Source organism: Varibaculum sp., from assembly GCF_008661855.1.
GTDB classification, from domain to species: domain Bacteria; phylum Actinomycetota; class Actinomycetes; order Actinomycetales; family Actinomycetaceae; genus Varibaculum; species Varibaculum timonense_A.
Map to the genome: position 1 here is coordinate 1 of NZ_RPZY01000053.1, position 57,671 is coordinate 57,671.

Below are 57,671 nucleotides of genomic sequence, written 5' to 3' on the forward strand. Positions count from 1 at the left end.
AGTTTCCACTCTGCAAGCGCGTGAGCGATGGTGACTTGTTCGGCAGCCGCCGAAGTAGAATCCGGCACGCCCGCCTCCACTAGGGCTGATGGTGGGCACTTCAGCCACCGGTGCGCCCCAGAAGCTGATAAGAGGGCGTGTTGGTCAGGCATCAGCAAGTCCCTTCGCCCGCGTAAGCAACCATCCATAATTAGCTGGATCTACTTCCGAGAGACGATCAGCCCCCGCATCCAAAATCAGCTGACGTACCTGCTTGGTCAGTCCTTGACTGGACAGGTCAGAAAGAACCGCGCGCACATCCTCAAGTGAAAGCTCCAAAGCCGGAGTTTCAACCTGAGGCGAATCTTCTGCCTGCGCCGGGTCATGTTCAGCTGCTGCAGCCTCAAGGGCTGGTTGAGCGAGCTGGGCCGCAGCAATAGGACGCGCACCGCTCGCGCCAACGTGATCCTCGAAGCCTTGCCAGGCAGCCGATTCCACATCAGCCGCTAGACTAGTAACCAGCTCGGCAACACGATTAAGAGCAGCAATAACGTTGTTCGCTTGCGTGATGTTCACTTCGATTCACCGCCTTTAGCCACACCGACAGCTTCAGCTAGAGCCATCAAAGAGTCATCGGGTTTTTCACACACTTGGACTTCCACACGGTCTGCATCGTCGCCTGGAAGCAGAATCGCCATCTTGTGACGAGGACGGCTCCTTCCGAACACCTTCCGCAGCAAATACCGCGAGGGACGAATCTGGCGAGTAGCAAGCAGCGCGTCCTGGTCGGGTCGGCGAGCAATTTTGATCTTGAGTTTCGTAGTCATTTATTTTGTTCCTTCCTGAGCGCTGCCTTGTGCCTCGCTCAAAAGAAGGCCAGAAACATCTGCAGAGTTAACCCCTAAAGTAATCAGCGCCTGTCGTAATCGCTCCGTGGCTTTCTTCAACGTTTTCGAGATCGCTGCTTTTGACACGCCCCGCTCGGCTGCCACTTCGACCGCTGGACGACCTTCGATAAAAACCGCGATTACAACCGAGCGCTGCACTTTGGGTAGGTTCGCGATTGCATCTAGCAGTATCTTTCCCACTACACGGATAGCGTTTTCTTTCTCTTCGATAGTTTCCTTGTCACAAACGATGTCTTCGGGAGATGGGCTAGCTCCAGCCTTTTGCGAGCCGTAGGCGTTGTAGACCTCCCAAGAGCAGAACCTGACGCCTTTGCGGTCTTGACGGTGATATCCGTGTTCGTTGTTGTATTCCTGGCGGTCGAGCTCAGTGACGATTTCAACCCAACGGTCTTCGGCTTCAACAACAATCGGATCACCAACGACGGACTGGTAAGTAATGAATCCCATGAGTGGGGTTCCCTTCTTCTAAAGGGAGACCCGCTCGAGGAAGCAAGCTCGCGTGTCAATGAATCCAGGCATGACGGGGTAGAGAAACGAGAAGGCAGGCACCCAGATGGATGCCTGCCACTTGCTTCTCTTACGCGTCTCCTTGATAGTTGACGGCCTTGTGTGATCAGCACGCGGCACCTTGTAGGAGCACCGGCCACGGACGCGGCTGGTTCACCTCATCGGGTTCACGCCGTCGACTGTGTGAACCCTGCTCTCCAGAACATCGCGTCGAGGTCACGCTCGTGTCGTGTCGATCATCTGCCGCATCCTGTAGTAGAATGTGAAGAAGTTCTTCACGAACGTGATTCGGTGCAGTGTTGTCCGAAGAGCTGTTTTCAGGCTACGAACATGGCTGTTCGTAGCCGTGAGAAACCGTGAGGGGCTTTCGTGAGAAACCGTGAGACTTTTTCGAGGGCAGGAGGGCGATGAAGTTCTTTGAACTCGCTGACGCGCTCCACCCTCTCGTGCCCGGAGGTCTTGCTCGTGCACCTTATCTGCGGGAATTGATCTCGATGTTTACGACCGTGACCGAAGCCGAGTGGGCAACGCGTGCTGATCCTTCCACGTTGCCCAGTGATGCGACGCTGGAGCGAATGGCTTCGACCGACAAGGCTTTCACGAAGAAGCTCGCCAAGGCGATTACTGCCCGCTGGGGGGTCAAGAATTTCGTCACCGTACTTGATGATCTTGAGCTTGAAACTCAGCAGCTGATCACTGACAACATTGCCGCCTACGGCGAGCAGGTACGGCTCGATCATTTCCCCGAAGATGTTGCACGCCTCCTTGTTGAGGTCGTTCACGAAAAGGCGGGCACCGATAATGGGAAGGCCAAAGTACTTGCCGAGATCGCTGTGCAAGCAGCTCGGGTGCGATACGAAAAGCTTCTCCTCGCACGCTCACGCGGATGTACGAATTGTGGCAGACCGCTGGGAATCTCATCCCACGGACAGCAAACCGACTCGTATGCGATCGTCTTCCTCGACTGTGAAGAGAACGAATACTCCGCTGATGATTTCGCGGTCGTGTGTAAGCCTTGTGGGGAGAAATACGAGCTCAGTCACACGCCACAAGATGTAACCAAATTGCGCCAGTCCAATAAGGCGCTGTCGTTGAGTGACCGGGTTGATGAGGGTCTTGTTCCACTCGGCTTGGATCAGAAAATCACGCAGTTGCTCATCGCGATCCATAACCTTCCGATTGAGGATCTCGCCACGGACGTGACCTATGACGTGATGCCGATGCAAGCGAAACTCGATGATGTGAAACTTGTGCGGCGGGTGCGTGACCACATGAGTATTTACGAGTCGGTTGTGCGGGAGAAAGCTAAAGCCCTGGAAGAAGCCGGGAAACTCGATTTTGAGCGGATGCGGGATGATATTTGGGGTGCGTGGCGTGTTCTAGTTGATGCAGGGCTGAGCCAAGATGAGGTGTGGGCACGCCTGACCGAGTGGATCGACCAGCACACGCAGGTTGATGAATACGCCTGCGGTGTTGTGGTGTCATTCATGACCCAGATCTGTGAACTGTTCAAGCCTGGGAGGCAGATACTGTGATCCGTCTGCCGAACAAGCTCTACCATTTCAACGAATCCGTGCTCGCTGACTTCGTCACGATTCTCAAAGCCTTAGGCGATGAACCGATCTCGGTGCTGGAACTCCAACGAACCCTCGCACAGGACCTACATACCGAAGACCTCATCAACGCTCTGACACTGCTACTCACAATCGGCACCCTTGACATCGATGTCAGTGAAGGAGTGATTCGTCGTGCTCACTAGATTATGGTCACCTGCGTTCAAGAAGGACGGCGAACCCCGCCCTGTCATCTACCTGCATGCCGGGTTGAACATCGTTGAAGGCGCAGACGAGGCACAAAACTCCATCGGCAAGTCCACGCTGCTCCAAATCATCGACTTCATCTACGCCGGGAATGACTTCCTTAACTCTGACGCCGTACGACTCCCGCAAGCAGTCGGCCACCACGCCATCCACTTCACCCTCAGACTGAACGGCACGGAGCACCACTTCGTTAGAGCCACCGACCGGCCCGGGTTCGTGACCCGATACAGTGACCCGAACTGGCGTGAGGCCGTAGAAGACCTCAGCCTGGGCGACTACCAGCAGTTCCTGCTCGATGAGTACGGCCTCGAGGAAACAGGCGGCACGTGGCGTGAGCTCGTTGGACGATTCAGCCGCGTCGATGAACGCGACATGGCGCTCCTCGACAGGCCACTGGCCGCAGCTGCCCGTGCCAACGACATCGAAGGCGCGAAAGCACTCCTGCGGCTGTTTGGTGCCTACGAGGAGATCGAGAAGATCCAGTCCCGTTACGACAAGGTGCGCAAAGAGGTCGACGCGCTCAGCGCGATGGCGAAAGGCAAGTACTCCAACTACATCAAGTTCACGACAAAGAAGGAACGCACCGCCGCTCAGAAGGAACTCCTCCAAGCCCGCAGTGAAGCGAAACAGCTTCGCACCCACGCTGACCTCGACCTGTTCGAAGCCGAGCGTAAAGCCAGGCACGAGCAGGCGCAGCGCCGCGCCGAGCTACGACCACTCACACAGCAACTCGACGCGATCAACAGCAGACTCACGATCGTGGAGGCGACCCTTTCTGGGCAGACGCGCATCACCACCCGTGACCTGGAAGAGTTCTACGAGTTCTTCCCTAACGCGAACCGTGAATCCTTGGAAACCATCGAGTATTACCACCACCAGCTCACCGGCATCCTTGAAGACCAGCTCCGCGAGCAGCAGCGCCACTACCAGGCACAAGCAGCTGAGCTGCAGGTCGCCATCAACAATCTGCAAGCGCAGATTCTGGCGCTCGGCGAATCCGTGCAGCTCGATGACGAGATCTACGACCAGTCCGCCCACCTGCAAGCCAGGATAGACCGCCTCGAAGAACAGATCCGCACCTTCGACCACAACCAAGAGCTCAAGAAAGAACGCAAACAGCTCAAACACGACATCGATGAGGCGATCCCCAACACCCTCGGGCATCTCACTGAGACGATCAACGCACAGATGAAAACCGTCAACAATACTCTCTATCCGCAGCAGCACCGCAAGAGCCCGCTGTTCACGTTCAAGGCCGCGACCAAGGGCGTCTCCTACACGTTCGACCACAACGGTGACACTGGCTCCGGTGCTAAGGCCAAGAACCTCATCGTGTTCGATCTCTCCGTCCTACACAGCACACCGCTACCATTCCTCATCCACGACTCAGCAATCATCAAACCCGTCGCCTTCGCACCCGTACGAGCGCTACTCGCCATCTATGCCAGCAGCGGCGCGCTCGAAAGTGGTGCGGGTGAACCCAAGCAGGTGTTCTTCTCCTTCGACGCCACCAAAGCCTACGGCACCGGAGCCGAGCAAGTCGTTACCGAAAACCAAATCATCCACCTTGACGAAGGCACCGAAGCCCTCTACGGCTTCACCTGGAACCTCGAAACCGACCAGCACGAAGCAGGAGACAACCAGCCGTGACCATCACCTTCAAACCACTATGGAAACTCCTCATCGATCGAGACATGACCCGCGAGGACCTACGCCAGGCCACAGGCCTATCACCAGCCACCATCGCTAAACTCGGCAAAGACGGCAACATCACCACCGACGTCCTAGCCCGCATCTGCGCCGCACTTGAGTGCGATGTTGCCGACATTTGTGCCGCAGTTGCGCTGAACGAGGATGGGGTAAATGACTAACAGCTTTGACTTCGGCCACGCGAACGCAGGACAGCGCAAAGCATTCGAAGCACCATAATGTCAGCCAAGCCCACAGCAGACCCTAGCAAAGGAAGACACACTCAAGTCGAGTGGCTCGAAAAACCCAGCCCACACCATTACCGTGCCAGGTTGAATCGAACTGGAAATCAAGAGCCCACACGTCACCCGGGTACTGGCCAGCAGGAACATCACGATCTGTAGCCACAGCCAGACGCTTGCGCTTCTTACGTGGCAACACGCGCAGTCCTTCTTCATGCCACAGGCGGCGCAACGTCTCCCGGCACACCCCATACCCTTCAGCAAAAGCCGTCATCCAGGCACGCCGGTGTCCCCACCGACGATGATTCTTCGCAAACTCATGCATCCACGCGTAGGTCTGCGTACTTATCCGGCTTGCCCTCACAGGCTCTCGCACGCCGATAGGCGCTACGGGAGAGCCCGACAATCCGGCAGGCAAATCTTTGACAATAGCCCAGCCCGACCAGATGCCAGATGGCATCATGGCGGCGAGCTGGGCTTAGAAGTTTCCCTCCGATAGCTGTTTCCACGCCGCTTTCTCCAGCTCAGTCTAACCAAGCAGGCGCTTCAGACGCGTGTTTTCCTCACGTAGACGCTGGAGTTCTTTCGCTTCGCTGTTCGTCATCGACCCATACGTTGCCTACCACCGATTCAGCGTGGCTTCGCTAATCCCGAGTTCGGTGAGAATCTGAGCCGTCGTCGATCCTGATTCCCTCAACTCCCGTGCTTTGTCAAGCTTGCGAACAATTTGTTCGGGCGTGTGCTTACTAAACTTTCTCACCATTACTCCATTCTCCCCACCTAGTGGCAGGGAATCAACGGACAACACTCAAGACACCTGGACCCAAAAACCAAGGACACTCCAGCTGTGCGGAATCATAAAGCTAGTATGCTCCGCGGTCAGCGTATGATTCTCCATTTGGCCCGTAGTGGTCATGCCCTTTGTCACTGTAAAATTTTTCGCCGGATACATGACCCTTTGCGATAAGAGTTTGTCCCTCACGGCTGTTTTGACCAAAAGAGACCGTGACTTCTTCCCCAGATTCAGTGGTGGCATAAACAGGTGCTGTCCAGTTGCGGTCTCCGCCTGCATTTTCCCCGGTTCCAAATTCTGGATTTCCTTTAGGGTTATCTCCCATTTCAATCACTTCCTCGTCAACTTGAAATATGAGTTTTGTACCTAACCAAAAGCTGCTTTTGCCAACACACAGCCATCTCAATTGTATCTTTACCTCGCCTATACCGCTAGAGCTCGGCGTACCTTATGTATTTTGAGCGCGAAGGCGGTGTGGTGCCTCATTTAGTTTGAGCGCGAAATTGAAGTGTCCTGGGTTTTGTTCCGCTTTTTATACGGGGGTCAGCTCGCTGACCCGAGTTTGATTATACATATCGATGATGTCGGCTGGAGTGCGGTATCCGAGCGCTTCGTGTAGGCGCTCATTGTTCCACCAGTGCACCCAGTTCATGGTGGCGAACTCAACCTCTGTCAGTGATACCTAGGGGTGGGAGTAGATCAACTCAGCCTTATACAGGCCGTTGACCGCTTCGGCTAGCGCGTTATCGTAGGAATCACCCACCCTCCCCGTGGAGGGTTTGATTCCCCAGTGAGCGAGTTTGTCGTTATAGGTAATACTCGTGTACTGAGATCCGTGATCTGAGTGGTGGACCAAGCCAGACAGGTGCTCTTTAGCGTTCATGACTGCCTGCTCTAACGCTTCCAGCGGTAGAGCCTCTGTTTGCATGGTCGATCTGGTTGCCCAGCCTACAATCTTTCGGCTATAAACATCGGTTAGGAACGCTGTATACACGAACCCCGATAGGGTTCGAACATACGTGATATCAGCAACCCATAGTTCGTTGGGCTTACTGGCCGTGAACTGCCGGTTCACCAAATCCGGGCGAGAATCTGGTACTTGAGCGGGTCTGGTTGTTATTGCTGTGCGTCCCCGGCGAACACCAGCAATCCCAGCGATCCTCATGATCCTAGCGACCTGGTCACGATCAATATCCCAGCCCGCGCGCCTGGCTGCGTGCCACATCTTGCGAATACCATAGACGCCAAAATTGTGTGCGTGAATCTCGCGTAGTTCTTCAGCAAGAATCCGATCACGAATGCTTCTGGCGCTTGCTGGTCTGCTCTTGGCTAGCCGGTAGCCGCGAGAGTTAATAAACCCTCCTTCCAAGCTAGCCCTAAGTGTCCGGCAAATCGGCTCGACCCCGAAACGACCCCTATATTCGTCAATATAAGCAATCATCATCGGGCCGGTCGGTCGAGCTCCGCTGCGAAAAAAGCCGAAGCAGTTTTCAAAATCTCATTCGCCCGGCGCAGCTCCGCATTCTCGCGTTTGAGCCGTTTGACTTCCTCATGTTCTTCACGGGTCATCCCTTGCCACTCACCCGTGTTAACAAGATGCTGCTCATACCAACGGCGCAATGACTCGTTTGCGATCCCCAGCTTCGGAGCAATCTCATTAACCGCCCTCCACTGCGAACACGAGCCATCACCAGCTAAGCGATCCACGAGCATACGCACCGCCCGATCCTTAAACTCCTGAGAATACCTCTTAACCATGCCTCAATCCTCTCAAAAACGAGTAGGAACAAAACCCAGGACACTTCTAAACAGCCCAAACTACTTTTAGCTTCAACCGGAGAGCGAGCATTGGTCAGGTAGCTCCTGTCAGCTCAATACAAATTTGTTTAGCTAGGTTAGCCTATAGTAACTTAGTTGTTCATAAGTAATAGTGCGGTTAATTATCGGATAATTATCGGAATACGATTGGCGGGGTTTTTGGATCTTGCGACGCTGATGATGCCCATCCAAGCTCTAAGGAGAGTAGAAAATGACAGTCGTCGTGGGTATTAATATGTCTAATCATCCAGAAACTGGAAAGCCAACCGCTGACGGTGGAGTGGCAATCGCTATTGACAACGTGGTGCGCTATGCCTGCGCAGAGGAGCGGGTTAGTCGATTGAAGTATGATGGCGGTTTCCAACGTAGTCTGCGTAATGGAATGGACGCACTCGGTATTACAACAGATGCTATAGATGTGGTTGGTCTGGTTGGTTTCGGGCAACAGGTTGGTGCGGAGTTGCCTAGCTATTTGGCAAACGAGGTACGAGCTGAGGTTGGGAAACAGGCGCGGTTGGTATATTGCAGCTCGCACCATGAAGGACATGCTTGGGCAGCGATTGGTCAGCTGTCCCTTAAAGACGCTTTAGTGGTCGTCATCGACCATAGTGGCAGCGTCATTGAATCGGCTAAGGGTGGACTTGATGACGCGCGGGTTGAGCAAACCTCTTATTACCTGTGGCGGGATAATTGTCTAAAACTCGTTTCGAGAGATCATGACGCTCCTGGCGAGATTGGATATGGTCGTTTCTACAGCAAGGTTACCCGATACGTTGGTTTCGGCAGTTATCATGATGCTGGCAAAATGATGGGCTTAGCTCCGTGTGGTGCGAGAGAGCGGATTGGTTTAATCCCTTTGGCCTTCGAATCGAAAGGAGGAAGGGAAACTACAGCTGTCACAGACGATGTATACAGTGAGGATGGACTTGTTGATCTGTCAATATGGCTCCGGGATCACGGCTCTACGCATCCCTATTTGAAAGCTTGGGATTTCGGGGATATTACTGCGGAAGGCGCAGATTTAGCGGCTTGGGGTCAGCTCAGTTTGGAATCCTCGGTGTTGCGACGGGTGCGCCCGCTGGTCAAAGAGTATGCTCCCGCGCATGTCATTGTCTGTGGGGGTGTCGCGCTAAACTCAGTACTGAACGGTTTGCTGGCACGTGAGCTGACTAGCGATGTGAGAATCCCCGATTCCCCTGGTGATGCCGGGCTGTCCGTAGGTGCCCTTCAATTCGCCCTGAGATCCACGGGTAATGAGTTACTTAGTGGTTTCACCCCATACATCGGTCGACAATACACTGCTGATGAGGTGCAAGCGGCGCTCTCTTCGCTCCACAGCGATGACTATATGGTTGTGAAGCTTGATAATCCGATTAGTGCTGCGGCCGACGCACTGGCTCAGGGACAGGTAATCGGTTGGTTCCGAGGTCGTAGTGAATTCGGGCCGCGCGCCCTGGGTAATCGTAGCATCCTATGTGCAGCTTCCAATCCCTGGATAAAGGAAAAAGTGAATGGATTTGTAAAGAAACGTGAGTGGTTCCGACCCTTCGCTCCGGCTGTTTTAGCTGAGCGCGCCGATGATTACTTTGAGATGGGCGGTTCGGACAGCCCTTATATGATGAAAACAGTGTTTGCTAGAGCTGACCGTAAACACGAGATTCCATCTGCTGTGCATGTTGACGGCACTGCGCGAGTGCAAACCGTCTCCCTCGAGGACAATGCTGATTTTCACGCACTGATTGCCGCCTATGAGCGTCGAACGGGCATACCCGTGTTGATGAATACCAGCTTCAACGAGGGTGGTATGCCTCTTATTGAAACGCCAGGTGATGCGGTTAAGGCCTTTGTTAGCTTTGGTGCTGGTATGGATCGGCTCTATGTGGAGAACTATGAGATACGACGCGCTAACTAATCAGGGACTACCTTCGCGACAGGTTGATTTAACAGGCGTGGTGATTCGTTATGACCGGTTCTCTGCGACTTTCATTCGAATCCTATTGCAAATTGATGGTCTCTATATTTGGGCGGTCCGGAGCAGCAAATCAATTTCGAAAGCTGATAGCCAGCATCCGAGGATTGGCGCTTTAGTGCGGGTGACCGGACACTGGAAGATATTTAAGGGAAACTACGAAATTGAGGTAGAGACTCTCGAAATCGTTGCGCAGTCTACTTGTTGGGCTGGTGGCAGACCAGCACGTTCGACCGAGCTACTTGGTTTGCGCTCTCTAGTGGTTCGAGAAATGCATGCTTTGTTTCGAGATTGGGACTATATGCCGGTTCAATCTCCGACAATCGTCTCGGAGTGGGCACTCGGAGATACGGTACCTTTTGAGATGCAATTTTACGATCGCAAAGAATTTCTTTCCATCAGTAATATGATCTATCACCAGATGCTCGCTTGCAATGGGTTTAACAGCTTTTATGAGATTGGTAAGCTGTTTAGGCGGGAGACGCCTAGTAGCCGTCGCAAGTTGGCAGAGTTCACTATTGTAGATATCTCGCGAGTTGGAGTTGGTATCGACAGTATCATGAGCGATTTCGAGCGGCTCATTTTAGCAAGTGTAGCAATCTTGAATCGACATGCTAATTATATAACTGCTATCGAAAAGGTAGATTTTGAGACCATTCGTTGGACCGATTTGACTGCGCTAGCAGGCGGTAGTGGTGGTAATGGCTCTCAGCTCAACTCAGCTTGCAGACAATATCTAGACAAGCACTATGACTCATTCGTTTGGGTTACAGGTTTCCCTGTTGAGAAACGACCATTTTACACTAAAGCCACTGATGGTTTTTCCCATGATTGTCAGCTGTGGTATCGCGGGCGGCTCTATTTGGTAGCGGGTAGTCAGGTGGAAACTGATCCGAAGCTATTACGTGAACGGATTCGCGCCAAAGGGTCTCACCCTAGTCGGTATCGTGATTTTTTTGATGTCGTAGATGCTGGTATGCCGCTGGTGAGCATGGCTGGTATGGGACTCGAAAGATTCCTATCGCTGGTTCTCACCGATACAGTCGCTGCTGACTTCGCGGTGTCTCCGCGTTATAAGAATGGAAGAGTTTTTTGATGAGAAGAAAAATGATTGTCTGCTTGAAGTTCCCGGAATTTCTTTTGTCTCGTGTGCTAAAGCTGGGGGCTGAGGTGATTTTGGTTCGTGATGCATACGATGTTTTGAACGAGCCATTATCTGATGAAGTACGGACTCGGTTGCGTGCTGTTTACGAGGTCGACCGGCTGGATTCGATTGAAGAAATGTCTGGTGTTTTTGTTGACCTGGAGTTGAAGTATCCAAGAGCCATTTCTTCGGTACTTTCCGGAGCTGAGTACGGCATGTTTAGCGCTGCATATCTGCGGAGTGCGCTGGGTCTCGACCCACGCGAGCCAGACTTGGCTATTACAGTACGAGATAAGCGATGGATGAAAAAAGCATTCTCTGATGCCGGAATCCCGTGCGCACCTATTATTTCAAATTACCAACCGGGAGATTCGGTGCCGAAAGAAATGTTCCCAATTGTTGCGAAACCAGCGGCTGGAACAGGATCTTTTAACACGGCGATTCTGCAAACAGCGGACGATTTAGATGCCTTTGTCTCGACAGAACAATTACATCCAGCGCTTGCGTCGCATCAGTGGGCGATCGAACAGAAGTTGGAAGGGGATGAATACCACGTAGACATGATCTGGCAGGGTGGTGAGATTGTTTTTACCAGTGTAGGTCGCTATATGGTACCTCGCCTTGTTGCGCTAGATAAGCCGTCACGTAATGGATCGATTATTCTCTCACCTGAAACGCACGCTGAACTTTATAGAAGCTTTGGCGAATTAATGACCAAGTTTGGTGTGGCAAAAGGGTTAACATCCGGAGTTACGCACGCAGAATTTTTTGTTGACGCCAACGGTCAGCCTTATATATCTGAAGTGGCTACCCGTTTTGCTGGGGGGGCTGTCCCAGAGGCGATTAATGCAGCATTCGGAGTCGACATTATCGATGCGTGGCTTAAAGTAGAATTGGGGCTTGAACCGGACCTCACAGGGTGTGCGGAAGGATATCGATTGGCCGGTTGGTTGGCCGTTTCACCGACTAAAAATGGGCAGATACGTGCTGTGCCCACCAAGGCAGAATACCTGGCTAGTGAGGGAGTAGTCGATGCTGTGGTCAAAGTTGCACCTGGTCAGGACTATAGGCATGACAATCCCTCTAATTGGTGTGTGCTGGTCACTATCGCTGCACCGGATGAGAAGTCATTTATGGGTCGCTGTGATGATTTGTACGCAAGGTTACCAATCCAAGTTTGATTCTTCTGTACAAAATAGTTCTATACCAAATAGGAGCAATAATGATTCTTACCGGCAATGAAATAGCGCGGGAGGTTAGTCTGAGGCGTATCAAGATTTCGGGATTCAATCCAGCGCGATTGTCCACCAATTCTTACGATTTATCGCTTGGGTCAACGCTATTGAAATACACAGAAGATGTTCTCGATCCACGCGTTGAAAACAGTTACAGTACCTTTCAGATTGAGCCAGACGGTTATAGAATGCGGAAAAATGATTTTTTGCTCGCAGAAAGCCGTGAATACGTGGGTAGTGATCACTATGTTCCAATTATCCATGCCAAATCGGGAACCGCGCGCCTAGGCTTGTTCGTACATGTGACTGCTGATCTAATAGATATTGGCAGCTACGGAAAGATAACCTTTCAATTGTACTCGACGCTTCCCGTGATGCTACGACCAGATTGGCTTATAGCTCAGGTATCTTTTTGGGTTCCGAAAGGGGACATCGAGCTCTACGATGGTAAGTATAACGGGAGCGAAGGACCTGTCGCCTCGCGTGCCTATTTAGGGAAGTAGACATGATTCTGACTGGAAGTCATATTTCAGCGGAGCGGGCCGCAGGTCGGATAGTGTTGGATCCTTTCGCCAGCAATCAGATAAACCCGAATAGCTACAACTATCGTTTGGGATCCTCTTTAAAAATACCCACCGTGCACTGTGATGGAACGGTCACTTTTGAAACCCTAAGAATAGGCGCGAAGGGTCATGTGCTGCAGCCGCATACCATGTATCTTGGATCTACTTTAGAGCTAATCGGTAGCTATGTGTACGCTATGTCCTTGATTGGACGTAGTAGCCTCGGTCGTCTTGGTCTTTTTTTACAGGTATCAGCTAATCTTGGACACACCGGATCTGCGCATCACTGGACTCTAGAATTGGTTGCTGCGCAACCAATTCGGATTTATCCCGGCATGATAGTAGGTCAAGTTACATTTTGGGATAATGTCGGCGACATTCCAAAGAATAATAGTTTTTTTGCGCGACAGCATGTGCCAACTGAGTCCCGGTTTATGGCTGGTTGGGCGTTACCCAAGGCGGATGGAAAAAACGCCTTATGATTCCCTTGCATTTGACGCCCTACCGTACTGGTCTGGTATTCTCTGCTGCCAGACTAATACCTAGCAGCTTCTCTTTTATCTACCTTTTGAACAAAGGTCTGAGTCTATCAGACGTCAGTAGTGCGCGTTTAGTTCAGCTCCTAGCTTTACTTGTTCTTGAGGTTCCCTGTGGGGTCTTAGCTGATCGTTTTGGACCGCGTCTGTCGCTCCTTATATCCGTATTTGCTTCTGCCTCCTGGCTTGGTGTTATGGTGTTAGTTGATAATCTGGCTACGTTGATTGTTGCTGAATTACTTAACGCTGTCTCGCTGTCACTATTCAGCGGCTCATTCGAGATATTGCTACGCGATACTCACAAAGCCAAAAATCCGTTGGCGAACTTCGGTAAAAATCAGTCGCTCTGGATTGCAGTAGCGTCTGTCTTTGGCGCACTCTTTGCAACTGTAGTTTCTCGTCAGGCTGCGTGGATTCTAGCTGCCGTAATACAGGCATTGTTGTTTTTGCTGCTTTGGGGTGATATTGGGAGAAGTCGCCGGGATTCTCTGGCGGTTCCTACTTATTTTTCTTCAGGGGAAGAGTGCGAGTTGAGGCGTATCTTCCTTAGCGTTCGATTTGTGCCAATTGGTTTGTGGATAGCTTTTACTACTCCGACTCTTGTGTTCGATGTTTTACTTCAGTTTTGGCAGCCGATTGTCGTGATGTTCGGGATTCCATCCGAGAATAACGTTCTTCTGGTGTTGATCTCGCTTATCGTCATGGTATCGATGTCGATGGGGGGTGCTCTGGAAGAGATGGCGGTTCGACGCTGGGTCATCCCGACTGCTATCGCTGTAATGCCATTGCTGAGTATGATGGTGTTTGTTACTGACGGTGTTCCCCGACTCTTCTTGGCTGTGCTTGCGATTTGCCTGCTTGTCATCGTGTCAACCGCGATGCGTAGCCGTGCGACATATCAAGTCACTCAGGCTGTTCGAGGTGACGTAGAAGTCACAGCTTTCAGCTTGGTATCTGCGATTTCGCGGGTAATTTCAGGCTTACTGATTGCAGCTGTTGGAGCCTTCCTAGGCTCTGTTTCCAGCGTGATAGTGCTTGTGCTTATGCTTACGGCATTAATAACTATTTGTTTTTTGGTTGAGCGTACCTGAGGAGACACGATTGTGCATGGCATAGTTATCTAGTTTCGGAGGAATGATGACGCAGAATTTGAAGTATTGGTCTGAGTTAGCCGAAATCCACAGTCGTGGTGATTATTATCCGGTAGAAGAGGTGATTAAGGGAGGCAACACGCTACGGGAGATAGAGCTTGAAATGTTAGCTAATCCCGAGGGGCGACGATTATTGCACTCACATTGCCACATAGGTCTCGACACAATCTCTTTGGCTCGGTTTGGTTTTCTTGTAACAGGGATTGACTACTCTCCAACCGCAGTACAGCACGCTCGACGAATAGCTGATCTAGCAGGCGTTCAAGGTTGCAAGTTCTTGGTTGCAGATAGCAGTGAACCTGCCGACCCCACTATAGCCGGTACCTTCGATATCTACTATGCGTCTTACGGCGTGTTGGTTTGGGTTCCCGATGTTGAAATATGGTTTAAAAGCGCAGCTACCTATCTAATGCCCGGAGGAGAGCTAGTGCTGATTGATGAGCACCCGTATGCTGCTACTTTCGATAGCGGAGAGGCTAGCGAGTATCCGCCTGTGTCTGCGCCATATTGGCAGACAGCCGGTCCCTATATCACTAGGAATGAAAAGTCGTACTCTGGTGATTCTGATTTGATTATTCAGAACGCTCAGACCAAATGGCCACACGCGCTTAGTGAAATTCTATCCGCAGCGAGTATAGCTGGGTTTCGGGTAATTGAACTGTTAGAGTACCCATTCTCGCACTATCGGTCAGTTCCCGAGATGATTGTTGGAGATGACTATTATTATCACCATCCGCGATGGTCTGAGAGTGTACCCTTTCTATTTTCGCTGAAACTAATAAAGGAGAGATAAGAGGAATAAACCAATATAGGCTATGCATCGCCTAAGTCTGCGTACAATATCGTGGCGAACTAATCATTGAATCGCTGTCAAACTTGTTGTGGATGGGAAAGATAAAAGTGTGAAGCGGTTTAACCTGACTTGCAAAAACCATTCTTCACGACGGGGAGAGTCAACAGGAAGTTTTTCCAACAGTCTCAGATGCTCTCCGTTATAGGCGTACAAACCCGACGCAAGCTCCTCAATATTTCGAGCAACAACCAGCACTACACCGAGTCAGTGCGTCTATGGAAATATGCGTACAACCTACGTAATCGTTACTAGTATAACACCAGCGACCGAGACGGATCACTACACAACCGCAAAGGCTCGGCAGTACGCTCCCACTAACCCACGCCACGCCCGTAAAATAATCCGCACCCCCTTTTGGGCATTAACCAGGATTTTGCTTATTTAGTATCTGAACCGAAGCCAACCGGTCAATTTATCGGGGACATCTTCTAGCGCCAAGCCATACTTTTTAGCGGAAGCCAAACAATTTAGCGGCTATGCCGAGCAGTCACACCAGCACCCCAAAACCAGACTTTGCGGGCCCTATACTACCCCAAACCCAAGCACCACGAACCATCGAGTAAACCGTCAATAACGCCCTGACAAGACATTTCACCCACCCGAGGGCAGAAAAATAGGACGCCCACTTTGTATCAAAATGAGCGTCCTAGTGGTGGAGCCGCGGGGAATCGAACCCCGGTCCAACGAATCCAGCAGTAGTATTCTCCGTGCGCAGTTTGCATAGCGTATTTCTCAGTCCCAGCCTTACCTGCAAACAAGTGGCTGACAGGCTCAGTTACTAAAAAGTCGCTGTCGCCTCAGTAACCAAGGTGACAACCAGTGGCTTCTTAAACAACGCCAGAATCTAAAGCAGAAGCATCTTTAGGCTGACGGACTTTTAAAGGCTCGGCGCTTAGGCAGCCAGAGCGAAGTCAGTGCGGTTATGTTTAGCACTTATTTTTTCGTGAAGAACGTTATCGAGATGACCTCACATTCTCGGCACGCTTCCCTACAATCAGTATCCGCTGTCGAAACCGATCGACCCCTATTAATTTTATAAACACCCAACATCACTTATTAAACACTCAGTGTGAATGCTCTGACCATTATTTCTATAAACCGATTTTTAGTCAAGAGAAATATGGCACGGAAAATGTAAATAGCCAACCGAACAACTGACTGGTGTTACGCCCCTAATAACGTGGCGCTCAGCATATAAACAGCTACTAGCAGCAGCAATATGGCAAACAGGAATGTCAAAGTAGTGGATTTGGCTTTGCGGGTTAAGCTAGCGCCAATCGGACCTCCAATCATTGAGGCGAGGGCGAACGGCAGTACGCTCAGGTAATCAATCTGGATAGCGGTGCCCATTCTGGCAGCTAATCCTGCCATTGCAGCAATCACCATCACCAATAGGGAAGTAGCCGATGCCTCTTTCATGTCGAAATGCATTATCAAAGTGAGGGCGGGTACTACCGCAAATCCTCCGCCTACCCCAAAGAATCCGGTTAATACCCCGATAAGAGCGGCTGAAATAATAATAGTTATCCAGTGATGTAGGCGAGACTTGGAGCTGGGGGAGTTTTCATTTCCCTGGGAAGTTTTATTACAAACTTGCTGATTCCCATCCGTATTGGGGGACCTCATTTGTGGTTTCCCACCGGTCACATTCCCACCGGCCTCATTTTTTTCTTTAGCTGCCTTGTGAAACATTAATCCGGCAACTATTAGCAGCAGGGCAGAAAACAGATACATTAATAGCTTCGCTGAGACCAGAGAGTTTAGGAACGACCCTAAAAAAGAGCCGGTAATTGAAAGCACCCCAAATACTGCCCCTTGTTTCCAATGCACTTCTTTACGTCTGCCTATCAGGGCTATTAGGGAGGTCGCGCCCACGATTAGTAGCGAACCAGCGGCGGCATTATGGGGAGACTGTCCCAATAGATAGACCAGTATGGGAACCGAGAGGATTCCCCCTCCTGCCCCAAGTAGACCGACGATTACGCCTACGCAGATTCCAATTACTGCCGGCAAAAGTAGGCTCATTGTCTTCTTCCTTTAATCAATGCTTCTTTCATAATATCTGCTGCTGGTCTACCGCTAGCTACTAGCGCAGCCATCTGCTGCAAGGTAGGGAAAATATTGCGATAGAAATAGTGATAACCAGGACATAAATAGTTTTGAGGCGGATCCAAAGGTGTGGAGTCCTCCAGTTGGTACGGATTTCGTCTAGTCGTGGCCGATTTGACTGCTTCTGGCGGTGATAGGCGTTTACTGTCTGAGGTGATAAAGCGATCTTTAGGACAGCCCCCATAACAAAGTCGCAGGTATGGACAGTGTAGGCATTTTTGACTTAGCTGGCTCTTTTTCTTAGCGAATTCTTTAGCGCGTTCGGTATTAGCTAGGTTGAAAAAGTCTTTATCGCGCAGGTTTCCCAGTTTCCAATCTGGTTCTACCCAATGGTCACAGGCATAAACATCGGCGTTAAACTCCAGGGCGAAGTTGTTTCCACAACTTGGAGCATGTACGCAGTTGCTTATTTGCCCGAACATTGCGGCGAGAGCTGCGTCAAAATCTTGGACGAATACTTTTCCCACATCGTGACGTAGCCATTCGTTGAATACCTCCAGCAGAAACACTCCGTATCTTTCTGGCTCTACACTACGAGAGGTAACCGCCTGACCTTGCTGCCTATATAGTATCCCTACCTTTTCGTTTGATAGATTACTGTCTTTTCTTGATCTCCAACCGGCTTCTGCCTGGGCTAAATCTTTGTCATTAACTCTTTCAACTATGGGGATGAATTGAATAAAATCTGCCCCTAAAGAATCACGAAAATACTGGTAAACTTCCTGGCCATGGTCTTGGTTAGCGTGATGTATAGTGCATAAAATATTGCATTTGACTCCGTAGTTCTGGAGGTGTTCCCAGCCTTTTAACACCATATTTTGGGTGGGGCGACCAGCTCGGTTGACTCGATAGGTGTCATGATATTGTTCTGGTCCGTCAATGGAGATTCCCACCAGGAAATCGTTATCGAACAAAAACCTTGCCCATTCGGCATTTATCAGAGTGCCATTGGTTTGCAGGGCGTGTTTAACTACTTGCCCAGGGCGTCGATATTTGTCACAAAGTTCTAGAGCTAATTTATAAAAATCTAGACCCCGTAACGTAGGTTCTCCGCCTTGCCAAAGCATAGTTACGTTTCCATCAGGCTGGGCTTGCAGGAAACGCTGAATATACAGTTCGAGAGTCGCTTCGCTCATTGTTTGCTGCCGTGCGTTGTACAGCAGCTCTTTAGAAAGGAAAAAACAATACTTACAGTCCAGGTTACAGGCAGCTCCGGTCGGTTTGGTCACTACTGCAAATGGTAGTTGCCGGTTTGAAAGTGTCTGAGGGTTACTCATAGATTTTACCTATTGACTCTTCTCGTCTTCTTACAGCCAACTCGTTATAAACCGCTGCCACTGCCCCTAAGGCAACGTCACTATCAGCGAGCTTGGCGGTTACTATTTTGGGATTATGAAATAGGCGGGGAGCTACTGCTGCTGCTATTTGCTTCGACAGAGCCGGGAAGGTGTCTATGAGTTCTCCCCCTAGAACGATGGTTTTCGGATTATACAAGAGGGCTGCATATTCAATTCCTTGAGCAAGATAGGATAGTGCGCGCTGAAGAATATCTACGGTTTCAAGGTCGCCTGCCTGGGCTTTTTGAGCGAACTCGGTAAGGTTGCTAACTTTAGCTAAGCTGCACAGGGCGGGTACGCTAGTGAACTGTTCGAGGCATCCGGTGCGTCCACAATAGCAGCGTAAGTCTTGCCCCGCGGCAGGAAGATGTCCCAGTTCACCTACGATTACTGGCGAACCGGTAGTAGCATTATCTACCGTAAAGCAGCAGCTGACTCCGCCAGATATACGTATATATAGTTGCCTGTCTCCTTGGTCAGGTTGTGTTGATCGCGATTCCCCTAGCCCAGACATTTCTACTACGTTTTTAGTTACTGTCAGGCATTGCCAAAATTTGGATACTGTTTGTTCTACGCTGTTGGTTAGGTGAGGTGAGATGGGTTCGGGAATACCTACTCCCACTCCAGACAAAGAAGTTAAGTCGAGTTCTTTTAGTTTTGCGTTATCGCTGATTAACTGACAGATACTGGCTAGAGGTTCGGTCCAGTCAGAAAAAGAGCAGTAATCTTTACTAGATTTATCGAGCACATTTCCGGCGCGATCCATAATGAGCGCAGTGGCGTTATTGCGGGCAATGTTGATCCCGATTGCGTGGCCGGTTTTTTCTCGTAAATATAGGGTCTCACTTGGGCGGCCGCGAAGACGTAAAGGTGTTTCGTCCTCTGTTACTCCGGTAACGCTGGCAATACTATTAGTGTCAAAGAGCCTGGTGAGAGCGCGGCTTAGGGTTGGTCGCGATACTTTTAACGCTCTAGCTAGCTCCCTGCGAGAAGTGGGTGCTTGGCTTAGGTGCTTGACGATTCGGTTTTCTAATTCAAACGGATCGCTTAGCCGCGTTCTCATCCAGGCTCCTTTCTAGTGTATTTATCTACTATTAGTCAGTGAGTACTTCGTCAAGGTCAGACCGGGCGGTGTTGACCAAGGGAATGTCGAAATCGGTCATTGCTGCCATCCATTTTGCGAAAGAATGGTCGCCACGTTCTCGTAGTTGTTTATACAGTTCAGTGGCTAATTCTTTGCGGATTTCGTCGTAAACTGGCACGGTATAGACATTATTCATTTCTGCTGGATCTACTCGTAGATCGTACAACTCGTTGATAGATTCATGATTCATTACCAGTTTGAAATCTTTAGTGCGCAGCATTCTTTGTTGTAGCGGGAAATGGTGCCCATGGAACTCACACACGATGTTTTCGCGCCAGTTGGGAACTTCATTTCCTCGGGTTAAGTCCACAATTGAACGTCCGTCCTCGACTAGGTTTTCTGGAAGTCCTGCTATTTCCATGACGGTAGCCGGTAAGTCAATCAGCGAAATGAACTTCTCGCTGCGTCCTACTTTGGACACCCCGGGAATATGTGCGATAAAGGGAACGTTGTAAATGTCATCGTACATCGCTGGCCCTTTGTCATTCATTCGGTGCGAACCGGTAAATTCACCGTGATCAGCACAAAAGAACAAGGCAGTATCATCTAGTACTCCGAGTTCGCGGGCTACCTGCATTATTCTGCCAATCTCGTAATCAATCATGGCCACATATCCCCAATATACGGCGATTAGTTTCTTCCACTGTTCGTTGGTGAAACTTGAGGTAGACCAATAGGTTGCATAATTTTGTTGAATTGGCGGCTTACCAAATAGGGTGTCCCCGAAGTTTTCTGGTAACTCCACGTTGTCTGGGTCAATCAGGTCGAACCATTTATCTGGTAAGAAATAGGGTAAGTGGGGGCCGTAATAATGGACGTCCAAGCAGAAAGGTTTACCGCTTTGTTTCCAGTCTTTTGCGTATTCGCGTAGTTTCTCTATTGCCCGGTCGGTCAAGAAACGCTCAAAAGTTGCTTCCTCAGGTTGGTCGAGGCGGGCGGCGATAATGTGTCCGGGTCTGCCTCCTGGTAGCTCTCCTCGCCACAAATCATGGGCTTTCACCGGGGGAAGATTATTCTCTTTGAGCCAGGCGACATATTTTTCGTTCGCAACTGGGTTTTCAGCTCCCCAATAAGTGTCGTCATCGGCTCCGAATTTGTCAGGCAGATTGTATCCGCAGTGGTATTTGCCCACTATACCTACGTTGTAGCCGTGATTTCGTAGTTCTTGTGTATAAGTCCAGCTATCTAAAGGAATGTCTGTGTTGTAGGCGATATTCCATTCCGGATTGGCAAGTACCTGGTGTTTTAGGGGAAGCTTTCCAGTCATTAGGGAGGCTCTGGCGGGGGTGCAAATCGCGGTTGGGGTGAAACAGTTTGTGAAAGCAAAGCCGTTTTCACCTAATTGGTCGATATTTGGAGTTTTAGCATGGGGATTCCCTAGGCACCCAATGGTATCGACTCGGTGCTGATCGGTCATTAGCACCAGAACATTACGTACATTATCTGGGATAACTCGCGTTTTAGCTGTGCTATTGTCGGAAGTACTCATTTTAGATTCCCATCTCCTCAAGTTGTTTTCCAGATGTTTCTTGGACAAATTTTCCGGTGAAGATAACGGCTAGCACACCGAAGACAAAGAAAATCCAGTACACGCCAGCCGGTGACCAGGCAACTAGGAAGGGGAAGAAGAAAACCACTAGGAAGTTGACCAAGAAATCTGCACCGCTGGCTAGAGACATTGCGCCTCCGCGTATCTCGTTGGGGAACATTTCTCCCATCAATATTGAGAATATAGGACCCCAAGAGGAAGTGAATCCCAAGAGGAAAAGGCATAGGGCTCCCACTGCTATCCAGCCTAGGAGAGGTTGGCTAGCAACATCGGCGCTCCCATCCGGGCCGGTGGGGGCGATGGTGAATACGAGAGCCACTAGCCCTAAGGCAACGAATATCATGGTGCCGCCAATCATCAGCATTCGTTTGCGTCCCACTTTGTCAACCAGGAAGATGCCGGTAAGCACCCCCACGATTTTGAAGAAAGTTAGGAGAGTGGTTTGTTGGAATGCCATTTCTTCGCTAAACCCTACAGTTTCAAAGAGCTTATTGGAGTAGAAGAAGATACCATTTGTTCCGGTGAGCTGTTGGAAAGCAGCAATTGCCATAGCGACAAAAACCAGAGGACGCCATTTAGAGGACATAATTTCTTTAATTGTGAGCTTGCGATTTCCGCTTTGTCCAAAAGAAGCCCGAATTTGGGCAATTTTTGCCTCCGGATCTGCTTCTGCAGATACTTTAGCCAAGGTAATAGCTGCTTGTTCGTCTTTACCTACTGATACTAAGAAGCGAGGGGATTCTGGGATTAGTGCCGTCAATATAACGAATGCAATTGCCGGTATCAGTAGACATAAAAACATCCACTGCCAGGCTTTTAGCCCGAACGCCATTACCGCGAGGGATCCTTGTTCGCCGGCAATAGCTAAAATGGCGCTATTAATCCAAGCGGCTAGGAATAGCCCCAGAATAATAGCTAATTGGCGGAAACCGATTAAGCGTCCTCGAATTTCGGTGGGAGAAATCTCTGCCACATAGCCGGGAGCTACTGTAGTGGCTGCTCCGAAGCCGATTCCTCCAATCACTCGACAAAAGATTAAGAAAAAGTATCCTCCCTGAACTCCCAGTAGAGGACTGAAAGCACCGAAAATAGCTTCAAATAGCAGGAAGGGGCCTACTAGTTGTAGAGCTTTTTTGCGTCCAATTCTGTCGGAGATTCTTCCGGCGAATACCGCACCTATTAGACCTCCGATAATGCCTGCTGAACCAGCTAAACCCTGGGCAATAGTTCCTAGTTTGAAATCTCCAGCAACTGCTTTGATTGCTCCATTTAGTACCATTCCTTCGAAGCCGTAAAAGAATGGCCCTAGGGTGGCAATTAGGGCGATGATGGTGGCAGTTTGTCGGGCTTTTTTAACTTTTTCGGGTGGCAGCTCTGCCACCGGGTTTGAAACGCTCATGTTCCTCTTCCTTGAAGTTTAGAGTCAGATCCGTTGCTCGGTTAAGCAAGTCTGCGGTTTTCTGGCTCACTTTCTATTAAAGAAGCTGGAAAATATGCTCAATTTGATGGACAAAAAGATTTTAGTGGAGTACCTCACTGTAATTGTTCGTCTAAAATATAAACCATGAATATACGTGATGGACTATCAGACCCAGATGAACAACACAGTCAAAGCGGAATCGGAGTCCTAGAACGTCCGGAGACCCGACGCCAAGAACCCGGTGATAAAGACCGTTACGCCCATTACGTTTCTGCACATCGCCTGGCTGCCTCGCGGATAACCGGGCAGCCGGTAGTTGCCCTCTGTGGGAAAGTATGGGTTCCCACCCGCGAGGTGAGTAATCACCCCATTTGTCCGCGTTGCGTAGAAATCAAGAAAGAAATGGATTCCAACGGGGGAGCGGACTGGCCGTTTAGAAATCCCGGTGATTCCCGCTAAAGCCCTTTAACTGCGTAAATCAGAGGAAACTGTGGGCAGCTCCACCTCGTCCTCGCGCTTTGTTAAATCAATAATTTCGGTAGGAATCGCTGCTTCCCCGGCAGATAACCTCCACCCCTGATAGGGCAGTTCGTTACGTGAGTGAATATGGCGTTCTTGAGCTTCCTGCAAAGCCTCTTTACCTACGAAACTAGCATTAGCCTGCCCATCGGTAACCAAATCCACTAATAAAGCTCGGGCGTTACGCCGCTCAAACTCTGCCTGAGCCTGCTCGGCGCTATCGGCTATCACCACCAGCTCCCCGGTCGCATAACCATCCTCTCCGCGGGCGCGACCAGCAAACTTACGTCCTCCTAAAGTAGATTTAGAGGACGAACGTTTAGCTACGTCATGAACCGATCCGTCCTCATTGACCCGCTGTACCAGTTTATAAACTAAAGCAGCTGTCGGAATTCCCGAACCGGTCACCATCTTGGTTCCCACCCCATAAGAATCGACCGGTGCAGCCCCTAAAGCGGCAATCGCATATTCATCCAGGTCGTTAGTGACCGTAATCTTGGTGCTTTTTGCGTCTAAAGAATCCAAGAGAGCACGAACTTTGAAAGCCTCCGCCACCAAATCCCCAGAATCCAAACGGACACATCCTAGTTCTCCACCGGCTTCGCGCGCCAGTTTTACTCCTCGTTTTACGGCGCGCTGCACATCGTAAGTGTCCACTAAAAGAGTGGTTCCCGGTCCTAGATTAGCTAGTTGCGCCCTAAAAGCGTCCTCTTCGCTATCGTGTATCAAAGTAAAGGAGTGTGCGGCCGTGCCAATGGTGGGAATCCCGTAACGTTTCCCTGCTTCCAGGCAAGATGTCCCTTTGAATCCTCCAATATAGGCGGCTCTGGCAGCCGAAACTGCGCTGCGTTCATGGGTGCGCCGCGCTCCCATATCTACGCAGGGACGTCCGTGAGCTGCGATAGTCATTCGCGAAGCAGCCGATGCTACCGCACAATCGTGATTTAAAATCGATAACAGCAGCGTCTCTAATAGGACGCATTCGGCAAAAGTGCCCTCTACTTGAAGCAGGGGAGAAGATTCAAAATAGCATTCTCCCTCGGCGTATCCACGAATTCGCCCTTTGAACCGATAGTCCTTTAGATAGTCAAGGCAATCATCGGAAACAATTTTCTCTCGTGACAGATAGTCGATTTCGTCTTTGGAAAACTCAAAACGTTCCAAAGCCTCGATGATGCGGGCGTTACCGGCCATCACCCCAAATCGACGTGCAGGTGGCAGGCGGCGACCAAAAAGCTCAAAAGTTACCTGCCGATTCCAGGTGCCAGATTGCAAAGTTGCATCCACCATGGTCAGTTCATACATATCGGTCAGTAGAGAGGTGGTTATCGAAGAACTCATACTTGCAGCATACTCGCAACTGGGGTGGCAGATATTTTTCTGCTCATCAGGTGGAGTTAAAGAATAAAACCTTATCCAACCAAGCATAAAAGGATGGCGGGATAAAAAAGTTTGTCAAAGCCCCCCATTAGCAGCGGATTCCTAATACCCTTAGGGTATGGTTAATGATTTGGCTTCCACTCCAGGCGCACCTACCTGTGCGGGTAAAACTACCCTTGGTAGCTGGCGGGTAGCCATCTGGCGCGATCCGGTTAATCAGCCTAGATATGTTGAAAGGGTGCTAGCTCACCAGTTTTCGATGTCCACTGAAAAAGCTAGGCGCACCCGGCTAGAGATTTTTAACCAGGGGAAAACCGAGATTGCCTACGGAACTCGGGAAAGAATGGAAGCCCTAGTACAAGCACTACATGGGTACGGATTGCGGGCTACCCTTGGCGGACCGGAAGAAGTATGAACGCTTTCCGCCCAGTGCCGGGAGGATGGGAATGCTCACTGGGGGAAGTTGAGCGTCACCTGTTCTTAAAAGCTATTTCTGAAGTCAGAACCTTGCTTGATCCTCCGGTTTTACCTTTTGAAATCACCACCATCCTCGAGAATCCCGAGGCAGAGACGGAGGCAGAGGCTAGCGATATTCATTTAGAGAATGCTTCTTTAGATCGCTTACTTCCTCCGGGAGCTAATGACCAAAGAACCGCACAGGCAATGCGGGATTTGACCGATTCGCAGCTGCGAACTCAAAAAGCTGAAAGGCTAGATTTGCTCTATGGTCTGCTCTCGAAACAGAGCGAAAACTCGTTGTTAATAAAAAGTGGGCAAGAGTGGGATTGGTTAAGCGGAGTAAACGATGTGCGTCTTGCCATATCGGGCAAGTTATATCCCGAGAAGCGCGGCGACACCCCCTTGGTAGCTAAACAAGTGTCTTCCCAGGTTAAAGCGCAATCAAGTAATGAAAAATTTGAGGAAGTTCTGGTCTCTTCCTTTTATGAATGGCTTTCTGGGTGGCAAGATTCACTGTTACAGGCGATAGATTGCTGGCCGCAGCCTAGTTAGGCTGTTTTTGTGACTAATGAATCGGCTATCGGTATTTTCGACTCTGGGGTAGGGGGTCTTACGGTCGCGCGCGCGGTGCTAGATGTGTTACCCCGAGAAGAAATCCGTTATGTGGGCGATACGGCGCACACCCCCTATGGGGAAAAGGATTTAAGGACCGTACGCCACTATTGTCTTTCAATCATGGATTCCCTGGTTAATTCGGGTGTGAAAATGCTGGTGATAGCCTGTAATACTGCCTCGTGTGCGGTGTTAGATCAAGCGCGTCAGCGCTATCAGGTTGAACAGGGGATTCCGGTAGTGGAAGTGGTGCAGCCGGCGGTTGAACAAGCGCTCACTCGTTCGCGCAACGGCAAAATCGGGGTAATTGGCACCAGAGCTACGATAGAATCCGGGGTTTACCAGCGTAAACTATCTGGAATGGGGGCGGAAGTTTTTACCCAGGCCTGTCCGCGTTTCGTAGAGTTCGCCGAGGAAGGTATTACCGCTTCTCAAGAGCTTTTTGATGTCACCGAGGAATATCTAACTCCACTGAAACAGGCAGGGGTTGATACTTTAGTTCTCGGTTGCACTCACTATCCGCTGCTAGAAGGACCGATTTCTTATTTTATGGGTGAAAACGTGTCCCTGATTTCCTCCTCGTCGGCGGTGGCCAGAAAGGTTTATAGCGAACTTTTGGAGGGAAAAATGCTGCATCCTTTCGGCACTCAAAAAGCCAATCACCAGTTTATTTGTACTGAAACTAAAGACAGCTTCGCCGCTCTCGCATCTCGGATTATGGGGGCGAACTTTAATGGAATAAAGCAGGAGAAAATCGACTAATAATGATTTTAACCATCATAGGAGTAACTGGATCTATGTCGGGGCCGGCCTCGCCTGCCTCGTGTTATCTACTGCAAGCGCAAGGTAAGGACGCATTAGGGGTTCCGCACACCTATTCGGTGGTCTTTGATTTAGGGCCGGGGTCTTTCGGGCAGCTTTGGAACTATACTGACCCGACCAAACTTGATGCCCTCGTGCTTTCGCACCTACACGCGGATCATTGTTCAGATATTGTTTCTATGCAGGTTCATCGGCGTTGGCACCCGCGCGGTGCGCTCGGGCCGATTCCGGTTTATGCCCCGAAAGGGGTAAAAGATCGCGTCAGGGGACTAGATGGTTTTAGCCCGCGCGATGACTTTAGTGGCGAGTTTCAGTTCCACCAGTTAAAACAGGGGAGAGTCTTTAACGTTGGTCCCTTGGAAATTACCCCTTTTGCCTCTTGGCATTCAGTACCGGCTTTCGCGTTCCGTGTGAAAGGACCGGGTAAAGACGGGGATGCGATTTTTACCTATTCCGGCGATTCCGACGAATGCGATACTTTGGTACAGGCTGCTGCCAACTCGGATTTATTCCTCTCTGAATGTGGTTTTACCAGTGAGGACGAGGTGCGAGGAATTCATATGTCGGGCGAACGTGCCGGTAGGGTAGCCCAGAATTCTGGTACTAAGAAACTGGTTTTAACCCATATTCAGCCCTGGACTGATCGCGATGTTGCCCGCCGAGAAGCTGAGACTACTTGGCGGGGCGAGTTAGAAATAGCCCGTCCGGGGATGCGCTTTGAGCTTTAATCTCTGCTGGACTCTTGGACTCTTGGACTCTAACTTGGGGTCTGTTAGGGTCTAGCCTGAGCTGGGGTGAGATTTCCTCCGAGTTCAAGGGCGGCCGCGATAGCTGGAGCGAGGGCGCGGAAGGCTTTTCCCCGGTGGCTTAAGGCGTTTTTTTGCCCGGCGCTTAGCTCAGAGTTAGTGCAATCTTGACCATCTGCCACAAAGATAGGGTCGTATCCGAACCCTCCCTCACCTTGCGGGGTGCGAATTAAACGTCCGCTCATTTTCCCTAAGCAGTGGCGTTCTAGACCACCAGGGCAGCATAAAACTGCTGCTGAAACAAAGCTAGCTGTTCGCTGCGCATCTGGAACATCTGCCATTTGGTCAAGGAGTAGCTGCAAGTTAGCTTGGTCATCTCCGTGGTGACCGCACCAACGCGCTGAAAAAATACCGGGAGCACCTCCCATAATATCTACACAAATCCCCGAGTCATCGGCCACTGCCGGCAAACCGGTAGCTGCGCTTGCGGCTCTCGCTTTAATCAGAGCGTTCTCGGTGAAGCTCACTCCGTCCTCGACCGGTTCCGCTATCCCGAGTCCAGCGGCTCCCACAACCATATCTGAGGAGAAGCCGGGGATTAGGGGGGAAAGAATATCTGCTAATTCCCTAACTTTATGGGGGTTATGGGTAGCTAGCACTAGACGGGCAGAGCTGGGAATATTCATGCCAGCACCTTTGCTTGTAGTTCGGAAATCTGCTCGATTCCTTGACCGGCTAGGTCAAGAAGCTGATTCAACTGTGAACGGTCAAAAGGTTCCCCTTCGGCCGTTCCTTGAATCTCTATCAGTTTTCCGCAGCCGGTAGCCACAATGTTCATATCAACATCTGCGCGCGAATCCTCTTCATAAGGTAAATCCAGCAGGGGATGTCCCTCTATGAAACCGACTGAAACCGCGCATAGTGAATCTGATAGCACCTTGCCCGGACGTATCCATCCCTTTTCTTGTCCCACCTTAATCGCATCTGCAAGCGCCACATAAGCACCGGTAATGGAGGTAGTGCGAGTGCCGCCGTCCGCGCTAAGCACGTCACAGTCCAGCACAATCGTGTTTTCTCCTAGGGCGCTCATATCGACCACAGCTCGTAGCGAACGTCCAATCAGCCGAGAGATTTCATGGGTGCGTCCCCCAATTTTTCCCCGTACCGATTCGCGTCCAGAACGCGTAGCGGTGGCGCGAGGAAGCATTGCGTACTCGGCAGTCACCCAACCGAGACCGCTATCTTGCCGCCACCGCGGTACTCCTTGGGTTAGGGATGCGTTACATAGAACTCGGGTATTTCCGCAGTCGATAAGCACCGAGCCTTCAGCTTGCTTTGCCCATCCTCGGGTAATTTTTAACGGTCGCATCTGGTTAAAAGCGCGCCCATCGGCGCGGGTAAACTTTTCACTACTCACCTTGCCGATTATACGTGGAGAGCTTTTTTCTAGCATTGCTTAGTCAAATAGCTCACCTTGTCTGCATTTTTGAATTACCGCAAACCGCTTGCTGATGCCTTAAAGCGGGAAAACAGTTAGGTTAGAAGATATGAATACTCCCGCTCTGTCACGTTCCTTTATTGATCTGGATACCGGATGTCGCCAATTCGTGCACGTTCCCAGTTTGTTACGGGAGGGAACCACCGAGGTTTTTGCAGTATCAGATAAACGTCGGGTGTTGATGGAAATACCTAAAGGAGTGAGTGCCGCTCAGGGAATACCGGCTAGTCGCTCCCATATAGATGCGCCTTTAGGATCGGGCTATTTGCATCGTCTTGGAAGTGAAGAACGCGAAATATTAGGGCAGATTCAGTCCTGGGATGAGCGTTTTAACCAGGGTAAAGCCTGGTATTTAGGGCGCAACGGCGCAACTTCTCGCGTGGTCTTGTTTATTACTGATGCGCAGCTGAGCCGAATCGCGGAATATACCACCAGCTCCTTAAAACTAATGCCGCTGCGTCAAGTGGGTGCATTTTTAGTTGCAGAGGACGCGGCAATCGCTGCGCACGCGGTTTGCCTATCGGTTTGGCATTCCTATACGAGCTTTTGTTCTCGCTGTGGCGCAAGTTTAACCGTCGAGGCTGGGGGCTGGGAAATGCACTGTCCTGACTGTGCTTTCATCAGTTATCCGCGCCAAGATCCCTCTATCATTGTCGCGATTCGAGATGATAGCGACCGCCTCCTCCTTGCCCATAACACCGCTTGGAGCAGTGATTTTTATTCAATAATTGCCGGATACGTAGAGGTAGGGGAATCCCCAGAAGCAGCGGTACGTCGCGAAAGTGCAGAAGAAGTAGGTCTAGAAGTTGATGATATTCGTTATCTCACCTCCCAGCCTTGGCCGTATCCTCACTCACTAATGCTGGGCTTTTCTGCTCGCGCCCGCACGCCCTATTTCATCTTGGATTACACCGAAATAGATCGCGCTATGTGGGTTTCTCGCGCCGAATTTAAACAGTTAGTTGCAGGAAAAGAAATTAGTCCTCCCGGTCCGGCAAGTATTGCCTCGAACCTGATTGAAGATTGGTTAGGTCAGACAATTGTTCGCCCTGATACCCGTTATCTTTAAGGAAAATACGTGCAACCGGCAGAAGAACTACTAAAACATCTAGACCCTGACCAGGCGAGTGCCGCTCGGGCTTTGCGCGGTCCAGTATGCATCAGAGCTGGGGCGGGTACCGGTAAAACCCGGGCAATCACCTACCGCATAGCCTATGGGGTAGAAAGCGGGGTCTATGACCCTTACTCGGTGCTCGCGGTTACTTTCACTACCCGGGCGGCTGCCCAAATGCGCAGTCGGTTGCGTTCTTTGGGGGTTGAGGGCGTGCAGGCTAGAACCTTTCATTCGGCCGCGCTTAGGCAGCTTAAATATTTTTGGCCCACCGCTGTTGGGGGACAGTTGCCGAAAATCATGGAATATAAATCTTCCCTGGTAAAGGCGGTAGCTTCCCGCTTAGGTTTACCCCATGATAGAGCCGCACTGCGCGACTATTCGGCGGCAATAGAGATGGCGGCAGTGTCTATGGTTCAGCCCAGCGAATATGAAAAATGGGTGAAACAGACAGGAGTGCAGCCACCGGCGGGAATATCGACCTATGATATGAGCGATATTTTGCGTTTATATGCGGAAGTTAAAAGGGAACGCTCAGTTATTGATTTTGAAGATGTACTGGCTTTGACCTGTGGCATGATTGAGGAAAGAGCCGATATTGCGGCTCAGATTCGCCGGCAATACCGGTTTTTTATAGTTGATGAATATCAAGATATTTCTCCGCTACAAAAGCATTTACTGGACTTATGGTTAGGGGAAAGAAACCGGGATTTATGCGTGGTCGGGGACGCGGCGCAAACCATTTATTCTTTCGCCGGTGCTAGTCCTGACTATCTAGTGAGATTTGCGAGCGAATATCCGGGAGCTAAAACCGTTACCCTTTCGCGTGATTATCGTTCCACTCCTCAAATAGTTTCCTTAGCTAATGGAGTGGTTTCGCGTGATAAAGAGACTAATAGCCAGGCAGTAAGGCTAACTTCCATGCGCGAATCAGGCAAAGCGGTGCGCTATGAGGTATATCCCGATGATGAAGCTGAGGCGTATGCTATTGCGAAACTGATTAAAGAGCGAATAAACGAGGGCGCTTATACCAGCCAGATTGCTATCTTGTTTCGTACTAATGCCCAGTCCAGCCTGTTTGAAGCCGCTTTAGCGAGAGAAAATATCAAGTATTGTGTGCGCGGAGCCGAAGGTTTCTTCACTCGGCCCGAAATTGCTTCTCTAATGCAGCAGGCAAGTATGATAGCCCGCCGCGGAGCCAAAGGAAACATCGGAGAAATCATAGCGGAACTAGCTCGTCCTCTGGGGTGGTCAAATAAAGCTCCCGATACCCAAGGGGCGGTATTAGAACGTTGGGAAGCTCTAAATAGCCTGGTAGCGCAAGCGCAGTTGCGAGAGGCGGCCGGTTTAACCCTCGCTTCGCTCCTGCAGGAATGGCAAGAACTGGCCAATGCGCAACTAGATCCGGCCGGAGGAGGGGTTACTTTAGCTTCTATTCACTCCGCTAAAGGCTTGGAATGGAACACGGTTTTCCTGGCTGGCGTTAGTGAGGGGTTAGTGCCAATCACCCAGGCAAAAACGGTCAAAGAGTTAGCAGAAGAGCGCCGCCTAGCCTATGTGGCGGTTACTAGGGCGCGAGATGAGCTTTTCATCAGTTACGCCAAGAAACGTAGCCTAGATCGGAAAGTTAGCCGAACTTGCTCCCGGTTCTTTTCGCCAGTTTGGCCAAAAGAAGAAGTGGTAAAAACCTCTCCTGCCCCGGTCAAACGCGCGAGGACTAAAAATTTTCTAAACCAGGCGAGTCACCAGGAGCGGGAATTGTTTGAGCGCCTTAGACAATGGAGGTTGCTGCTCGCCAGTTCGCTCGAAAAACCGGCATATACGGTACTTTCAGACACTACCCTTAGAGATATTGCTACCGTTAAACCTCAAACCCTCAAGCAACTGACATTGCTGAGAGGAATCGGTCCTGTAAAGTTAGATAAGTTTGGAGCCGCGATTCTAAAAGTTGTGCGCGGCGCAGATCCAGACCAGGTTGCCGCCTGTAACCTGGAGGATTTGAAAGACTAGGATTTTACGCACCCGCATTTGGGGTGGGGATACCATTTCCTCACTTGGGGAAGCGGATCGGCAGGATTGAAAACCCAAGAGGCTCCCACCAGCGAGATTGGTAGACCAGATAGGTAGTTCAGGATTTCTCGCGTGGCAAAGGCGCTCGCGTATTCAGCTAGGGAAGTATCTGCCATTACCGGTTCGGCGCTCGCAAGTTGGGATGCTAATAGTGGCCACTCCGGGTCTATTTCCCGCTTCGCTAAGTGCTGACAGTGCAAGCAACAGGTTCTGCCGGGGATAAAAAGCGGACCGACTTCTATCTCGGTTTCGCGTTTAATAATAGGCAAATGGGGGATTGAGCTGCGGATACAGGTTTTTGCCCAGGCGGGATTGGTTAGATAAGAACAGATTGCTATTTCTAAAGTGACTGGGCGGTTAGCAAGCTGCTTATTGACTCCCAGTATCAAAGGAGCAACATCTTGACGCATAGCCCCTAAATAGTTGTCTCTATAGACGCATAAATCGCGAGTTTTTACCGGAGAAGAATCGCGCAGGATTAAAGAATCAATTCCGCAAGATACCAACTTGCGAGCTAGGGTAATCCCCAATGGACCAAGACCGCTGATTCCCACCAGTGAGCGTTTACGCGCCTTAACTAATTCATCAGAGCCATATAGATGGAATGCGCAAGCACAGTCCCCATCGGGAACCTGATGTTTGGCAGTCAGACCTCCATCTGCCAGTAAGCGCAAGATTTCGTTTACTTCTTTCTTGTTTTCTGGGAAACGTCGCTCTAAATGAGAGTTATACCAAGCTTGTTTTTCAAACAGCCATTTTAGAATGGCGATATGGGCAGGAGTTAGCCCCTTAACCAGGAAACCGTTACGTTCCCCAGTTCCAAATTGTGCTTTTCCATCGGCACGTAAAAGCATCACCGATCCATTAATCAACCGCATGGCTTAAGCATTTCAAGATTGAAACTGCGAGGCTAGAGCAACTTTAAATCTGTGGATAACTATTATTTAAACTCTATTTACCGGGAGTGTCGGGTGGTAAATCGTTTCCACCCAAGCCGTAGTCTCCATTTGATTTACCCCAATCGTCCTCAACAGAACTTTGCGTATTATCAGTCGGCCCGTCCTTAGGAGAAAATCCCACTAACTGGTCTCCCTGCGAGTCCACTTGCGGGGTCAATCCTTGCGCCCAACCCAAAGTACCGGAAAGCAGAGAATCTAAATCCTGATCAACTTGGTCTTTTTCTGATTCTTTGTCGCTTTTATTCACAAAATTTTCCGGGTCAGTCAAATCTTCCAAAGTGGGAATCATATCCGGATGAGACCAAAGCTGATCTCGTTCTTTCATTCCCCGCTGGGTGAGTAAAAGCGCCCAAAGATTTGCTGCTTGACGTGAATACTTGGGGCGTAACTCCATCCCTATCAGAGGTTTCAATACGGTTTCGATAGGGGAAGTGGTGGCTCTACGCCGGCGCATAAGCTCTCTTAGCTGTATCACATGTTCCAGGTTCGGCATACAGGCTCTGGTAGAAACCTCATCCACCCATCCCTCAATCAACGCCAGTAGGGTCTGCAAATCCTCCATAGCTTGACGCTGCCGCTCCGTCTCTTCCGCCGCAAAAATATCGGCGGGCAGGGTAGAGCTAAAACCGGCGGGATTAATCCCTCCAATGGGCAAACCAATAGCGCCTTGGGTATCGCCCAGCTGCTCTTGCAGACGATCTTGCAAATCCCTAACCGACCTATCAATAGCCTCCGGGTCAATCCGTATCTCTTGTGCATACCGGGAAATCAGCTGGGATAGCTTATGACGCAACCAGGGGACAGAATGGAAAAGTCGGGCATGAGCCGCCTCCCTAACCGCAATATACTGTCCAATTTCTTCATCACTAATATCTAAGTCATTTGAAAACTGCTGTATATTAACCGGAACTAGCCCCATAATTCGTTCTTTAGCCAGGGGGATGCCGATATCGGTTGAGCCAAAAGCCTCTTGGGCAATCTGCCCCATAGCTTGACCAATCTGGACAGCAAACAATCCCGCAGCCAAGTTCTTTAGTAATGCATCCGGATCCATTGGGCCTAGAATCTGGCCAATCCCCGGGATTGCTGCCGAGGCTTTCATCTCTTCGCGGTCTATTCCTTGCCGGTCAAACTGCTGGGCAATAGCCTCAGTAAAAGCTCGCACCACGTTAGCAATCACCGGTTCACTCAGGCGCTGCCAGGCGGGTAGGGTAGCGTTAATCCATTCCCGAGGTGTCCACGCCACCCGGTCACTGCCGGTAGGAGTCAAAGTAGTAACCGCGTCAAGCCACAGGTCGGCAACTGCTAGCTGATTGCGAATCTTTTGCGCCTGGGCGGCACTGGTAGGTGCAGATTGCGGTAGCCGCGAGGAAGCAACCTCGGTAGCAGCTTGCCAATTAACCGCGTCCTCGGAAGGGGTAAAAAACTGTTTTAGCTGACTGGAAAAAAGGGAGCCGGAAGCCCCGAAAGGCAGCTGCATTGCGCCCCCACTGAGCTTTTCGGGGTCAAGTCCTTGCGCTTGCAACTGACGGTAGGCGTCCTCGGCTGCTTCTTCCCCCAGCATTTGTTTTAGCACTTTGAACCATTCAGGGCGTTGCTCGTCGCCGTTCTGCTCTTTCAAGTGCGCACCCCCCGTGAAAATAGACTACTGTCTTTAAGAGTAGCGGTATTGAGGGCGCACTACTAGGTAGCTGAGCCGGTTTCGCCTTAGGCGGAGCGCAAAATAGGACTTTATAAAGGAGAACAGATGAAACGGGATCGATCCGCAAAATCTCTCCGCCAAGGACGGATAGGTAAAGCCATGATGGTGCTGTCAGTTATCGGTTTCATGGTGGTAGGTTTTGCGCTCCGCGCTCCTTTTATAATCGAATCTCCCGGTCCGACCTTTAACGTTTTACGTTCCCAATCCAACCATGGGGAGATTATTAAAATTAAAGGGGCAAAAACTTATCCCACTAGCGGTGAGCTTCGGATGGTGACGGTATCAATGCGGGGAGGACCGGGAACTCATGTCACCTATGCAGAAGTTCTACTTGCCAAATTTAAACCCTCAAGTGCGGTTCTACCTGAATCTGAGGTCTATCCCGAAGGGGTAACCCAAAAAGAGATTGAACAGGTATCCAAAGCGCAGATGGAAGACTCTCAAATGAGTGCGAAAGTCGCAGCCCTGAGTGAACTTGGATATAAAGTGACAGCAAAATTCCGAGTAACCGGAGTGGCGCAAGACTCTGATTTTGCAGATAAACTCAAAGAAAACGACATCTTAGAAGAAGTTACTTTTAAGGGAAAAACCCAGGTCTTAAGTTTCGCTAACTCTCTTTTTGATGTTTTGGAGGAGGCACCTGCCGATAGCTCCCTAAGCTTTAAGGTGCAGCGCGCGGGCAAGACTCTATCGGTTAGCGGGAAAACCCGTAAACCTGCCGATGGGCGCCGGGGCTCGCAGTTGGGAGTATATCTTGATACCCAAGCAAAGCTACCGATAGATATTCAAATCGCCTTACAGGAAGTGGGAGGACCATCTGCGGGAACCATGTTCGCCCTCGGGATAATCGATTCTCTCACGCCCACATCTTTAACCGGAGGAAAAAATATCGCTGGAACTGGCGCTATTTCCTATGGTGGTGAGGTTTTGGCAATATCTGGGGTTCCCCAAAAAATGGCTGGTGCGAAAAACGATGGTGCTCGCTGGTTCCTGCTGCCTAAAGCAAATTGTTCGGAAGTGAAACCCATTAAGGGAATCCAGGCTGTGCCGGTACAAAATCTGCATCAGGCACGGGAGGTTAGTGAGCAAATCGCGTCCAATAAGGTTAGTAATTTGCCTAGCTGTCCCCAGAAGTAGCTAGCTCACGAAGCTCATCATCACTAACCAACATAGCTTTCAGAACCGCTAAAAGTTCGGGGACAATGCTTTCACCGTGCGCCACCATATCATCGCTATCTTCGCTGCGTGCCCTAGAAGCGCACCAGGTATTTCCGTCACGGGTAGCGGCGGCTACAATCCGCACGTCTTGACGAGAGGGGTGAGACAGTAAGAACTGCTCCCGTTCCTTCGGGTCTTCAGGCGCTTCGGTATCGGCTTGGGGAGAAACCAAAAAACGTTCCATCGCGACTGCCACTCCCGCCACGTCCTCGCCAAAGACTAGATGCCCTAAAGTTTGCATTAAATCTGCCGAGGGAAGATGGTCTTGTAAAACTGCCGTCAAATGTAGCGGATTCTCCGTCAGCGCGCCGCGCAGCTGTTCAGCTTGCTTAGAATCCATCTCTGCTTCTAATTGCGGAAAAATTGACTTGGTGTAAACCAGGGCGAATAAGCTAGGAGGTCTATCCCAGCCTAGACTGGCAATATCTTTTTCTAAAGAGGAAACCGCTAAGCGCAAAGATAGCTGCGCAGAAGACAAATCCGGTGAAGTAGCCATGAGGTAATGTTGCCATTTTTGTAAGGGGCGCGGCTACTTTAGTTAGCCAGCGTGAGTAAAACTCTTAAACATGAAAGAATACGGTAAGGCAGATATTGACTAGAACCCGGAGGGGCTCGTGAGTAACGATTTATTTGGAAATCTTGGTTTTGGTGGCGGGAAAGGCGGGGGTTTCCCTGGTTTTCCCGGGGGATTTGGGTCAGGTCGAGGCGGTGGCAATAGCCAATCTGGCTCCGGGGGCTCTTCAAATAGCAAGGGCGAACCCTTGCCGAAAATAAAGTTTAAAAAACCCGGACCGCTCACTATCGCTATTGGCGTAATAGTAGCGCTGGTGGGGGTGCTGCTAGTGGCTTCAACAGTCTGGACCGAGATTCTCTGGTATCGGCAAACCGGGTATTTGCGAGTATTACTGACCCAATGGGTAGCTGCCGGAGGAATGTTTATAGTTGCGTTCGTCCTGGCCTGGGTGATTTTGGCAGTCAATTTGCGTATTGCCTATCGTAACCGTCCAGAAATGGGAACTGTAGCTTCCTCAATGCGCTCCTACCGTTCAGAGATTACCCGGCATAACCGTTTAATCTTCTTCGGTATTCCCGCAGTAATCGCTGCGTTCTTGGCAGTGGGAATGTCTACCAATTGGCGACAGATATTAGTCGCTTTTACCGGGGGATCATTTGGTAAAAAGGATTCCCAATTCGGTTTTGATGTTTCGTTCTTCGTTTTCCGTCTGCCCTTAATCGACCTGATTGTTACTTTCTTATTGACCCTGCTAGGGATATCTTTGGTTGCCTGTTTAATCGCCTATTATCTGCTAGGTTCAATGAGGATTAGCCCTAAAGCCAAAGCCAGTAAACCAGCCCGGATTCATATGGGAATATTGCTGGCAATTTCTTCAGTGATGGTGGGGGTAACCTATTTCATTGACCGCTGGACTATGGTTTATGGGCAAAATTCACCTACCGATGGGGCTATGTACACCGATGTACACGCGATTATTCCGGCTCGCACGATTTTGGCGGTTATCGCTTTGATTGTGGCGGCATTGTTTGTGTTCGCCGCCTTTAGGGGGGGCTGGTATCTACCGGCAGCAGGGATTGCAGTGACCGTAGTATCGGCTTTGGTAATCGGGGTGGGATACCCGTTCATTATCCAGCAGTTCCGGGTACGTCCTAACGAGCGGGAATTAGAGAGTCAATATATTGACCGGAATATTAAAGCCACTTTGGATGCCTTCGGGATGAAAGATTTAGATCTGATTTCCTATGACCAGGTAACTAATGAAACCAGCGCCAATCAGCTGCGTAAGGACGCGGACTCTACCCAGCAGATTCGCCTACTTGACCCCGAGATTATTTCTCCAGCGGTACGGCAGATGAAACAGTCTCGTCCTTACTATTCTTTCCCGGATCAATTCGCGGTTGATCGCTATAATTTCCCGGATAAAAATGGAGGAACTGAAAAACGTGATACCGTGATTGCGGTACGTGACATTAACCTGTCAGGTTTAGCCAGTTCCCAACGTAACTGGGTCAATGACCACACGGTTTATACCCACGGTTTCGGGGTAGTTGCCGCCTACGGTAACCAGGTGACTTCCGAGGGGCTACCTTCATATTGGGAATCTTCCCTGTCCGATAAAGAATCTGGAGAAATCGGAGACTACGAGAAGCGTATCTACTTCTCTAAGGCTTCTCCGCAGTATTCGATTGTGGGCGCACCTAAAGGGGCAGAGCCTAAAGAACTGGACTATCAGGATGCAAAGAACAATAAACAGGTTTACACCACTTTTGATGGTGACGGCGGTCCGAAAGTTGGAAACTTCTTTAACAAAGTGCTCTATGCCCTAAAGTTCCGTTCCACCGATTTGTTCTTCTCTGACCAGATAAACAGCGAATCCCAGATTCTCTATGACCGCGATCCAGCTAAGCGGGTAGCGAAAGTGGCTCCCTATCTCACCTTGGATTCTCGTGCCTATCCCGCAATCGTCAATATGGATGACAAGCAGGGCGCGAAGAAACGCTTGGTGTGGATTGTTGATGCCTACACCACCACTGATTCTTATCCGTATTCACAGCACATAAACCTTAACGACGCGACTGCCGATACGGCTACGGCTAAGACCATGCAGTTCGCTACCCAAAATAATGTGAACTATATGCGCAACTCGGTTAAAGCCGTAGTTGACGCCTACGACGGTTCAGTGCAGCTGTACCAGTGGGATAAAGAAGATCCGATTCTGAAAGCCTGGCAGAAAATCTATCCTGGACAGGTAAAACCACTTTCGGAAATCAGTGGCGATTTAATGAGCCACCTGCGCTACCCGGAAGATTATTTCAAGGTGCAACGCTCCCTATTGGCTAACTACCACGTCACCAATCCTTCGGAGTTTTATACCGGTGGTGACCAGTGGAAACTTTCTGAAGATCCTACGGCTACGTCCCGAGAATTAGCCGGGTCAGGCAAGCTACAGCCACCCTATTATTTGACGATGAAAATGCCTACCGGTAAGAACACCGATCAGGGTAGTGCCGAATTTTCATTAACCTCAGTGTTTATTCCCGGTGGTGAAGGTCGGCGCGCAGCCATGGCTGGCTTCTTGGCCGTAGATTCGGAAACCGGTAATCAGAAAGGTAAAGTGCGCGAAGGCTACGGCAAGATGCGACTTTTGGCTTTGCCCTCTGATACCACGGTTCCCGGTTCGGGGCAGGTGCAAAATACTTTCAACTCTGACCCCGAGGTAAACCGGGAGCTGAATCTGCAAGACCAGCAAGGCTCTAGGGTTATCCGCGGAAACCTGCTGACTTTGCCAGTAGGGGGCGGTCTGCTTTATGTGCAACCGGTCTATGTTCAATCCACCGGTACTACCCAGTATCCGCAGCTCAGGAGCGTACTGGTTGGCTTTGGTGATAAGGTCGGATTCGCGCCTACTCTCAAAGACGCTCTAGATCAGGTATTTGGCGGAAACTCTGGGGCGGTTACTGCCTCCAATGACGGCAACAAGAACGCCCCGGCAGCTAAAGGGAAGGAAACGCCGGCGGCTACCAAAGCACCCAGTGCTCAAGAAAAGCTCAATACCGCTTTGCAAGATGCCAAGAAAGCGATGGCGGAAGCTAATACCGCTATGAAAGCTGGCGATTGGGCAAAATATGGGCAAGCACAAAAATCTCTTGACGAAGCTATTTCTCGGGCAGTAGCAGCTCAAGAAGAGGGTGCAAAAACCATGAAATAGTTGAATAGTTAAGGGCAAAGTTTTGGGGCTGCGCTAAAATCGCTTAGCGCAGCCCCAAAACTATAGGTAATGGCGCAATAGTATTGGATTAGTACCCAAATAATCAGCCCAAAGATTTAGCTAAATCCCAAAACCAGGGCAGAAATGGGCTAATAGAGTAGGGGAGTCAGCCCCAAGAAATCTAGACCAAAATCTTAAAGATTTGCGAAGACGGATCGATTTCTTGTACTTGCAGGGGAGAAGCAGCCATCCGTCTGCGCAGTCCTTTAATATCTGTTGAATCCGGTAGCTCAATCCCTACTAGCGCCGGACCGGTATCCCGATTATTCTTCTTGGTGTACTGGAAATAAATAATATCCTCACCGTCGCTGAGCACGTCATTTAGGAATGAGCGCAAAGCCCCCGGCTCCTGATTAAAAGTAACCAGGAAATAGTGGCGTAAACCTTCGTAACGTCCAGAACGCTCCGTTACTTCCGCGTAACGTGACAGGTCATTATTGCCGCCAGAAACCAGGCAAATGACCGAACCATTAGGGATTTGGGGTAAAAAGTTGCGTGCCGCTGCCGACGCGAGCGCCCCGGCTGGTTCCGCAATAACGCCCTCGGAATGATAAAGGTCAAGCATCTCGGTACAAACTGCGCCCTCGGGAACCACCACAATATCATCCACCAGTTCCCGCACAATCTGATAGGTCAAATCTCCAGCTCTGCCCACGGCGGTGCCATCTACGAAAGAATCTACCCGATCTAGGGAAACCGGATTCCCTGCCTGAAGGGCTGCTTTCATCGAGGCCGCGCCGGCAGATTCCACCCCCACAATCCGGATTCCAGGGCGGTGGGCTTTGAGCCAAGTCGCCATTCCGGCGATTAAACCGCCACCTCCCACCGGAATTAAAACCATATCGGTATCAGCTGGCAGCTGAGAATCTAAATCCACTGCAATACTGCCTTGACCGGCTATAGTGTAGGGGTCGTCATATGGGTGTACATATACTTTGCCCCCCTCTTTAGCGGCTGCCGCTGCCACCCGGTTAGCTTCATCAAAATCCCCGGCCACGATCACCTGCTCCACCCATTTGCCCCCAATAGTGGCGATCCGTTTACGTTTTTGCCTAGGGGTAGAGGCCGGCAAGAAAATAGTTCCCTTAATCCCTAATTTAGAACAGGCATAGGCAACTCCCTGGGCGTGGTTACCCGCCGAAGCGCACACCACCCCGGCTTTGCGTTCGTCCTCATCCATAGCTGCCATACGCACATAGGCGCCGCGCACTTTAAAAGAACGGCAAATCTGCAAATCTTCGCGCTTAAGATAAACCGGTCTGCCCACTTCGGAGCTTAGACGCTCACTTTTTTGTAGCGGAGTTTTGCTCGCTACCTTGGCTAATACCCCGGCAGCCACCTCGATATCTTTAGCGCTAACAGTATTCATCATTCCTCCCATAATCGATATTTCATAACCTATCGGGATTATGAACCAAGCTGCGCGGGCTTTCGCTATCTGGCACTGAGGCAAGTTTGGATTAGGGTAAAGGTATGAGTAATAACTTGAAAGAACCGCTCGTGTGGATTGACTGCGAAATGACCGGTCTGGATTTAGAGAAAGATTGCCTACTAGAAGTGGCAGTGATTATCACCGATGGACAGACCAATATCGTGGATGAGGGAATCGATTTGCTGATTAAACCTAGGGCGGAGGCCTTAGATCATATGGGGGATTTTGTGCGCGAGATGCACACTAAGTCCGGTTTGTTAGCGGAATTGGAAACTGCGGTGGCGCTCGATTTGGCGGAGGCCGAAAAACAGGTTTTGGACTACATTAAACGTTTCGTTCCCGGTAAAGGCCAGGCTCTGTTGGCAGGAAATTCGGTAGGTACTGATAAACAGTTCCTGGAAAAGGAAATGCCACAGGTAATCTCACACCTGCATTACCGGCTAGTGGATGTTTCTTCGGTAAAAGAACTGGCCAAACGTTGGTATCCGCGCGCCTTTTATAACGCACCGGAAAAGCATGGGGGGCACCGCGCCCTCGCCGACATTCGTGAATCTATCCAGGAACTTCGTTACTACCGCAAAGCACTTTGGTCGCCCGGAGAAGGCCCGTCCAGCGAAGAATGTCAAGAGGTCGCGAAAGAGGTTTTGGCGCAAGGCTTGGGGGCGTAGGGCTAACAATCCGGTTCTTAAGGACGCGCAGCTGTACGTAGTCTAAAGATTGGTGATCGAAACTAGCGAAAGCTGTCAGGGCGTAGTTACTAAAGCTGTCGGGGAGGGGGTATTGGGAATACTGGCAGGTAAAACCGGTTTACCTGGGTGACACTTGGCGCCCCCGACAGGAATCGAACCTGCAACCTCGGGATTAGAAGGCCCTTGCTCTATCCTTTGAGCTACGGGGGCTGACCGTTTCTTAGTCTATAGGGAAAATCGCCGCGAGCTAATTCCGTGTCCCCAAGGGGAGATAATCCCACTTTTTCCTGGTGAGAGAGTTTTGTTTTTAGAAAATCTCGGGGAAACTTTGCAACATGGTGAGGTAACCAACACTAGGAGGAAAAATGAGTAAATCAAATATCGAGGTTACCTTTACCGGCTGGGTGGCAACCGCCCCCACATTTCACCGTCCTGACCCCGCTAAACCCGAAAAAGCGCTAAGTACTTTCCGGGTGATGCATACCCCCTATTACCGCGATAATCACGGTAACTGGCAAAAGGGAGAATCCTTAACAGTTCGGATAAAAGTTTGGGGCTGGGGAGCGCACTATGTTTCCCGCTCTATAAAAATTGGGGACCCAATTATTGCTTCCGGACGCCTAATCCGCAGTAAATGGGAAGATAAAGACAGCGTAACCCACTATGGGCTAGAGCTGACCGCCTCATCTTTGGGGCACGATCTCACTTTAGGGGAATCTAATTTTGTGCGGATGGTGGGTGCGCTTCCCAAACGGGGAAACCTCGGTTCTGCCCCGTCTGATACCGCTTCCTCACTTGCAGACCCAGAGGGCGAATTCGAGCTATCACCCCAAGAGAGACTTGATCATGAAACTGGGGAAATTACCAACGAATCCCCTCTGCAAGAAGGAAACCCATCTGCTGAAACCTATGATTCGTCCTCGCAACAGGAGAGCAGTTTGGATCCGAACGGCGAATATATACTCGAAACCACTTTTAACGGTCAAGCGGCCTAAGACACCTGAACCAAATCTAAGGAGGTTCGCTTTGCGTTTTTAAGTCCACTATTCTGGGTATTACAAACATACCGTCTGGCAGAAAGTGGCAGCAGTGGCAGAGTTCATTTACCAAATGATTCACACCCGTAAATCCCTTGGTGACAAGGTGATTTTAGATGATGTGACAATGGCTTTCCTTCCGGGAGCCAAAATCGGCATGGTTGGTCCTAACGGAGCCGGCAAATCTTCAATCCTTAAGATTATGGCAGGTCTAGATGAGCCTTCCAATGGAGAGGCACGTCTAAGTCCTGGCTATACCGTGGGGATTTTGATGCAAGAGCCTGTGCTTGACGACAATCTCACGGTTAAAGAAAACGTGGAGCAAGGAGTAGGTCCGCTAAAAGCCAAACTCGATCGTTTTAACGAGATATCTGCGTTAATGGCCGATCCGGATGCCGATTTTGATGCCCTAATGGAAGAAATGGGGACTCTGCAAGCTGAGATTGACGCTGCCGACGGTTGGGATGTGGATTCTCAATTAGAACAGGCAATGGATGCCTTGCGCTGTCCACCCCCGGAGACACCGGTGTCGGTGCTTTCCGGTGGGGAGCGCCGCCGGGTCGCCCTCTGTCAGCTGCTATTAAAAGCTCCTGACCTGCTGCTCCTTGATGAACCTACTAACCATTTGGATGCCGAATCCATCCTGTGGCTAGAAAAGCATCTGCACTCTTATAAGGGAGCAGTTATCGCGATTACCCACGACCGTTATTTCCTAGATCACGTGGCAGAATGGATTGCGGAAGTTGATCGCGGGCGTTTATATCCTTACGAAGGTAACTATTCGACCTATTTGGAAAAGAAGCGCGAACGCCTGGAAATCCAGGGGCGTAAGGACGCAAAGCTTGCTAAACGTCTGAAAGAGGAACTGCAGTGGGTGCGGTCTTCAGCTAAGGGACGGCAAGCCAAATCCAAGGCACGTTTGCAGCGCTACGAAGAAATGCAGGCAGAGGCCAAGCGCACCAAGAAACTGGACTTTGAAGAGATTCAGATTCCGCCAGGGCCGCGCCTGGGAACCGTGGTTTTGCGCGCCGAGAACCTGTGTAAAGGTTTTGGGGATCGCCAGTTAATCAAAGACCTCTCGTTTAACTTACCCCCGAACGGAATCGTGGGGATTATCGGTCCGAACGGGGTGGGTAAAACCACTCTGTTTAAGACAATTGTGGGGCTAGAAGAACTCGATTCGGGAACTCTTGATATCGGGGAAACTGTGAAAGTCAGTTACGTCGATCAGAACCGCGCCGGAATTGACCCTGATAAGAGCCTTTGGGAAGTAGTATCCGATGGACTGGATTTTCTAGATGTGGGGGGAGTAACCATTCCGTCCCGCGCCTATGTGGCTTCCTTTGGATTTAAAGGTGCTGACCAGCAAAAACCGGCGGGAGTGCTCTCTGGTGGGGAACGCAACCGGTTAAACCTGGCGCTTACCCTAAAGCAGGGTGGAAACCTGTTGCTCTTGGACGAGCCGACCAATGATCTCGATGTGGAAACTTTAGCCAGCCTGGAAAATGCGCTGCTAGAGTTCCCGGGGTGTGCAGTGGTAATCACTCACGATCGCTGGTTCCTTGACCGGGTTGCCACCCATATTCTGGCCTGGGAGGGCACAGAAGATGACCCGGCAAACTGGTATTGGTTCGAGGGAAACTTTGAATCCTATGAAAAGAACAAGGTGGATCGCCTGGGGGCAGAGGCAGCTCGTCCTCATCGGGTAACTCACCGCCGATTACGCCGCGCCTAACCAACATAAAGCGGTATATTAAAGGCGTATTATTTCGTGAGCTAAGGACGGGAATCCAAAATGAGCGAGGAACAAGACTCCCTAAAACGGCTGGCAAGTGCTTACGGTATTGCACTTGACTATTGGGACTATGCCGGCGTTCATCGCTTTGTCTCGGATGAAACTTTGCGCGCGGTACTCAAATCAATGGATGTAGCTGCTGAAACGCCTACCCAGATAGCTGCTTCCTTGAACCTGGCAGAGGAACGTCCCTGGCATCGCGTCCTCCCCGAATCTATAGTTACCCGCAACGATGATCACTATTGGATTCGGGTACACGTTCCGCATGGTAAAGCCGTAACTTTGACGTTACATTTTGAGGAGGGCGGGTCTTGGCAGCTTCCCCAAATGGACGTGCTAGTTCCTCCGCGGGATATTAACGGGGTGCTAACCGGTGAAGCTACATTCGATATTCCTCCCGGGCAACCTCTGGGTTGGCATCGACTGACGGCGCAAATAGAGGGAGATGAGCGTACCTATGTCTGCCCAGTGGCGGTAACTCCGGCACGCTTGATTTTGCCGGATTTGCGGCAAGGACGCGCCTGGGGAGTGATGAGCCAGTTTTACGCCACTCCCTCTCGGGAATCCTGGGGAATAGGTGATGCCGCTGACTTGGCTAAAACCTGTCAATGGGCAGCTGCAAAGGGTGCAGATTTCTTGTTGATTAACCCGGTACATGCTTCCCAAGTGACCTTTCCCCTGGAAAACTCACCTTACCTTCCCTGTTCCAGGCGTTTTTGGAATCCGATTTATATTCGCCCCGATGCGATAAAAGAGTCTAAACTTCTTTCAAGTACGAACCGACAAAAGATTGAGCAGCTCCGGCAAGCAGCCCAGCTTAGTCTCGGTGAACAAGATTCAGAAGCTATACCCGGCAACTCTGACGTTAGTGCCGCTTTCTTCAGTGGTGATTTGATTAAACGTAACCCGGTTTGGGCAAGTAAATTGCAAGCCCTAGAAATTATCTATCAGGTTCCACTATCCGAAGAGCGAGAAGAAAACTATCAAGGTTTTGTTTCCGAACAGGGCACTGCGTTAGAGCAGTTCGCTACCTGGTGCGCCCTAACTGAAAAATACGGACTTAATCTGCCCGAAAAGTGGCAAAACCCTAGCGCAGAACAACTTGAAAAAGCTAATCATGAGCTGGGCGAGCGCCGTGAGTTCTATAAATGGTTGCAATGGATTTGCTACGGGCAGCTACGTCAAGCCCATGAAACAGCTATCGAATCCGGCATGAAGATTGGGGTAATGCACGATTTGGCGGTGGGAACCCACCAGCTTGGTGCTGATCATTGGAGTGACACAGATGTGTACGCCAAAGGGATATCAGTGGGTGCTCCGGCGGATATGTATAACCAGTTAGGTCAGAATTGGTCGCAGCCGCCGTGGCGTCCCGATCGCCTCGAACAGCAAGCCTATGAGCCTTTGCGTCGCATGGTGGCTGCTGCCGCAAAAATGGGGGGTGCACTTCGTATCGACCACGTGATGGGACTGCTGCGCCTATGGTGGATTCCAGATGGGATGCTCCCCAAAGATGGCACCTATGTACGCTATAACCATCAAGCGATGGTGGGGGTGCTGCTGCTAGAGGCTTACCGTCACCACCTGGTTATTGTGGGAGAAGATTTAGGTACAGTAGAACCCTGGGTACGCGACTACCTGCGCTATCGGGGGATTTTAGGCACCGGGGTACTGTTCTTTGAATTCGATGCTCCCGACCATTTGGTTCCACCTGCCGATTATCGCCGAGAACAACTGGCGGCAGTGAATACCCACGATATGCCGCCAGTAGCTGGCTATCTTACGGGGGAAGACCTGCGGGTACGGGAATCCTTAGATTTGTTGGATTCTTCTCGCGAAGAGGCGGAAGCTAATCAGGAACGAGTTTTTGGAGCGGTACGCCGCGCCCTAATCGAATATGCTGGTCTAGCCGAAGATGAGCAGGACATGGGCGAGATTATTAAGGCTCTTTACCGTTATATTGCCGCTACTCCCTCGCGCCTGTTAGTGCTGACTTTGGCGGATGCGGTCAAGGAGCAGCAAACCCAAAATCAGCCGGGAACAGAGTTTGAATACCCGAACTGGTGTGTTCCGCTGCGCGACGAGGACGGGAAAACCAAATTCTTAGAAGAAATTACCGCTGATTGCTTCGCTAATCAGCTGCTAGAAATGCTGGAAGCCCAGGTTCATCCCGTTTAATCAAGCGTTTAATCAAGCACTGGTGCGGAACTGAGCGGTCTAGAAAATGCTCACCTCCAGCTTTTCGGAAAATAGGGGAGCAGTTCTTCTAAACTGTGGGTAACTCTATTAGCCCCTGCCTCTAGCAGGTCATTCGGAGATTGGCTGGTAGCTACCGCATAGATTTTACCGACTCCGGCCCGGCGGGCTGAACAGATTCCGCTAACGGTGTCCTCTATTACTATGCACGAGGACGCAGATAGGTTCAGGGTGGCTGCCCCTAAAAGATAGGGTTCTGGGTGCGGTTTACCGTTGCTAATATCTTCCTGAGTGACGATTTTCAAATCAGCGGGAGAATGGAGCATTTGGGAGGCTAAAATTGCCCAGGTGCGCCACGCGGAAGTAACTAGACATTTCGGGACGTTTAGCTGCATGATTTTGCGGGCTCCAGCAAAGATACGGGGAGGGTCGCGCTGGATATCAACATAGGAGCGGGCTTCTAAACCTAGTGTTTCGGGGTCGAGACCTCTCCAAGGACCGGGTTCATTTTGAAATACTTCCGGGCCGGGACGCCCTTTGAAAATATCCAGTTCAGCTTCTGCTACCTGCCAGCCTTTGGCTTTAAACATTCGCCTATAGGCGGCCAGATGAGTGTGTTCAGAGTCGATTAAAGTGCCGTCTAGGTCGAGCAGCAGCCCTCTAAAACTGTTTTTGCTGGTTTCAGGGCGGGTGCTGTCTTTATCGGGGGAGGTAGCGACCTTGGTTTTAGGTGAGTTAGGGGAGATGGGAGGGTTTTGGGTGCCGGAATCGTTAGCGGGGCTATCATTTTCGAGAGGATGCATAACGCTCGCGGTTTAACGTAGTTTTTCTAGGTCGGCTGCCAGGTTGTCGGCGACCGAGCCTACGATTAGTTGAATAATGTGACCGGTTTTCACCACCCCTTTTACTCCGCTATCCGCTAATATATCTTCATTTAGCTTTAGCGGGTCTTTCAGCTCTATCCGCAACCGGGTGATGCAGGGTTCAATCTCGATAATATTCTCGGCTCCGCCTAGCCCTGCCAGCAGTTGTTCTGCCTGTTCCATGGATTTCTCCCCGCCTCGTCCTACAGGATTAATGGTTCAATAGCGACATTACCATCAATGCCCAACTCGCTTTGACCATGAATTAAAGCTCTAATGGAGACCCAGTTTCCACCTCCTGGTGATGAAGTTGCACCTCAAGCGGACGGCTTGAAACCTGCCGTCTTGGCGATACTCTTTCCGCAGTTTTCAACTATGAATTCCCGTAGCTTCTACTGGCGGAAAACTAACTTATGCGAAAATAAGGACATACTTTCGCATAAATGTGTCAAATTAAGGACATAGTTTCACATATTTGTGCTAAAATCAGGACATAACCTAAAAGGAGGGGCATCGTGGAACGGTTCCTCATGGATCAGTTACTCGCCTGGAAAGAATCGTCTCGGCGCAAGCCTTTGATATTAAACGGTGCGCGCCAAGTGGGGAAAACGTGGATACTGCGCGAATTTGGCAAACGCTACTTCAAGAACGTTGCCTACATTAATCTCGACCATAACCCCCGGATGAGCGCCCAGTTCAAGGTGGGTTTTGATACGAAACGATTGCTCCGCGCCTTTGAAATCGAAACTGGCGAAACCATTGCGCCTGGGAAAACCCTGATAATCCTAGACGAAATTCAAGAGTGTCCGCTAGCGCTCACCGCCCTCAAGTACTTTTGTGAAAACGAACCTCAGCAAGCGCTAGCAGTGGCCGGATGCCTACTGGGGATTACTTTTCACTCTGGCAGTGGGTATCCGGTAGGGAAAGTTAATACTCTGAATCTCTATCCGTTAAGTTTTCGAGAATTTTTGGACGCCACCGGTAACGACAAGCTGCGCGAACTAATCGATGAGGGCGATAAAGACCTGCTAGGCAGTTTCGCCTCCAAGCTGATATCACTATTGCGCCAGTATTACTTCGTCGGGGGGATGCCTGAGGCGGTTGCCACCTATGTTCATACCGAAAGTTTCCCGGAAGTTCGCGAAGTGCAGCGCAATATCTTGCAAGGATATGAACGGGATATGTCCAAGCATCTTACCGGTTTAGATATCCAAAATGCTTTGGAATTGTGGCATTCCATTCCGGTGCATCTGGGCAAAGAAAACAAAAAGTTCATTTTTGGGCAGATTAAAGACGGGGCTAGGGCGAAGAACTACCGCTCAGTGGTTACTTGGCTAACCCAAGCAGGGCTCACTCACAAAGTTTCACGCATCAAGAAGCCAGGGATTCCTTTAGCTGGATATCACGATTCGCTAGCGTTCAAGTTATTCCTGGTAGATGTGGGGCTGCTGGGGGCAATGTCGGATTTGGATGCAGCCAGCATTATTGATGGTAATGCGATTTTTACCGAGTTCAAAGGGGCGCTTACCGAGCAATATGTCTGCCAGCAGCTGATTACCGAAGGTGAATCCGCAGCCTATTACTGGTCGGCAGAGAATTCTCGCGGTGAAATTGATTTTTTGGTGCAAAGATCTGGACAAGTTTATGCGTTGGAAGTTAAAGCGGAAGAAAACCTGCGCTCGCGCAGTCTGCGCGCCTTTAGTGAACGCTATCCGCAGGCCGCCCGGCTGCGGCGCTTTAGCCTCTCTGGTTTTCGTGGCCAAGAATGGATGGAAAACGTGCCCCTTTATGCGATTGGAAATCCCCAAAACTGGGAGTAGTAGGCGCGGTTCCGGGGAGCTAGGATAAGAAAGATAGGAGAGGTTTTGAGACATACGGCTACGGACACCTTCATCCAGTTCTATGATTCTCCGCTGGGCGAGTTGGTAATGTCCAGCGATGGCAGCGCGCTGACTGGGTTGGGGCTGGCATCACAGCGAGCCGCGGTAGCAACTGCTGCGGGCGCTCGTCCTCGGGAAGAATCATTGTTGATATTCCGTGAAACTGCCCGCTGGTTAGATACTTATTTTCGAGGACGCGCGCCCTCGTTTACTCCAAAGATAAAGCTCTCGGGTTCGGACTTTCAAAAACGAGTTTGCGAAATTATGCTCACCATCCCTTTTGGGGAAACCGTCACCTATGGGGAAATCGCTGCCCAGATAGCGCGCGAGAGAGGAATCCCGCGCATGTCCGCGCAGGCAGTCGGGGGAGCGGTAGGAGCAAATCCGATTCTGCTAATTGTTCCTTGTCACCGGGTAATCGGTGCGAGAGGCAACCTCACTGGTTATGGCGCCGGCATAGAGCGAAAAATCCAGCTGCTAAAACTAGAAAAAGTCGATATGGAAAATCTATTCGTACCCAAGGAAAAGTCGCTGCCAAAAAAATAATAGGTGCCAAAGAAATAGCCGCTGCCAAAGAAACAGTCGATTACTAAAGAATCCGCGCCCTCACCGCGAAGAAAAATAGTGTTTCCTAAGGAACGCTACATAGGTGGTTGGAGTCCGGGGGGGTAAATCATCTATTTCGGGGCTGAAAAATCAAATAAAACCCTGGTAATACATAGTTTAAACTTCCCGGATTCCACCTTGTCGCGGATATGTGTAGGCGAAGAAATGGGTATTGAGTAATTCTAATGAACTTGTTAGGGTAGACTTTGTTAGTTTGTCCTTACTAGAGATAGGCGAGTTGTAGTGAAACGAGAACCTAACCCCGTACGGAAAGTATTGGCTCTGTTGCTGACAATCTTCCTGGTGTCTGCCGGGGTGATTATGGATGGCGCTAAGTCGGTTGCATTAGAAAGTTCTTCGCAGATAACGGTAAAGGCAAAAAACAAAATAGATTCAACAATTACTGCCAACCAAGATGGATTAGTGGACGTTCTAGTCACGTTTCAAGATGATGCCCCAGATAGAAGGCTGGGGGAAGCTAAACGTTTGTTAGGCTCCCAAGCTTCTCCTGCGGCTATCTCGTTAAAAGCAGCACAGCTGCGTGCGCAAGCAGCGCAAAAATCAGCACAGGTGTTCTTAGCCAATAATTCTAAAGTTAAAAAATATGAGTCTTTAGAGATAGCAAATACTATCCGGGTATTAGGTAAACAAGAAATATTGCCAGGACTAGCAATGCTCTCACCGGTGATGAGCATAACCCCTAATAGACTGGCGCAAATGATTGTTCCGTCTAAAACCAGTCAAGCGGTAGGGGGGACTTCTCGTAGTGCAAGCATTAACCAAGAAGCAGAAATAGAAGCCAATTTACGGGCTATTCGCGTCGATAAAGTTTGGAAAGACAAAAACATTACCGGATCGGGAGTTACCATCGGTCTAATCGATCAAGGAGTAGATTATCAACATCCTGCATTGCGCAGCCACTTTCGCGGCTTTGATGCCAAGACTGGAAAGTTTGTTTTAAAGGGAAACTACATAGATTTTGTAGGCAGTGGAACAACTGACAATCATGGGACTCACGTTGCGGGAATCATGGTGGGATCCGAGATGCGTAAGACAGGTAATAAAACAGTTGAAGTGAATCGAATCGGAGTAGCTCCTGGGGCAAAATTTATTGCTGCCCGTGCTTTCCGTGATGGGGTAGGTGGAAGTAACGCCAATATTATCAAGGCGTGCCAGTGGATGCTTGCGCCGGGAGGGGATAGCGCGAAGGCTCCCCGGATTATTAATCAGAGCTGGTCGGATGGAAGTAATAAAGCAGATCCATGGCTGGAAGAAGTATCTAAAACTATTCGCGAAGCTGGTATTTTGAATGTTTTTAGTGCTGGAAATAACGGAGCAGTAAAAGCAGCTCCTGGTTCGGTAGATAATCCTGGTTCAATGCCGGGGGTGCTAAGCGTGGGAGCGGTTAATAATACGGGGAAACTGGCAGACTTTTCCCGCCGCGGTCCAAGCCAATGGAAAAATGCTGGAATAAAACCAGATTTGGTTGCTCCTGGGGTGCAGATCCGCTCGGCTTTGCCGGGAGGAAAATATGCTTCCTGGGATGGCACCAGCGGTGCCGCTCCCCACGTATCAGGTTTAGCAGCCTTGGTTTTACAAGCTAATCCCCAGCTATCGGTAAACGAGTTAGAAGCTATTTTGAAATCTAATACTCGTAATGGAACTGATGAAGAATATCCAAAAACCCCAAACTATGGATATGGGTATGGGGTGATAGATGCTTATGATGCTGTGCAATCAGCTCTGCAGAAAGCAGGAAAAACTCCGGGCGGCGAAAAACTTGGGAGCCTCAGTGGCACGGTGAGTGCCGCAACTACCGTAAATACCAAGCTACCGGCGATAGTGCAGCTACCTAAACAGGCGTATGTAAGTCGAAAACTGCCCGTGTTAGTCAATCTGCAAGAGCCAAATAAATGTAAAAGTATTTCTCTGTTACTCTCCAAAGACAAAGAAGAAGTAGCTCAAGAAAAACTGGCTATAAGCAGTGCTAACAATGAAAAATCCTACGAAATTTCCCTACCTGCGGAAAAAATAACAGCGCCGGGAAATTACGAAGTTAAAGTTCAAGTAGAGACTACCAGCAATAAAATTTATGAAACCTCCAAAGCCTCGGTGCAGGTGCAGGAGGCAATTCTTCCGGGCGGCTACTTTAATGATTTTGAAAAGTTTTCGACTGGAATAGATATGGAAGGAGATTTCCGGGTATCCACCGTAAATTTGCAGACAGATCCACGTCCGGTCACTGGAGAAAGGATTTTAGGGCTTAATCCCAATCAACATGGTATGGGTACAGCCGAACAGTCTACCTTCCAACTGCCCCGAATTGATCTAACCAAGGTAGTACCCAGCGATAAGGTGGAGCTAGTCTTCCAAGAAAATGCTAGTTGGGCTGGCGGGGTAATTGGTTTCCAAGCTGTTAGTGTCCCCAAAGCGCCTGGGGAAAAAGCAGAAGGGGTATTTAACTATCCCACCGAGCTAAAACAAGAGGGATGGATTGAGCGGCGTATCGATCTTTCAAAATTTGCGGGTAAAACCATCGATTTATTTGCTTTCAGTCTTAATAAGGGAGGAGTAAGCGGAGACGGTTGGTCGATTGATAATCTTTCTTTGCTTTTAAATGGGAAAGGAAAGAGTGCTAATACCGATCCCGTGCCGCAGACAGATTTACAGTTGAATCTGAAAGGCGAAAATCCTTCGGGACAGGAAGCGCTCGCAGCAGCAATTGAAATACCACAGCTAGGGTTAAAGCTTTTAGCAGATGAGAAAAGTGGAAAATATAGTATCCCTAAGATTCCTGCCGGAACATATGATGTTTATATTGGGCATTCAGGATATGCAACGCAAAAGCATTCGGTCAAAGTGCAGCCGGACAAAGATTTAAAACTAGATGTGATTCTGGAAAAAGAAAAGTCTGGTGACGCGGAAGAACCGGAAACAGAAAAATCGAAAAATTCAGTTCCTCCCGCAGATAAACAAGTCGGTCGCCGGGAGATAGCTTATGACAATAATAATCCGTTAGCCGGAGGAATCTTACATTCAAAGGTAGGACGAGGGGTCGCGATAGACGTTACCGGAGGAGAGGATACTCAGCTGCGAAAGGTTCATATTTTTGGAGCGGGAAATAATCCTTACCTGCAAGCAGGGCAAATGAGATTATCTGTAAAATCAGTCAATTCGCTTGGTCGCGTAATTGATGTGGTTAAACCGCGCCTAATAAAAATACTTCCTGGAAAATGGAATGAAATAGATCTTCTTTCAGATAAAATCGCGGGAAACCGCCAGCTGTATATTACGGTAGAACAAGTTTTCCCAAGTGGAAAGACTCCTGCTGTGGCTTTGGATGCTTCAGTGAGGCCAAAAACTGGGGCAGTTCAACATGCTTATTTGTACACTGGGGAATTCCTGCCTTTAATCAGTGGCGGTTACTTTGGGGCACCAATGATTCGAGCGGAATTTGGTACAACCGACCCTAACGATAAAGCTGTTAGTCCGGTTCAGCCCAAATTTGCCCCAGAGGTGAGCTTATCCCCAGTAGCTGATGCGCTAGTCTCCGATGAACAGAAACCAAAGGATTTACTAACTATTGGTGACTGGGAAATCAGCCCCTCTCGCGGCATGATTACTAAATGGCTAAAATTAAAAGAGTTCTTAGAAAAGCCCTCGGAACAGCAAAATCTAGAGATTCCCGAAGCAATCGGCGGCGTAAAAATCACAAGTATTGGAGCTGGAGTTTTCAAGAATCCTACTTGGGGGATAAAAAATGTAGCTAAAGTGCAAATTCCTGAAGGGGTTACTGAAGTAAACTCTGAGGCATTCTATAACCTAGGAATTAAAGAACTTAAGTTACCGAGTAGTCTGGAACGGATATATAGTAGCGCCTTTCAAAATCTGAATGCTACACAGTTGGAGCTGCCAGAGAATTTGCGCCATATCGGGGATAACGCCTTTGCCTATTGTCGTAAACTTAAAGAATTGAAAATACCTAATAGTGTAGAATATCTGGGCAGGGCAGCATTTGAAGAAGCTGAAAGTTTAACGCTATTGAAATTACCGAATAATCCTAAGTTTACAGAAATAGCTACGATGGCCTTCCAAAATGCCGAAAAGCTTAAACAGGTAGAAATACCGGATTCGGTGAAAATAATTAAACCTAACGCCTTTGCGCGACCTTTCGCATTTGAACGCGGGGGACTTGAGAATCTGACCCTACCGGAAGGTCTAGAGTCTATTGAAAATAATGCTTTCAGTGGCAATTCTCTCAGTCAGTTGAGAATTCCAGATTCAGTGCAGGAAGTGGCGGAATCTGCTTTTGAAGGAAACCAAATAGAGACCTTAATCTTTGGGGCAGAATTGAAAAAACTAGGGGCAAGTTCCTTCGAAGGTAACTCGTTAAAGAAAGTAGTATTCACCGAAAAAATTCAGACAGTGGGGAGACGGGCATTCGCCGACAATCCACTCGAAATGGTTCGTTTGAATCGTACGATTAAGCCTTATGATAAAAACCAGAAAATAGGTTTACGTGAATATGCCTTACCGAATACCATGAAAAGCTTGGAAGTCTATCGCGATGACCAGGTTAATAAGCAGATTAAGGAATCCTTGACCCGCGATGATGACACGTTGCCTGAAATTAAAGTTGTTTCGGATAAAGAAAAACAGTTTGAAGATAAAACTAATAAAATAGTCGGAAGGATTATTGCTCTTAATGCTGGTAAAGCCGCAAAGATGAAGGCGGAAGAACTACCTCAGACGGAATCGATAGTAGCTTCTCTTAATAGGCAACTGCTTGACAATCCATATCAAAAGTTGGAAGTTAAACAGATGCTGCAAGTTGATTTGCTAGACGCTGAGAAAGAGTCTGTTCCTTGGCTAGGTACCTTGAAAGTGAAGTTACCTTTGGAAGAAGATAGCTCAGTTTCAATCTACACCCGACCGTTGGGTAGCAAAGGGAACTGGAGCTTACGTACGGGTGATTATTCTCAGACGGGTTTTGCTGTCATAGATTTGTCAATTGCGAGTGAAATAGCAGTGGTGAAAAATGCTCTTAAGGTGCAGGATTTACCGGGAATAATAGACTACGGTTTCTTGGCTCCCTGGATGTCTCCCTATCGCGCGCCACTGCCGATGAATCCACACCCAGGTGCCTCTAATAATGAGGGTGAAAATAATGCTAGCCCCGGCAATGGCGGTATTTTAGAAAAAGCGAAGCCCAAAGAAGGCTCTACTGGGGGTAATAACAGAAATAAACGAGGTAATAGTTTAGTTAATACCGGTACATCCAGCGATTTGTTGGCATTGTCATTGGGGAGCGCGTTGTGCTTTATCGCGGGTGGAGCGTTACTTATGAGACGAAGGGAGAAAAGCCTCCGTTAATTTGTCCGCTCTGTTACCCAACGGAGGGCAGTTGCAGTGATAAATACCCAGCATTTGCGCCTGGTGGTGCATACATATTGTGAACTCAGGCGTAAGTGGTAATAGATTGAAAGGACTTGCTATTAATGCTGGCAAAACAGATTTAGGAATCTAATCGTTCGGAGAACCGCGCCCTGACCCTGAGTAGTAAAATCTGCTTGGCCTGCTAGTTTATTCTGTTAATACACTAGAATTGCCTGGTCATTGCGTTGAGGTCGCGGTAACCTACTGTAACGTACTCTAACAAACTACAGTTAGAGTAGCTGGTTGCCTAGAGCTTCGATTGCGGTAGGCGGCTAACTTTTAACGGGGCTGGAGGGCGAGGTCGAAGCCTTGACTGCGCACCGCGTTTAGCATTCCGCGCCGCAGGGGCGCGTCCCGCAACATAATCCGGGTGAGGCTATCGGTGAAAGTGTCTGAGCGTTTCCCGTTTGCCCGAGTGTCATAGTAGGTAGTCATTTCCTGGTCATAATCCGCGAACTCCTCCAGATAGGAGCCCTCAAAACAGTTATAGGAGTCCTCAAACATTCGCAGCTCCATCGGCATCCGTGGCTTGAGCTGCGGCTGTTGTCCCGGGTAGCCAAACATTACTCCCAGGGCGGGGAAAGTCAGTTTCGGCAGTTGCAAAATCTCAATCATCCTCTCTGGATTATTCAAGATTGACCCTAAGAAACAAGTACCCAACCCCAGGGATTCGGCGGCGTTCACCAAGTTTTGTGCCATCAGCACCGCATCGGTAAAGCCCTGTAAAAACCCGTCCATACCGCGCACATTTGCCGTGTTCTCACCTTTTTCCTCCACAATCCGGTAGGAACGGTATAGGTCAGTCAGGAAAATCCACAGCTGGGGAGCATCGGCAATATAGTCCTGTTTGGAAACTAAAGAAATCTGCCGTTTCTTTTCGGGGGCACTCACCTGGATTATCGAAGCCATTTGCACCCCACACGAGGTAGCGGTACGCCGAGTAGCCTCTTTTAGTTGCGCGAACACTTCTGGCGAGATTGGTTGAGAATCAAAACGCCGCACCGAGCGGTGAACCAACTGGTTTTGGATGGTTTCCGACATGAGTTCTCCTAAAATCCTCGCCTACCTTCGCCACCGGGGCTGCCGGTTTCCTTGCCGCTAAGTTTAACCTACCTGCTGGTTAACTCGCTAAGGTGACCAGGTGGGTAAGATAGCCGAGGACGATAACGGGGGAAGTCATGATTAGACCGATAAGAAATTTTCAAAGAGCCGCTATTGACCATCCTCATACGCAAAGTCTGGCCGGTCCCCTGGGGCATTTTTCATTGTCCGATACCTGGTCACTATCGCAACATTTAATGCTTCACCTGCAAGCACGCGGGGTAGTTAGCGGAGATAGGGTAGCGATTTGCAGCGCGAACAGTGAATATCACCTGTTGCTTTGGATTGCTTGTGACCAGATAGGTGCGGTTTTTGTGCCGCTTGCCAAAGCCGCTGCGCCTGCCGATTTACGGCAGATGGTCTCCGACTGTTCCCCGCGGTTGCTGTTTAGTGACCAGGAGGGGGAGTTACCACTAGAAGTTGCCGTCCCCGCTGCCGCAGAATCCGCGTCCTCCTCGGGGAGCGCCCTCGGAAAACCGCAGGTGATAAACCTGGCTTACCTGCATGAACAACTCCTAGCTGCCCATAGGAGAAATCCTTTTCTTCCCGGGGAGCTAGCCGGTGAGATTGCTCCGGTAACCCAGGGCGAGCTATCGGCAATCATCTATACTTCTGGCACTTCCGGCAGGCCGCTGGGGGTGGAACACAGCCGGGAAACCATGTATTGGGCGTGGGCGAACTATCGTGACGCTTTCGACTACCGCAACTCGGATACCGGGTTGGCGCTCGCGCCCCTATCCCATATCGGCGGGTTTAACGGCACCACCAACGATATTTTCTGTCACGGCGGAAAAATAGTAGTGATTGCGGGCTTTTCTCCGCTTTCCGCTGCCCGGATTATTCGCGACGAGCAAGTCACCATCGGGTTCGCGGTTCCCACTATGTTCACCGGAATGCTAGATGCCTTGGAGAAAGAGGCGGGGGAGGAACTTACGGAAAATCCGTTTCCGCATTGGCGTCGTCCTCTGATTGGAGGCGCGCCCCTGCCG

General features: G+C 50.0%; 50 protein-coding genes, 1 tRNA gene, 1 other RNA gene and 1 pseudogene (1 of these 53 running past the window's edge). 28 read left to right on the forward strand and 25 right to left on the reverse strand.

Annotated elements, in window-relative coordinates; all coding sequences use genetic code 11:
- The 4 genes from QZT94_RS06090 to QZT94_RS06105 form a co-directional block, all read right to left on the reverse strand.
- Positions 1 to 188: DUF2800 domain-containing protein (locus QZT94_RS06090; RefSeq protein ID WP_363928438.1), on the reverse strand; the 188-nt coding region annotated here is incomplete at its 3' end.
- Positions 145 to 555 (reverse strand): hypothetical protein, encoded by a 411-nt coding sequence (locus QZT94_RS06095; protein ID WP_296763015.1) that lies wholly within the window; start codon positions 553 to 555, stop codon positions 145 to 147. The genes QZT94_RS06090 and QZT94_RS06095, both read right to left, overlap by 44 nt.
- Complete coding sequence (locus tag QZT94_RS06100) at positions 552 to 806, reverse strand: hypothetical protein (RefSeq protein ID WP_296763017.1); 255 nt, start codon at positions 804 to 806, stop codon at positions 552 to 554. The genes QZT94_RS06095 and QZT94_RS06100 overlap by 4 nt, the downstream gene beginning before the upstream one ends.
- Positions 807 to 1,334 (reverse strand): sigma-70 family RNA polymerase sigma factor, encoded by a 528-nt coding sequence (locus tag QZT94_RS06105; RefSeq protein WP_296763020.1) that lies wholly within the window; start codon positions 1,332 to 1,334, stop codon positions 807 to 809. It lies immediately after the preceding gene.
- 467 nt (positions 1,335 to 1,801) lie between these two features.
- Between QZT94_RS06105 and QZT94_RS06110 the strand changes: the two genes are divergently transcribed.
- From QZT94_RS06110 to QZT94_RS06125, 4 genes are read left to right on the forward strand one after another with little or no spacing between them, the layout of a single operon-like run.
- Positions 1,802 to 2,929, forward strand: coding sequence for an ABC-three component system protein (locus QZT94_RS06110; RefSeq protein WP_270625962.1), 1,128 nt, complete (start codon positions 1,802 to 1,804; stop codon positions 2,927 to 2,929).
- Positions 2,926 to 3,153 carry an ABC-three component system middle component 7 gene (locus tag QZT94_RS06115; protein WP_270625961.1) on the forward strand — a complete coding sequence of 76 codons (228 nt, stop codon included), beginning with the start codon at positions 2,926 to 2,928 and terminating at the stop codon, positions 3,151 to 3,153. Before QZT94_RS06110 ends, QZT94_RS06115 begins: the two co-directional genes overlap by 4 nt.
- Positions 3,143 to 4,864, forward strand: a complete 1,722-nt coding sequence (locus QZT94_RS06120; RefSeq protein ID WP_270625960.1) for a DUF2326 domain-containing protein — start codon at positions 3,143 to 3,145, stop codon at positions 4,862 to 4,864. Before QZT94_RS06115 ends, QZT94_RS06120 begins: the two co-directional genes overlap by 11 nt.
- Complete coding sequence (locus QZT94_RS06125) at positions 4,861 to 5,085, forward strand: helix-turn-helix transcriptional regulator (protein WP_270625959.1); 225 nt, start codon at positions 4,861 to 4,863, stop codon at positions 5,083 to 5,085. The genes QZT94_RS06120 and QZT94_RS06125 overlap by 4 nt, the downstream gene beginning before the upstream one ends.
- An 82-nt stretch (positions 5,086 to 5,167) precedes the next feature.
- Here QZT94_RS06125 and QZT94_RS08930 read toward each other — a convergent pair whose 3' ends face one another.
- The 4 genes and pseudogenes from QZT94_RS08930 to QZT94_RS06140 form a co-directional block, all read right to left on the reverse strand.
- Complete coding sequence (locus QZT94_RS08930) at positions 5,168 to 5,470, reverse strand: IS3 family transposase (RefSeq protein ID WP_363928439.1); 303 nt, start codon at positions 5,468 to 5,470, stop codon at positions 5,168 to 5,170.
- A complete protein-coding gene (locus QZT94_RS06130; RefSeq protein WP_270625958.1) occupies positions 5,463 to 5,654 on the reverse strand; it encodes a hypothetical protein in 192 nt (63 codons plus the stop codon). Before QZT94_RS06130 ends, QZT94_RS08930 begins: the two co-directional genes overlap by 8 nt.
- 354 nt (positions 5,655 to 6,008) lie before the next feature.
- Positions 6,009 to 6,263 carry a hypothetical protein gene (locus QZT94_RS06135; RefSeq protein ID WP_270625957.1) on the reverse strand — a complete coding sequence of 85 codons (255 nt, stop codon included), beginning with the start codon at positions 6,261 to 6,263 and terminating at the stop codon, positions 6,009 to 6,011.
- 207 nt (positions 6,264 to 6,470) lie between these two features.
- A pseudogene (locus QZT94_RS06140) lies at positions 6,471 to 7,696 on the reverse strand (IS3 family transposase).
- A 271-nt stretch (positions 7,697 to 7,967) separates the two neighbouring features.
- Between QZT94_RS06140 and QZT94_RS06145 the strand changes: the two are divergent.
- Genes QZT94_RS06145 through QZT94_RS06175 form a run of 7 tightly spaced genes read left to right on the forward strand, consistent with a single transcriptional unit; the run spans position 7,968 to position 15,147 of the window.
- A complete protein-coding gene (locus tag QZT94_RS06145; RefSeq protein ID WP_296773289.1) occupies positions 7,968 to 9,668 on the forward strand; it encodes a carbamoyltransferase C-terminal domain-containing protein in 1,701 nt (566 codons plus the stop codon).
- Positions 9,646 to 10,821: an amino acid--tRNA ligase-related protein gene (locus QZT94_RS06150; RefSeq protein WP_270625954.1), complete on the forward strand. Its 1,176-nt coding sequence runs from the start codon at positions 9,646 to 9,648 to the stop codon at positions 10,819 to 10,821. Before QZT94_RS06145 ends, QZT94_RS06150 begins: the two co-directional genes overlap by 23 nt.
- Positions 10,821 to 12,050, forward strand: a complete 1,230-nt coding sequence (locus QZT94_RS06155) for an ATP-grasp domain-containing protein (RefSeq protein ID WP_296763030.1) — start codon at positions 10,821 to 10,823, stop codon at positions 12,048 to 12,050. The genes QZT94_RS06150 and QZT94_RS06155 overlap by 1 nt, the downstream gene beginning before the upstream one ends.
- 41 nt (positions 12,051 to 12,091) lie before the next feature.
- Positions 12,092 to 12,607 carry a hypothetical protein gene (locus QZT94_RS06160; protein WP_296763032.1) on the forward strand — a complete coding sequence of 172 codons (516 nt, stop codon included), beginning with the start codon at positions 12,092 to 12,094 and terminating at the stop codon, positions 12,605 to 12,607.
- A gap of 2 nt (positions 12,608 to 12,609) precedes the next feature.
- On the forward strand, positions 12,610 to 13,149 hold the full coding sequence (locus QZT94_RS06165) for a hypothetical protein (RefSeq protein ID WP_296763034.1): 540 nt from the start codon (positions 12,610 to 12,612) through the stop codon (positions 13,147 to 13,149).
- Positions 13,146 to 14,294 carry an MFS transporter gene (locus QZT94_RS06170; protein WP_270625949.1) on the forward strand — a complete coding sequence of 383 codons (1,149 nt, stop codon included), beginning with the start codon at positions 13,146 to 13,148 and terminating at the stop codon, positions 14,292 to 14,294. Before QZT94_RS06165 ends, QZT94_RS06170 begins: the two co-directional genes overlap by 4 nt.
- A 43-nt stretch (positions 14,295 to 14,337) precedes the next feature.
- Complete coding sequence (locus QZT94_RS06175) at positions 14,338 to 15,147, forward strand: class I SAM-dependent methyltransferase (protein ID WP_270625948.1); 810 nt, start codon at positions 14,338 to 14,340, stop codon at positions 15,145 to 15,147.
- A gap of 710 nt (positions 15,148 to 15,857) precedes the next feature.
- On the opposite strand, the gene ssrA is transcribed toward QZT94_RS06175, so the two are convergent.
- The 6 genes from ssrA to QZT94_RS06205 form a co-directional block, all read right to left on the reverse strand.
- Positions 15,858 to 16,232: a transfer-messenger RNA gene (ssrA, locus tag QZT94_RS06180) on the reverse strand.
- Positions 16,233 to 16,371: 139 nt separating this feature from the next.
- Complete coding sequence (locus tag QZT94_RS06185) at positions 16,372 to 17,232, reverse strand: sulfite exporter TauE/SafE family protein (protein WP_270625947.1); 861 nt, start codon at positions 17,230 to 17,232, stop codon at positions 16,372 to 16,374.
- The gene (locus tag QZT94_RS06190) at positions 17,229 to 18,593 is read right to left on the reverse strand and encodes an anaerobic sulfatase maturase (protein ID WP_072509527.1); all 1,365 of its coding nucleotides are present in this window, start codon (positions 18,591 to 18,593) and stop codon (positions 17,229 to 17,231) included. The genes QZT94_RS06185 and QZT94_RS06190 overlap by 4 nt, the downstream gene beginning before the upstream one ends.
- On the reverse strand, positions 18,586 to 19,716 hold the full coding sequence (locus QZT94_RS06195; RefSeq protein ID WP_296763040.1) for an ROK family transcriptional regulator: 1,131 nt from the start codon (positions 19,714 to 19,716) through the stop codon (positions 18,586 to 18,588). Before QZT94_RS06195 ends, QZT94_RS06190 begins: the two co-directional genes overlap by 8 nt.
- A gap of 31 nt (positions 19,717 to 19,747) precedes the next feature.
- Entirely contained in the window at positions 19,748 to 21,286 is a 1,539-nt protein-coding gene (locus QZT94_RS06200; RefSeq protein WP_072509529.1) for a sulfatase-like hydrolase/transferase, read from the reverse strand.
- A 1-nt stretch (position 21,287) separates the two neighbouring features.
- The gene (locus QZT94_RS06205; protein ID WP_072509530.1) at positions 21,288 to 22,745 is read right to left on the reverse strand and encodes a sugar porter family MFS transporter; all 1,458 of its coding nucleotides are present in this window, start codon (positions 22,743 to 22,745) and stop codon (positions 21,288 to 21,290) included.
- Positions 22,746 to 22,910: 165 nt separating this feature from the next.
- Here QZT94_RS06205 and QZT94_RS06210 point away from each other — a divergent pair, with 165 nt between their 5' ends.
- The gene (locus tag QZT94_RS06210) at positions 22,911 to 23,225 is read left to right on the forward strand and encodes a DUF3039 domain-containing protein (protein WP_072509531.1); all 315 of its coding nucleotides are present in this window, start codon (positions 22,911 to 22,913) and stop codon (positions 23,223 to 23,225) included.
- Between the two features lie 6 nt (positions 23,226 to 23,231).
- Here the strand turns inward: QZT94_RS06210 and QZT94_RS06215 are convergent, their stop codons facing one another.
- Entirely contained in the window at positions 23,232 to 24,626 is a 1,395-nt protein-coding gene (locus QZT94_RS06215) for a nicotinate phosphoribosyltransferase (protein ID WP_072509532.1), read from the reverse strand.
- A gap of 169 nt (positions 24,627 to 24,795) precedes the next feature.
- On the opposite strand from QZT94_RS06215, the gene QZT94_RS06220 reads away from it, so the two are divergent.
- Genes QZT94_RS06220 through QZT94_RS06235 form a run of 4 tightly spaced genes read left to right on the forward strand, consistent with a single transcriptional unit; the run spans position 24,796 to position 27,286 of the window.
- Positions 24,796 to 25,080: an ATP-dependent Clp protease adaptor ClpS gene (locus tag QZT94_RS06220; protein WP_296763046.1), complete on the forward strand. Its 285-nt coding sequence runs from the start codon at positions 24,796 to 24,798 to the stop codon at positions 25,078 to 25,080.
- Positions 25,077 to 25,676 (forward strand): DUF2017 family protein, encoded by a 600-nt coding sequence (locus tag QZT94_RS06225; protein WP_296763048.1) that lies wholly within the window; start codon positions 25,077 to 25,079, stop codon positions 25,674 to 25,676. The genes QZT94_RS06220 and QZT94_RS06225 overlap by 4 nt, the downstream gene beginning before the upstream one ends.
- A 9-nt stretch (positions 25,677 to 25,685) precedes the next feature.
- Complete coding sequence (gene murI, locus QZT94_RS06230) at positions 25,686 to 26,498, forward strand: glutamate racemase (RefSeq protein ID WP_296763050.1); 813 nt, start codon at positions 25,686 to 25,688, stop codon at positions 26,496 to 26,498.
- Between the two features lie 35 nt (positions 26,499 to 26,533).
- Positions 26,534 to 27,286 carry an MBL fold metallo-hydrolase gene (locus QZT94_RS06235; protein ID WP_296773291.1) on the forward strand — a complete coding sequence of 251 codons (753 nt, stop codon included), beginning with the start codon at positions 26,534 to 26,536 and terminating at the stop codon, positions 27,284 to 27,286.
- Between the two features lie 44 nt (positions 27,287 to 27,330).
- On the opposite strand, the gene rdgB is transcribed toward QZT94_RS06235, so the two are convergent.
- Positions 27,331 to 27,990, reverse strand: a complete 660-nt coding sequence (rdgB, locus tag QZT94_RS06240) for an RdgB/HAM1 family non-canonical purine NTP pyrophosphatase (RefSeq protein WP_296763053.1) — start codon at positions 27,988 to 27,990, stop codon at positions 27,331 to 27,333.
- Positions 27,987 to 28,721, reverse strand: coding sequence for a ribonuclease PH (gene rph / locus QZT94_RS06245; RefSeq protein WP_270625941.1), 735 nt, complete (start codon positions 28,719 to 28,721; stop codon positions 27,987 to 27,989). Before rph ends, rdgB begins: the two co-directional genes overlap by 4 nt.
- A 130-nt stretch (positions 28,722 to 28,851) precedes the next feature.
- Here rph and nudC point away from each other — a divergent pair, with 130 nt between their 5' ends.
- Positions 28,852 to 29,871, forward strand: coding sequence for an NAD(+) diphosphatase (gene nudC / locus QZT94_RS06250; protein ID WP_270625940.1), 1,020 nt, complete (start codon positions 28,852 to 28,854; stop codon positions 29,869 to 29,871).
- A gap of 9 nt (positions 29,872 to 29,880) precedes the next feature.
- Positions 29,881 to 31,923 carry an ATP-dependent DNA helicase UvrD2 gene (locus QZT94_RS06255; RefSeq protein ID WP_296763056.1) on the forward strand — a complete coding sequence of 681 codons (2,043 nt, stop codon included), beginning with the start codon at positions 29,881 to 29,883 and terminating at the stop codon, positions 31,921 to 31,923.
- Here the strand turns inward: QZT94_RS06255 and QZT94_RS06260 are convergent.
- Both QZT94_RS06260 and QZT94_RS06265 read right to left on the reverse strand, forming a co-directional pair.
- Complete coding sequence (locus QZT94_RS06260) at positions 31,920 to 32,861, reverse strand: hypothetical protein (RefSeq protein ID WP_270625938.1); 942 nt, start codon at positions 32,859 to 32,861, stop codon at positions 31,920 to 31,922. The two genes, QZT94_RS06255 and QZT94_RS06260, sit on opposite strands and share 4 nt — an antisense overlap.
- A 73-nt stretch (positions 32,862 to 32,934) precedes the next feature.
- Positions 32,935 to 34,563, reverse strand: coding sequence for a zinc-dependent metalloprotease (locus QZT94_RS06265; RefSeq protein ID WP_296763058.1), 1,629 nt, complete (start codon positions 34,561 to 34,563; stop codon positions 32,935 to 32,937).
- A 126-nt stretch (positions 34,564 to 34,689) separates the two neighbouring features.
- On the opposite strand from QZT94_RS06265, the gene QZT94_RS06270 reads away from it, so the two are divergent.
- Positions 34,690 to 35,781, forward strand: coding sequence for a S16 family serine protease (locus QZT94_RS06270; protein WP_270625936.1), 1,092 nt, complete (start codon positions 34,690 to 34,692; stop codon positions 35,779 to 35,781).
- Here QZT94_RS06270 and QZT94_RS06275 read toward each other — a convergent pair.
- Complete coding sequence (locus QZT94_RS06275; protein ID WP_270625935.1) at positions 35,762 to 36,358, reverse strand: PPA1309 family protein; 597 nt, start codon at positions 36,356 to 36,358, stop codon at positions 35,762 to 35,764. The two genes, QZT94_RS06270 and QZT94_RS06275, sit on opposite strands and share 20 nt — an antisense overlap.
- A gap of 118 nt (positions 36,359 to 36,476) precedes the next feature.
- Here QZT94_RS06275 and QZT94_RS06280 point away from each other — a divergent pair, with 118 nt between their 5' ends.
- On the forward strand, positions 36,477 to 39,587 hold the full coding sequence (locus QZT94_RS06280; protein ID WP_296763062.1) for a UPF0182 family protein: 3,111 nt from the start codon (positions 36,477 to 36,479) through the stop codon (positions 39,585 to 39,587).
- A gap of 181 nt (positions 39,588 to 39,768) precedes the next feature.
- Here QZT94_RS06280 and ilvA read toward each other — a convergent pair whose 3' ends face one another.
- A complete protein-coding gene (gene ilvA / locus QZT94_RS06285; protein ID WP_296773293.1) occupies positions 39,769 to 41,019 on the reverse strand; it encodes a threonine ammonia-lyase IlvA in 1,251 nt (416 codons plus the stop codon).
- A gap of 101 nt (positions 41,020 to 41,120) precedes the next feature.
- Between ilvA and orn the strand changes: the two genes are divergently transcribed.
- A complete protein-coding gene (gene orn / locus QZT94_RS06290) occupies positions 41,121 to 41,747 on the forward strand; it encodes an oligoribonuclease (RefSeq protein WP_072509545.1) in 627 nt (208 codons plus the stop codon).
- 155 nt (positions 41,748 to 41,902) lie between these two features.
- On the opposite strand, the gene QZT94_RS06295 is transcribed toward orn, so the two are convergent.
- Positions 41,903 to 41,978: transfer RNA gene (locus QZT94_RS06295), tRNA-Arg, on the reverse strand.
- Between the two features lie 155 nt (positions 41,979 to 42,133).
- Between QZT94_RS06295 and QZT94_RS06300 the strand changes: the two genes are divergently transcribed.
- From QZT94_RS06300 to malQ, 3 genes are all read left to right on the forward strand, one after another.
- On the forward strand, positions 42,134 to 42,763 hold the full coding sequence (locus QZT94_RS06300) for a single-stranded DNA-binding protein (protein ID WP_072509546.1): 630 nt from the start codon (positions 42,134 to 42,136) through the stop codon (positions 42,761 to 42,763).
- Between the two features lie 94 nt (positions 42,764 to 42,857).
- Positions 42,858 to 44,540 (forward strand): energy-dependent translational throttle protein EttA, encoded by a 1,683-nt coding sequence (gene ettA / locus QZT94_RS06305; RefSeq protein ID WP_072509824.1) that lies wholly within the window; start codon positions 42,858 to 42,860, stop codon positions 44,538 to 44,540.
- Positions 44,541 to 44,600: 60 nt separating this feature from the next.
- Positions 44,601 to 46,778, forward strand: coding sequence for a 4-alpha-glucanotransferase (gene malQ / locus QZT94_RS06310; protein WP_296763067.1), 2,178 nt, complete (start codon positions 44,601 to 44,603; stop codon positions 46,776 to 46,778).
- A 50-nt stretch (positions 46,779 to 46,828) separates the two neighbouring features.
- On the opposite strand, the gene QZT94_RS06315 is transcribed toward malQ, so the two are convergent.
- Both QZT94_RS06315 and QZT94_RS06320 read right to left on the reverse strand, forming a co-directional pair.
- A complete protein-coding gene (locus tag QZT94_RS06315; RefSeq protein ID WP_072509548.1) occupies positions 46,829 to 47,599 on the reverse strand; it encodes an HAD-IA family hydrolase in 771 nt (256 codons plus the stop codon).
- A 12-nt stretch (positions 47,600 to 47,611) separates the two neighbouring features.
- On the reverse strand, positions 47,612 to 47,842 hold the full coding sequence (locus tag QZT94_RS06320; RefSeq protein WP_270625905.1) for a PTS glucose/sucrose transporter subunit IIB: 231 nt from the start codon (positions 47,840 to 47,842) through the stop codon (positions 47,612 to 47,614).
- 332 nt (positions 47,843 to 48,174) lie between these two features.
- On the opposite strand from QZT94_RS06320, the gene QZT94_RS06325 reads away from it, so the two are divergent.
- The 3 genes from QZT94_RS06325 to QZT94_RS06335 all read left to right on the forward strand — a co-directional run bounded on the left by QZT94_RS06325 (position 48,175) and on the right by QZT94_RS06335 (position 55,518).
- Positions 48,175 to 49,479 (forward strand): ATP-binding protein, encoded by a 1,305-nt coding sequence (locus QZT94_RS06325; protein ID WP_270625904.1) that lies wholly within the window; start codon positions 48,175 to 48,177, stop codon positions 49,477 to 49,479.
- Between the two features lie 45 nt (positions 49,480 to 49,524).
- Positions 49,525 to 50,085, forward strand: coding sequence for a methylated-DNA--[protein]-cysteine S-methyltransferase (locus QZT94_RS06330; RefSeq protein ID WP_296763072.1), 561 nt, complete (start codon positions 49,525 to 49,527; stop codon positions 50,083 to 50,085).
- 303 nt (positions 50,086 to 50,388) lie between these two features.
- Positions 50,389 to 55,518, forward strand: a complete 5,130-nt coding sequence (locus tag QZT94_RS06335) for a leucine-rich repeat protein (protein ID WP_296763074.1) — start codon at positions 50,389 to 50,391, stop codon at positions 55,516 to 55,518.
- A 342-nt stretch (positions 55,519 to 55,860) separates the two neighbouring features.
- On the opposite strand, the gene QZT94_RS06340 is transcribed toward QZT94_RS06335, so the two are convergent.
- Positions 55,861 to 56,622: an NADPH-dependent oxidoreductase gene (locus QZT94_RS06340; protein ID WP_270625901.1), complete on the reverse strand. Its 762-nt coding sequence runs from the start codon at positions 56,620 to 56,622 to the stop codon at positions 55,861 to 55,863.
- A gap of 137 nt (positions 56,623 to 56,759) precedes the next feature.
- On the opposite strand from QZT94_RS06340, the gene QZT94_RS06345 reads away from it, so the two are divergent.
- A protein-coding gene (locus tag QZT94_RS06345) for an AMP-binding protein (protein WP_270625900.1) crosses the window boundary here: on the forward strand, positions 56,760 to 57,671 show its 5' portion. The gene runs 645 nt beyond the window's last position; the window shows 912 of its 1,557 coding nt (coding positions 1–912); its start codon is at positions 56,760 to 56,762; the stop codon falls past the right edge of the window.

Excerpts from the sequence above, each read along its gene's own strand:
- QZT94_RS06270 (WP_270625936.1), top strand. The coding sequence starts at position 34,690 with ATGAAACGGGATCGATCCGCAAAATCTCTCCGCCAAGGACGGATAGGT.
- QZT94_RS06215 (WP_072509532.1), bottom strand. The coding sequence starts at position 24,626 with ATGAGTTCTTCGATAACCACCTCTCTACTGACCGATATGTATGAACTG.
- QZT94_RS06110 (WP_270625962.1), top strand. The coding sequence starts at position 1,802 with ATGAAGTTCTTTGAACTCGCTGACGCGCTCCACCCTCTCGTGCCCGGA.
- QZT94_RS06100 (WP_296763017.1), bottom strand. The coding sequence starts at position 806 with ATGACTACGAAACTCAAGATCAAAATTGCTCGCCGACCCGACCAGGAC.
- QZT94_RS06205 (WP_072509530.1), bottom strand. The coding sequence starts at position 22,745 with ATGAGCGTTTCAAACCCGGTGGCAGAGCTGCCACCCGAAAAAGTTAAA.
- QZT94_RS06195 (WP_296763040.1), bottom strand. The coding sequence starts at position 19,716 with ATGAGAACGCGGCTAAGCGATCCGTTTGAATTAGAAAACCGAATCGTC.
- QZT94_RS06260 (WP_270625938.1), bottom strand. The coding sequence starts at position 32,861 with ATGCGGTTGATTAATGGATCGGTGATGCTTTTACGTGCCGATGGAAAA.
- QZT94_RS06340 (WP_270625901.1), bottom strand. The coding sequence starts at position 56,622 with ATGTCGGAAACCATCCAAAACCAGTTGGTTCACCGCTCGGTGCGGCGT.
- QZT94_RS06210 (WP_072509531.1), top strand. The coding sequence starts at position 22,911 with ATGAATATACGTGATGGACTATCAGACCCAGATGAACAACACAGTCAA.
- QZT94_RS06190 (WP_072509527.1), bottom strand. The coding sequence starts at position 18,593 with ATGAGTAACCCTCAGACACTTTCAAACCGGCAACTACCATTTGCAGTA.
- QZT94_RS06175 (WP_270625948.1), top strand. The coding sequence starts at position 14,338 with ATGATGACGCAGAATTTGAAGTATTGGTCTGAGTTAGCCGAAATCCAC.
- QZT94_RS06185 (WP_270625947.1), bottom strand. The coding sequence starts at position 17,232 with ATGAGCCTACTTTTGCCGGCAGTAATTGGAATCTGCGTAGGCGTAATC.
- QZT94_RS06315 (WP_072509548.1), bottom strand. The coding sequence starts at position 47,599 with ATGCATCCTCTCGAAAATGATAGCCCCGCTAACGATTCCGGCACCCAA.
- rdgB (WP_296763053.1), bottom strand. The coding sequence starts at position 27,990 with ATGAATATTCCCAGCTCTGCCCGTCTAGTGCTAGCTACCCATAACCCC.
- QZT94_RS06135 (WP_270625957.1), bottom strand. The coding sequence starts at position 6,263 with ATGGGAGATAACCCTAAAGGAAATCCAGAATTTGGAACCGGGGAAAAT.
- QZT94_RS06165 (WP_296763034.1), top strand. The coding sequence starts at position 12,610 with ATGATTCTGACTGGAAGTCATATTTCAGCGGAGCGGGCCGCAGGTCGG.
- malQ (WP_296763067.1), top strand. The coding sequence starts at position 44,601 with ATGAGCGAGGAACAAGACTCCCTAAAACGGCTGGCAAGTGCTTACGGT.
- QZT94_RS06150 (WP_270625954.1), top strand. The coding sequence starts at position 9,646 with ATGAGATACGACGCGCTAACTAATCAGGGACTACCTTCGCGACAGGTT.
- QZT94_RS06105 (WP_296763020.1), bottom strand. The coding sequence starts at position 1,334 with ATGGGATTCATTACTTACCAGTCCGTCGTTGGTGATCCGATTGTTGTT.
- QZT94_RS06145 (WP_296773289.1), top strand. The coding sequence starts at position 7,968 with ATGACAGTCGTCGTGGGTATTAATATGTCTAATCATCCAGAAACTGGA.
- ilvA (WP_296773293.1), bottom strand. The coding sequence starts at position 41,019 with ATGATGAATACTGTTAGCGCTAAAGATATCGAGGTGGCTGCCGGGGTA.
- nudC (WP_270625940.1), top strand. The coding sequence starts at position 28,852 with ATGAATACTCCCGCTCTGTCACGTTCCTTTATTGATCTGGATACCGGA.
- QZT94_RS06160 (WP_296763032.1), top strand. The coding sequence starts at position 12,092 with ATGATTCTTACCGGCAATGAAATAGCGCGGGAGGTTAGTCTGAGGCGT.
- QZT94_RS06155 (WP_296763030.1), top strand. The coding sequence starts at position 10,821 with ATGAGAAGAAAAATGATTGTCTGCTTGAAGTTCCCGGAATTTCTTTTG.
- QZT94_RS06300 (WP_072509546.1), top strand. The coding sequence starts at position 42,134 with ATGAGTAAATCAAATATCGAGGTTACCTTTACCGGCTGGGTGGCAACC.
- QZT94_RS06235 (WP_296773291.1), top strand. The coding sequence starts at position 26,534 with ATGTCGGGGCCGGCCTCGCCTGCCTCGTGTTATCTACTGCAAGCGCAA.
- QZT94_RS06200 (WP_072509529.1), bottom strand. The coding sequence starts at position 21,286 with ATGAGTACTTCCGACAATAGCACAGCTAAAACGCGAGTTATCCCAGAT.
- orn (WP_072509545.1), top strand. The coding sequence starts at position 41,121 with ATGAGTAATAACTTGAAAGAACCGCTCGTGTGGATTGACTGCGAAATG.
- QZT94_RS06170 (WP_270625949.1), top strand. The coding sequence starts at position 13,146 with ATGATTCCCTTGCATTTGACGCCCTACCGTACTGGTCTGGTATTCTCT.
- QZT94_RS06320 (WP_270625905.1), bottom strand. The coding sequence starts at position 47,842 with ATGGAACAGGCAGAACAACTGCTGGCAGGGCTAGGCGGAGCCGAGAAT.
- QZT94_RS06225 (WP_296763048.1), top strand. The coding sequence starts at position 25,077 with ATGAACGCTTTCCGCCCAGTGCCGGGAGGATGGGAATGCTCACTGGGG.
- QZT94_RS08930 (WP_363928439.1), bottom strand. The coding sequence starts at position 5,470 with ATGCATGAGTTTGCGAAGAATCATCGTCGGTGGGGACACCGGCGTGCC.
- QZT94_RS06275 (WP_270625935.1), bottom strand. The coding sequence starts at position 36,358 with ATGGCTACTTCACCGGATTTGTCTTCTGCGCAGCTATCTTTGCGCTTA.